We start from the raw sequence: 56,435 nt of genomic DNA on the forward strand, positions 1-56,435 counted from the left end.
CTCTTACGTTATTCCACAGCGGGTTATTGACCGTCCGCCGTCAGCAGAGCTGGCGCCGGACCAGAAAGACGAAGACAGCCTGCCGCCTTATCCGGTTCTGGATAAGATCCTAGACGGCTACGTCGAGCGCGATATGTCTGTAGACGAGCTGGTCGCTGAGGGTTTTGATGAGGCAATCGTGCGTAAGGTTATTCGTCTGGTAGATATTAACGAATATAAGCGTCGCCAGTCGCCGGTAGGTCCAAGGATCACTGCGCGCAACTTCGGCAAAGATCGGCGCTATCCGATCACTTCAGGCTTCGGCCGCAAAAACTGGTAAGGGTTCGACTTTAATGAAAAAAATTGACGCGATTATTAAACCGTTCAAGCTAGACGACGTTCGCGAAGCGCTGGCAGAAGTTGGCATCACCGGCATGACGGTCACTGAAGTGAAGGGGTTTGGCCGCCAGAAAGGGCACACTGAGCTGTACCGAGGTGCGGAATACATGGTGGACTTTCTGCCCAAGGTGAAAATTGAAATTGTCGTGCCCGACGACATCGTCGACGTGTGTGTAGAAACCATTATGAAGACTGCCCAGACCGGAAAAATTGGCGACGGGAAGATTTTTGTTTTCGACGTTGCCCGAGTGATCCGCATTCGTACCGGCGAGCAGGACGAAGACGCGATTTAACTCGATAATAAAGCCGCTATTTACCCAGCGGCTTTTTTGTCATTGATGTTTCCTTTCTACAACACCTTATGCGGCCCAAACACTTCATAGTGTAGCCGCTCTTGCTCTACGCCCTGAGCGAGCAGCTGCTTGGCGACAGACTGCATAAAGGCCAGCGGGCCGCAGAAGTAAAATTCAGTGTTCGGTGGGAAGGTCTCACTCAGCGCATCCAGAGAGAGTAAGCCTTCGTGGCGAGTGGCTGAGCCCTCAATATCTTTTCCCGATTCGCGATACCAAACGTGGCTGGCTGCGTTTGTCAGCTTAGCGCAGGCGTTGGCTGCCTCTTGCTCAAAAGCGTGGTACGCCTCGCTGTCGGTGGCGTGTAGCCAGTAAACTTTCCCCTGATGCTCGTGCTGTTCAAGCGTATTGAGCATAGCCAGCATCGGCGTAAGCCCTACGCCGCCGGACAGCAGCGCCACCGGCACATCGGAGGGTACATCCAGCCAGAAGTCGCCATAGGGCGGTGCCAGATGGATCACGTCTCCCTGCTGTGCGGTGTCGTGCAGATATCGGGACACTTTTCCCTCATCTTCACGCCTGACGGCGATGCGGTATGAATGTCCGTTCGGCGCGTGGGTCAGGGAATACTGCCGGATTTCCTGGTATTCCAGCGCGTCGCTGCGGATATAGACTGCCACGTACTGACCGGGACGGAAGTCGCTGATGGGCAGTCCGTCAACCGGAACCAGCGTAAAGCTGGTAATGACGTCACTTTCACGCTGCTTTTTTTCAATGCGGAAGGGGCGCTGGCCTTCCCAGCCGCCGGGCTGTTTAGCCCGATCCTGATAGATTTCACCTTCGCGATTGATAAAGACGTCCGCCAGCACCTGATAGGCTTTGCCCCAGGCGTCCAGCACCTCTTGGCCGGGACTGAGCATTTCGTCGATCGTTGCCAACAGGTGGTGTCCTACAATAGCGTACTGTTCAGGCTGGATACTAAAGCTGGCGTGCTTTTGTGCAATACGCTCAACGGCGGGCAGCAGTACGGCCAGATTCTCAATGTTGACAGCGTAGGCACAGATAGCGTTGAACAGCGCCTCGCGCTGGGCGCCGCTAGACTGGTGAGTCAGATTAAAGACGTCCTTCAGTTCGGGATTATGGTGGAACATGCGGTCGTAAAAGTGGGCGGTTAGTGCAGGGCCGGTCTTAGCCAGAACGGGGATTGTTGCCTTAACGGTAGCGATAGTTTGGCTGTCTAACATGGTACTTCCTGTGGGTGGTTTTAACATGCATTTAAAATACATGTTAAGGTTGATCTATGTCAATGCTTTTCTTTTTTTAGCGCAATGCGCCGTGGAAAGGCTTGAGAAAAGAGCAAAAGCGGGTCGGTGTGACATAAACATCGGTATTCGGAAGTTTTTCCTGAGAATATTCGGAAACGTTTGGCGGAATACCGTGCAGACAGTGAAAGCAATCGTTTGCTTTTAAACCGAGAGAAGGGTCTATTTAACAAGATGAAAACATATTACACTGGTGCAAGTCACACTTTTGGGCGTTGATTATTACTATTCAGGAGATGCGGATGTTAAAGCGAGAAATGAACATTGCCGATTATGATGCCGAGCTGTGGGCGGCGATCCAAAAAGAAAATGTTCGTCAAGAAGAGCATATTGAACTGATTGCTTCTGAAAACTACACCAGCCCGCGCGTGATGCAGGCCCAGGGGACTCAGCTGACTAACAAGTATGCTGAAGGCTATCCGGGCAAGCGCTACTACGGCGGCTGTGAGTATGTCGATATTGTTGAGCAGCTGGCGATTGACCGCGCCAAGGCGCTGTTTGGCGCCGACTACGCGAACGTACAGCCGCACTCCGGCTCTCAGGCTAACTCAGCCGTTTACATGGCGTTGCTGAACCCAGGCGATACCGTACTGGGTATGAATCTGGCTCACGGTGGCCACTTAACTCACGGTTCTCCCGTTAACTTCTCCGGCAAGCTTTATAATATCGTTCCTTACGGCATTGATGAAACCGGCCACATTGACTACGGCGATCTGGCTCGTCAGGCGCAAACCCACAAGCCAAAAATGATTATCGGCGGCTTCTCTGCCTATTCCGGCATCGTTGACTGGGCAAAAATGCGTGAAATCGCTGACAGCATCGGCGCTTACCTGTTTGTCGATATGGCTCACGTTGCAGGCCTGGTCGCTGCGGGCGTGTATCCGAACCCGGTTCCTCATGCGCACGTGGTCACGACGACAACGCACAAAACGCTGGCTGGCCCGCGCGGCGGACTGATTTTAGCCAAGGGTGGCGATGAAGAGCTGTACAAGAAGCTGAATTCTGCCGTATTCCCTGGCGGCCAGGGCGGCCCGCTGATGCACGTTATCGCGGCTAAAGCTGTGGCGCTGAAAGAGGCGATGGAGCCAGAGTTCACCGTTTACCAGCAGCAGGTTGCTAAGAACGCTAAAGCGATGGTTGAAGTTTTCAAATCTCGCGGCTACAAGATTGTCTCCGGCGGAACCGATAACCACCTGATGCTGCTTGATCTAGTTGATAAAGACATCACCGGTAAAGATGCTGATGCGGCTCTGGGTCGTGCCAACATTACCGTTAACAAAAACAGCGTGCCTAACGATCCGCGTAGCCCGTTTGTGACTTCCGGCGTGCGTATCGGCACGCCAGCCGTCACTCGCCGCGGCTTCAAAGAGGCTGAAGTGCGCGAACTGGCCGGCTGGATTTGTGACGTGCTGGACGGCATCAACGACGAGTCAGTTATCGCAGGCGTGAAGGCGAAAGTGCTGGATATCTGTAAGCGCTATCCAGTTTACGCGTAGTTTTTGCCTCGTTAAAAAAACAGGCGTGCGATAAATGCGTACGCCTGTTTTTTTTATCCACTAAAATCATTATTCTGTCAGTCATCAATAATCGTAGCCGTACTCAGGAGGATGATGTGAAAAAGCATAACCCAGGGTTTGAAGCGCTGTGTGAAGCCGTTCGTAAGCAGGTCAATGAAGTCAGCGTTGCTCAGGTAAAAGAAATGATGGATCGCGGCACGATCCCGCTAGTATTGGACGTGCGCGAAGATAGCGAATGGGGAAAAGACCACCTTCCCGGCGCTCGCCATCTTGGTCGCGGCGTGATGGAACGTGATATTGAAACCGTTGTTCCCGATAAGGCTACGCCTATGGTGCTTTACTGCGGTGGCGGCTATCGTTCCGCCCTTGCTGCGGAAAGCTTACAAAAGATGGGATACACTGGCGTGCTGTCTATGGACGGCGGCTACCGCGGCTGGAATGAAGCGGGCTATCCGCTGGTAAAAGAGTAGCCTGTACGCATGACACTACTGATGCGATGTGCCGCAGTGGTGATGGGGCTGCTGCTGTCTCCGATAGCGATGGCGCATCCCCACAGCTTTATTGATATGGATGCCCGACCGGTGGTGAACCAGCAGGCGCTGGTCGGCGTCCAAATGACGTGGGAAATGGACGAGCTGACTTCCGCCGAACTGCTGCTTGATGCCGCGGCGGCAAAAAACAGCCCGTCGGTTTGGCAGAGTATGGCCGACGAGCTGATGGTGAATACGCAAAATCAGCTCTACTTCACCTATCTTCACTACGACGGCAAGCCAGTGCGTTTGGCGGAAAAAGCCAACAACTATTCTCTGACACGCCACGGTAATCGAGCCGTGTTTACCTTCGTGCTGCCGCTAAGCAAGCCGCTGGCGCTGGCAGGGCATACCGTTACGCTGTCTACCTACGAACAGAGCTACTACGTCGATATGCGCTATGCATCGGCAAAAAGCTTTCATCTGCCAGATGAGATCGCCCACCTGTGCAGCGTCGACGTAAAAACCCCTAAGCCGGATCCTTCCCTGCTGGCCTACGCGAAGTCGTTGGATAAGGACAACGCGCCCGCTGAAGATATGATGCTTGGCAGCCGATTTGCCCAAACTGTAACCCTGACATGTCGCTAAACACTGTTTCTGTTCGCACCACTTCCGGCGGCTGGAGAACCCTCTGGCCTCTTTTGCTGTGCAGCGTGATATTGCTTATGCTGGGAGTCTCCCTATGGCTGAACTGGCAGGAGGCGCTGCTGCAAAGCTCGCTGTGGCAAAAGGCGTTGCACCAGCGGCTGGTCTCCCTGCTGCAGCAGGTGGTGGAAAACCCGCTTGGCGCGGGGGCGACGCTGATGTTTTTCAGCTTTCTTTACGGTGTGCTGCATTCCGCTGGGCCGGGGCACGGTAAGGTGATTATAGCCACCTATCTTGCCACTCATCCGCTAAGGCTTAAACAGAGCCTGCGACTCACGCTGGCCTCATCGCTGGTTCAGGGGCTTGTGGCGATTGTGCTGGTTACTGTTGTACTGTCGGTACTGCAACTGTCGGCCCGCATGGTTCATCAGAGCAACTTTTGGCTGGAGAAAGGGAGCTATCTTCTGGTGGTGCTGATTGGCCTGATGTTGTGCTACCGAGCTGGAAAGCAGATAGTGACTGTAGTTCGCGTATCCCGGCGAGGTGCGCCGCGTATTTCTGCTATCCGCCCTCTTGAACAGGGGCACGTACACGGCCCTCACTGTGGCTGCGGCCATCGTCACCTGCCGACGGCGGAAGAGATCGAGGCAACCGGCGGTTGGAAAACCAGTCTGGCGATTATTTTTTCCATCGGAATACGCCCCTGCTCTGGGGCAATTCTGGTGCTGCTGTTTTCTAAAGTTTTAGATATCTATTACTGGGGCATGGCGGCAGCAATAGCCATGTCTTTTGGCACGGCTACGACGATTTCCCTGCTGGCACTACTGGTTCACAGCGCGCGCCGACTTGCGCAGCGGCTGATGGCGCAAGGCAATCGAGGTACGTCCGCTGCGTGGAGCAGCGTGGCGGTTTCCAGCCTGTCTCTACTGGGTGGTGCGATATTAATGATTGCAGGCCTGATGCTGTGGCTGTCGGCAACGCCAGCGGCGTCCGGCGGGCTGAGGGCATTTGGCGGGTAGCATATGATAAAAAGAATTTACGCCCATCGGGGCATGTCGTCATTAGCACCGGAAAATACGCTGTCGGCCTTCAGGCTGTGCGCCGAGCATCGAGTTGAATGGTTTGAGTGTGATATCGATATTTTGAGTGACGGCACGATTGTCGTGTTTCATGACGATACGCTGGAGCGCTGTACTGACGGCAGCGGCCCGCTTTTTGACCAAACGCAGGCGTCTTTGAACAGGTTAGATGCCGGAAGCTGGTTTAGTCCCCAGTTTATGGGGGAGCGCGTGCCGACGCTGGAGCAACTGATAGCGCTGATGAACCGCTATCGGTTGAATGCGAATATTGAAATCAAGCCCGGTGAACGGTCTTCTGAAGTGACTGCCAGCCTGCTGGCCGGGCTCGATAGGGCGCTTGACCAGCTTGATTCCGAACGCCAGTTTCTTATTTCCAGTTTTGATCCTTCCCTTGTTGCCGCTTTTAAGCGCCTGCGCCCACAGGCCGACGTTGCCTGCCTGTTTGAAAGCCAAGTGCTAAACGACGACTGGCAAAAGACAATGACGACCGTCGGTGCAGCCGCGATTCATCCGCAAAACGAGGGGCTGACGCGGGAGCGTGTCGAAGCCTTTAAAGCCGCAGGTTTTCTGGTTAACGTGTGGACGGTGAACGACGCGAAAAGGGCAGCCGAGCTGTTTGACTGGGGTGTGGACGGTATTTTTACTGACTATGCGCAGGATTTTTAGATTAGCCGAGTTCGTACTTTAGTCTGCTTTTGCGGAAGTCGCGCAGAGAGACGTTTTCCAAACACAGTGCGGCGCTGTCATAGGCGTCTATATCCTTTTGTGACGCATAGCGGATTTCCTGATGGAAACCGTGATTCTTCACGAACATCACCAGATTGAGATTAGGTTGATATCCCCAGCCTTCGAAATCGAACTCCTCCCGCCGACAAAGAAAACAAAGCGTTTCCTGTGGGTGTATTTTTAAGGGCACGGTTTTACGCGGGAAGCTTGTCCACAGGCTGCCGTCGGGGTCAGCTTTTAATAGATTGAAACCATAGGGCGTCAATGAGCTCACGTTGGCGTATTGCAGCTCGATGCAGTCGCCTGCGTATTTATTGGTTTTCAGCTGGTTTTCCGAGCGAACCCATTCATCCTGATAAAGATATTCCCCAGAAATAGCCAACGCCGTGTTTACATTGGCGCTAAACCATCGCTCTTCATCAAGACGATCGATACCGCGAGAAAGCGTCGGCAGGCCGTTGATGAACGAAAGCGCGCGAGTCCCCGAATGGCTTGTTTGACGATGTCGGTGATACAGATATCGGGCGGCTTTGGACACGCCGGTATAGAAAAAGGCGTCTCTGGGAAGCTGAGTGCGCACTGTTCCTTGACCATGAAACGTTACTTCGCGAACGAAGAACTCTAAGAATAGTACCGGGCGGGGAAGGGGAAGATTATCCATATCAGTTATATCAGCCAGACCAACAACAGCGGGCGAAATGGCATATCTCGCCCGCTAGTCTTGATTAACGCTTCAGCGCATCGCTCAGCTCGTCGCGCACGTTGGCAAGCAGCGCCTTAACCACGCGCGGGTTGCCCGCAATAATGTTGCCTGACGTGTAGAAATTGTGGCCGCCGATAAAGTCAGTGATGATGCCGCCGGATTCGCGAACGATCAGCTCACCTGCTGCAAAGTCCCACGGCTTGAGGCCGATCTCAAAGAAGCCGTCCACGCGGGCAGCAGCAACGTAGGCCAGATCCAGCGCGGCTGAGCCGGTGCGGCGGAAGTCGGCACATTCAGTAAACAGTTTACCCACCATATTGATGTAGGCCGGAGCGTGCTGCTTGAGCTTGAACGGGAAGCCAGTAGCTAAAACAGTGCCGGACAGATCGCGCGCGTTAGAGCCGCGCAGGCGATAGCCGTTGAGCTGTGCGCCCTGACCGCGAGTGGAGGTAAACAGCTCATTGCGCATTGGATCGTAAATAACGGCGACTTCTGTGCGGCCTTTGATGCGCACGGCGATGGAAACGCTGAAGTGGGGTAAACGCTTAAGAAAGTTGGTGGTGCCATCTAGTGGGTCGATAATCCATTGCACGTCTTTGTCTTCACCGACAATCTCACCGCGTTCTTCGCTGATGATGGTGTGCTGAGGGTAGGCTTTGCGAATAACCTCAACGATCAGGTGCTCTGCATCGCGATCGACGTTAGTTACAAAGTCGTTATTGCCTTTCAGGCTGGCTTCGACGGCGTCGGGCGTTTCATAAAACTTGGCTATCAGGTTGCCTGCCTTACGCGCAGCGCGTACGGCGATATTCAGCATAGGATGCATGGTATCTTCCACTAGATGTTAAAGAACGAGTATAAAAGCGGCGCGCATTATATCACCACATGATGAGATTCGGCAATTGACATTGTGCACTCCACCTCATTTTGAGTGGTATAAACCGTTACGGTAGACTCGGGGGCTGTGTTACTATGCCGCCAATTCGATGACCGCTAATAAAGTTATTTTTATGTCTGATACTCTCTGTAAGCCAGATTCGCTGGCAAACATTCGCATCGTACTGGTCGAAACGTCCCACACGGGCAATATGGGCTCGGCGGCTCGGGCAATGAAAACCATGGGGTTGACCAATCTCTATTTGGTTAACCCGCTAGTGCTGCCTGATTCTCAGGCCATCGCGCTCGCCGCAGGCGCCAGTGAAATCATTGGCAACGCCAACATCGTGAACTCACTGGATGACGCTCTAGAGGGTTGCCGTCTGGTCGTCGGCACCAGCGCTCGCTCGCGCACGCTGCCTTGGCCGATGCTGAGCGCGCGGGAGTGTGGACTTAAAATGATGCAGGAGTCTGTCGACTCTCCGGTTGCGCTAGTGTTTGGCCGTGAGCGAGTCGGGCTGACCAACGAAGAGCTGCAAAAGTGCCACTATCACGTTTCGGTGCCAACTAACCCAGACTACAGCTCGCTGAATCTGGCGATGGCGGTGCAGATCATGACCTATGAAATCCGCATGGCGTGGCTAGCGGCGCAGGAAGGCGGGCTACCAGAACCTGTTCACGACGTGGCTTATCCACCGGCAGACGATCTTGAGCGCTTCTATCAGCATTTGGAAACCGTGCTGCTGGATATCGGTTTTATCCGCGCGGCACACCCAGGGCAGGTGATGAACAAGCTTCGCCGCTTTGTGAATCGCGCTCGCCCGGAAAGCCAAGAGCTGAACATTTTGCGGGGCATTTTAAGCGCTATCGAAACGCCCGATGCGAGAAATAGGCATAAATAATGCTCGTTATCCCCCTTTCGAACTTGTTACAATAAGTATGACAATATCGACCAAACTCCTGTATCCGAAGGAATCGGAAGAAAATACAAGAGGTTCTGTCGCAGTGCTAATACTTGACTAAAACAGTCAAGTAAATAGTTGACTGAAATAGTTGGGAATGCCAAACTGTCTGCATATTCACACACAGATGGGCAATACCAATGAGACTGACATCTAAAGGTCGTTATGCCGTTACCGCCATGTTGGACGTGGCGCTGCATTCACAAGAAGGACCTGTCCCTCTGGCCGATATCTCTGAGCGTCAGGGGATTTCTTTGTCGTATCTTGAGCAACTGTTCTCCCGTTTGCGCAAGAATGGCCTGGTGACGAGCGTACGCGGTCCCGGCGGCGGCTACCTGTTGGGTAAAGATGCGGGAGATATTGCCGTAGGTTCAGTGATTAGCGCGGTTGACGAATCCGTTGACGCGACGCGCTGCCTTGGGCACGGTGGATGCCAGAGCGGCACGCGCTGTCTGACCCACACACTGTGGCATGACCTGAGCGAACGTATCAGCAGCTTCCTGAATGAAATTACGCTGTCTGAGCTGGTTAAGAACCAAGAGATTCTGGACGTTGCCGATCGTCAGAACGGCGACAGCCAAAGTTCGGTCGTTTCCTCTCATCGCCTTCGCGATGAAGCAAAAAAAATTAATCTGCGCGCGTGACGGGCAGTAATACGCTCGAAGTATAACGAGCATGCTTACATTATTTAGAAGTAGTGTACGGAGCAAAGAATGAAATTACCTATCTATCTTGACTATTCAGCAACGACGCCGGCCGATCCGCGCGTGGCTGAGAAGATGATGCAGTGCTTAACGCTGGACGGAATTTTTGGTAACCCGGCATCTCGTTCACACCGCTTTGGCTGGCAGGCCGAAGAGGCAGTAGACGTCGCCCGTAACCAAATCGCTGAGCTTGTGGGCGCCGATCCGCGTGAAATCGTATTTACTTCTGGTGCCACTGAGTCAGACAACCTGGCTATCAAAGGCGCAGCAAACTTCTATCAGAAGAAAGGCAAGCACATCATTACCTGCAAAACCGAGCACAAAGCGGTTTTAGATACCTGCCGCCAGCTAGAGCGCGAAGGTTTTGAAGTGACTTACCTGTCTCCACAGCCTAACGGCATTATCGATTTGGGCGAGCTGGAAGCGGCAATGCGTGAAGACACCATTGTGGTCTCTATCATGCACGTCAACAACGAAATCGGCGTCGTGCAGGACATCGCGACCATTGGCGAAATGTGTCGCAGCCGCGGGATTATTTTCCACGTTGACGCCACCCAGAGCGTAGGCAAGCTGCCTATCGATCTGTCCGAGCTGAAAGTTGACCTGATGTCTTTCACCGGCCACAAAATCTACGGCCCGAAAGGCATTGGCGCACTGTACGTTCGCCGCAAGCCGCGCGTTCGTATCGAAGCGCAAATGCACGGCGGTGGTCACGAGCGCGGTATGCGTTCAGGCACGCTGGCGGTTCACCAAATCGTCGGTATGGGTGAAGCTTATCGTATCGCCAAAGAAGAAATGGCTACTGAAATCCCCCGCATTCGCGCCCTGCGCGATCGCCTGTGGAACGGCCTGAAAGACATTGAAGAAGTGCATCTGAACGGCTGCCTGGAACAGGGCGTCGCCAGCATTCTTAACGTCAGCTTTAACTATGTTGAAGGCGAATCTCTGATGATGGCTCTGAAAGATCTGGCCGTCTCTTCCGGTTCTGCCTGTACTTCCGCCAGCCTGGAGCCGTCTTATGTGCTCAGAGCGCTGGGGCTGAATGATGAACTGGCCCACAGTTCAATTCGTTTCTCTCTGGGGCGCTTTACCACCGAAGAAGAGATCGACTACACCATCGATCTGGTGAAAAAGTCCATCGGCCGTCTGCGTGAACTCTCCCCTCTGTGGGATATGTACAAGCAGGGCGTAGACCTGAACACCATTGAGTGGTCTCATCATTAATGAATGCAGGCGGCAGGCTGCATAACTCGCAGCCTGCGCCAGAAGAGCAGGAGTAGCAACATGGCTTACAGTGAAAAAGTAATCGAACACTACGAAAATCCGCGCAACGTGGGCTCGTTTGACAACGAAGACCCAACCGTCGGCAGCGGCATGGTTGGCGCACCGGCGTGCGGCGACGTGATGAAATTGCAGATTAAAGTCAACGATAGCGGTATTATAGAAGACGCGCGTTTTAAAACGTACGGCTGCGGTTCGGCGATTGCCTCCAGCTCACTGGTTACCGAGTGGGTCAAGGGCAAGTCTCTGGAGCAGGCTGAAGCCATAAAGAATACGGACATCGCGGAAGAGCTGGCGCTGCCGCCGGTGAAAATCCACTGTTCTATTCTGGCTGAAGACGCTATCAAAGCCGCTATTGCGGACTATAAAAACAAGCGCGGCGAAAAATAAAAATAGGCAAGAACGAGTAGAGGTTTGGTTATGGCGATTACCATGAGCAGCAGCGCAGCACAGCGCGTTCAGACTTTTTTAACCAGCAGGGGCAAGGGCATTGGCCTGCGTCTGGGGGTAAAAACGTCAGGGTGCTCCGGCATGGCGTATGTGCTTGAGTTTGTCGACGAGCTGCACGATGAAGATCGGGTGTTTGAAGACAAGGGCGTAAAAGTGATCGTTGATGAAAAAAGTCTGGTCTATCTGGACGGTACCGAACTCGATTTTGTTAAAGAGGGCCTAAACGAAGGGTTCAAGTTTAATAACCCTAACGTGACCGGTGAATGCGGCTGCGGCGAAAGCTTTAACGTTTGATCGCGTTCGTTTAGCCGTACTGGCAGCGCCCTTTATTCGCGCAAGTTTGATTAATCTCCACGGCCGCGCGCCTCTGACTGGTTCAGGGCGCGCGGCCTGATAAAGAGCATTAGAACGCGTCATGGACTATTTCACTCTGTTTAATCTGCCCGTCCACTTTGACGTGGATACACAGTCGCTCTCCTCCCGCTATCAAGAACTCCAACGCCAATACCACCCCGATCGCTTCGCGTCCGCGTCTGACAGCGAGCGTTTAGCCTCTATTTCGCAGGCGGCAACGGTCAATGATGCGTATCAAACGTTGAAAGATCCGCTGCGTCGTGCAGAATACCTCCTGCTACTCAACGGGATAGACGTGAAAAGCGAACAGCAAACCATGCACGACACGGCGTTTTTGATGGAACAGCTGGAGCTGCGTGAAGAGCTGGACGATATTGAACGCCGTACAGACGCTGAATCAGCGCTGTCAGGCTTTCGCCAGCGGGTTAAAGAGATGGGGCGCGTTCGCAGTGAACAATTAAGGCAGGAGCTGGACGCACAGAGCTGGCCCGCCGCGGCAGACAGCGCGCGTAAGCTGCGCTTTTTGGACAGACTTTTACAACAGGTCGAACAGCTGGAAGAAAAGCTGTTTGATATCTGACGGATACTGAACATGGCTTTATTACAAATTAGCGAACCGGGCATGACCGCTGCTCCGCACCAGCGTCGGCTGGCGGCGGGTATCGATCTGGGAACGACCAACTCGCTGGTGGCGACAGTTCGCAGTGGGCAGGCAGAAACGCTGCCGGACGCGCAAGGGCGCCACCTGCTGCCTTCAGTGGTTCACTATCGTCCAGACGGCATTGACGTCGGCTGGGACGCGCGCGCGCAGGCGTCAGAAGATCCTACCAACACGCTAAGTTCGGTCAAACGCATGATTGGCCGCTCATTGAGCGATATTCAACAGCGTTACCCCAATCTTCCTTACCAGATGGCGCCGACAGAAAACGGCCTGCCGATGATGCTGACCGCCGCTGGTGCCGTAAACCCGATTCAGGTGTCTGCCGACGTGCTTAAGCAGCTGGCCGCTCGCGCTCAGGAAACTCTGGCCGGTGAGCTAGACGGCGTAGTGATCACCGTTCCCGCCTACTTTGACGACGCTCAAAGACAGGGTACTAAAGACGCAGCGCGTCTGGCTGGGCTGCACGTGCTGCGCCTGCTCAACGAGCCAACGGCAGCGGCCATCGCTTACGGCCTTGATTCCGGTCAGGAAGGCGTGATTGCCGTTTACGATCTGGGTGGCGGAACCTTTGATATTTCTATTCTTCGCCTGAGCCGGGGCGTGTTCGAAGTGCTGGCGACTGGCGGTGATTCTGCGCTGGGCGGCGATGACTTCGACCACCTGCTTGCTGACTGGATCCGTGAGCAAAGCGGTCTCAGAGCGCAGGGAGACCACCGTCTGGCGCGTCAACTGCTCGACGCAGCAACGGCGGCTAAAATCGCTCTGAGCCAGAGCGACAGTGCGACGATAAACGTCGGCGGCTGGCAGGGCGAAGTGACCCGCGCTCAGCTCGATGCGCTGATTGCCCCTCTTGTGAAAAAGACGCTGCTTTCCTGCCGTCGCGCGCTGAAAGACGCGGGCGTCAGTGCCGATGAGGTGCTGGAAGTGGTCATGGTTGGCGGCTCAACCCGCGTACCTCTGGTGCGCGATATGGTGGGCGAGTTCTTTGGCCGTACGCCGCTGACAACCATTGATCCGGATCGCGTAGTCGCCATTGGCGCAGCGATTCAGGCGGACGTGCTGGTGGGCAATAAGCCCGACAGCGAACTGCTGCTGCTGGACGTGATACCGCTGTCTTTGGGAATTGAGACCATGGGCGGGCTGGTGGAAAAGATCATTCCGCGCAACACCACGATTCCGGTCGCCAGAGCGCAGGAATTTACCACGTTTAAAGACGGTCAAACCGCCATGATGGTGCACGTCCTACAGGGCGAGCGTGAAATGGTGTCCGACTGTCGTTCACTGGCGCGCTTCACGCTGCGCGGTATCCCGGCAATGCCTGCGGGCGGCGCGCACATTCGCGTGACCTATCAGGTTGATGCGGACGGGCTTTTGAGCGTGACGGCGATGGAGAAATCCACCAGCGTTCAGTCGTCTATTCAGGTTAAGCCCTCCTACGGGCTGACTGATGACGAAATCGCTACCATGATTAAAGACGCGATGGCTAATGCCCAGCAGGACAACGGCGCTCGCAGGCTGGCGGAACAGAAGGTTGAGGCTGCCCGCGTGCTGGAAAGCCTTGAGGCTGCGTTAAACAGCGATAGCGATCTGCTAGCGCCTGCTGAGAGAGCGGACATCGACTCTGCCGTTGCCGCCCTGTCTGAGGTCGCTAACGCTGACGATCCTGTTGCCATTGAAGACGCCATTAAAACGCTGGATCGTGTGACGCAAGACTTTGCCGCACGCCGCATGGATTCATCTATCCGCCGCGCGCTGGCGGGTCATTCTGTTGATGAGGTTTAAGTAATGCCTAAAATCGTTTTTCTGCCCCACCAGGATCTTTGCCCGGAAGGTAAAGTGGTTGAGGCAAAAGAAGGGGAAACCATTCTGGAAGCCGCGCTGCGTAACGGCATCGAGGTTGAACACGCCTGCGAAATGTCCTGTGCCTGCACTACCTGTCACTGCGTTGTGCGGGAAGGCTTTGACTCTCTCGCCGAGAGCAGCGAGCTGGAAGACGACATGCTGGATAAGGCTTGGGGGCTTGAGCCGGAGAGCCGTCTGAGCTGCCAGGCTAAAGTGACGGATGAAGATCTGGTGGTGGAGATCCCACGCTACACCATCAACCACGCCCGCGAGCATTAAGGAGCAAGCATGAGCCTAAGCTGGAAAGATTCCCGTGAAATCGGCGAGGCGCTGTTCGATCGCTATCCCGATGTCGATCCGAAAACCGTGCGCTTTACCGATCTGCACCGTTGGATTTGCGAGCTGGAAGAGTTCGAGGACGATCCCAACGCGTCGAACGAAAAGATTCTGGAAGCCATTCTGCTGGTCTGGCTGGACGAGGCTGACTAGCGCACGATAGAGACCTAATGGGGCCGCATGATGCGGCCCGTTGATATTATAACGTGCACTTTTTGAAAGGCGCGTTTTCAAGAACATGTTTAAACGTGGAGAAATATAATGACAACACCCTCTATGCCTATTCGCCTCTCGTATGAACCCGCAGACGCCGTTTGGGGAGATAAAGCACTGCTGAGTACCAACGCTGACGGCATGACGATTCATCTGACAGCCGAAGGCCGTCTGGGCGCTATTGCCCGCGCGGGTCGCAAGCTGGACGCTCAGGGCATTCGCCGCGTTCAGCTGGCAGGAGACGGTTGGGATCTGGAGCGCTGCTGGAGCTTTTGGCAGGGGTTCCGTTCACCAAAGGGAGAGCGCAGCGTGGTGTGGCCTACGCTGCCAGCTAGCGATCGCGAAGAGTTGGATCGCCGCCTGAAAATCGTTGACTGGGTGCGCGATACCATCAATATGCCCGCAGAAGACTTAGGGCCAGAGCGCCTGGCTCAGCGCGCCATTGACCTGTTTTGCGGCCTTTCCGGCGACGCCATCAGTTACCACATTATCAAGGGTGAAGCGCTGCGCGAGCAGGGCTATATGGGCATTCACACCGTTGGGCGCGGCTCCAAGCGTGAACCAGTGCTGCTGGCGCTGGACTACAACCCTTCAGGCAACCCGGACGAACCGGTACTGGCCTGTCTGGTTGGCAAGGGCATTACCTTTGACTCCGGCGGCTACAGTCTGAAGCAGAGCGCCTTTATGGACTCGATGAAGTCCGACATGGGCGGCGCGGCGACAGTGACCGGCGCGCTGGCGCTGGCAATTGCTCGCGGTTTGGAAAGCCGAGTGAAGCTGTTCCTGTGCTGTGCCGATAACATGGTTAGCGGCAACGCGTTCAAACTGGGGGATATCATCCGCTACCGCAACGGCAAAACGGTGGAAGTGATGAATACCGATGCAGAAGGGCGTCTGGTACTGGCGGACGGCCTGATTGACGCCGAAGCGCAGAATCCACAGATGATTATCGACTGCGCCACGCTGACAGGTGCGGCCAAAACGGCATTGGGTAACGACTATCACGCGCTGTTCAGCTTTGACGATGCGCTGGTAGGCGAACTGCTGGCCTGTGCAGAAGAGGAAAACGAGCCCTTCTGGCGCCTGCCGCTGGCAGAGTTTCACCGCAGCCAGCTGCCGTCTAACTTTGCAGAGTTAAACAACGTGGCGGGTGCGGCCTATAGCGCGGGCGCCAGCACGGCGGCGGCGTTCCTGTCTCACTTTGTGAAAAACTATCAGCGCGGCTGGCTTCATATCGACTGCTCGGCCACTTACCGCAAAGGCGCTGTTGAGCAGTGGTCCGCTGGGGCAACAGGGCTCGGAGTGAGAACGATTGCACAGATGCTTCTGAGCAAAGAGGGCTGAATCTGACACCCGTCTGGCGGCGCGGCAATCTATATGTCGCGCCGTTTTTGTTTGACGTTTACCTGCCTGATGCGAGACAGCCCGCATTAATACACTGCCAGTTACACATTCCCTGAATTTATGCATTTTGCTTTGTTGATTGCGTGTTAAAATGGTCAGCATTTAGTCGCTCCATCCCCTATCAACATTTCAGAGAGAATCGCTTATGCGTCAGGGACGTTCTGATTTTTTGTTGCTTAAAGGACTGCTGCTGGCATCGTGCCTCAGCTTCACGTCTGCGCCGCTCTATGCTGCGCCCGCATCCGCCGCTGCGGAAACCAACTCTTCTGAGCAGAAGCTCGCCGAGCGTTACGCCGGGAAGGCATTCACCATTCTCGACGCGTCTGAAGTTCAGCTAGACGGCGCCAGCGCAATGGTTGTGACATTCTCTATCCCCGTTGCCACTAACCAAAAGTTTGCTTCAATGCTTCATCTGGTTGATGAAGCCAGCGGTAAGGTCGACGGCGCGTGGGAGCTGTCCGATAACCGGATGGAGCTGCGCCTTCGCCACTTAGAGCCTGCGCGCAAGCTGATATTGACTGTTGATAAAGGCCTTGCGGGAGTAAACGGCGTTGCTCTCGATAAAGAGTTTCAGCAAAAGCTGACAACGCGGGACATCGAACCGTCGATTGGCTTTGCCAGCCGGGGTTCACTGCTGCCGAGCAAGGTGATCACCGGCCTGCCGGTCATCGCGCTTAACGTTAACGCGGTTGACGTTAACTTTTTCCGCATCAAGCCGGAAATGCTGTCTGACTTTTTGGCAGACTGGGGCGGTACCGGAGCGAAAAGCTACTGGGAGTCTCAGGAGTTTCTGAATAAAGCGAAGCTTGCCTACACCGGCCGCTTTGATCTTAATCCACAGCGCAATACCCGCGAGCAGATCCTGTTGCCGCTAGGCAGCATCAAGGAACTGCAGCAGCCTGGCGTTTACATGGCAGTAATGCAGGAAGCGGGCACCTATAACTACAGTAACCCGGTGACGCTGTTTACTCTGAGCGATATCGGCATTTCTCTGCACCGCTACCATCAGCGCTATGACGTCTTTACTCAGGCGCTGGAAGGTGGGCAGGGCATCTCCGGCGTAAAAGTTGAGCTGCTGGACGAAAAAGGCAACTCTCTGGTGCAGGCGAAGACCGATTCTGACGGTCACGCGCAGCTGGTGAGAAACGACAAGGCACGAATCATGCTGGCGACCAAAGACGGTCAGACCAGCATGATTGATTTGACCAAGGCCGCACTGGATCTGTCTGAATTCGACATCGCAGGGCCTGAAGGTTTTGCCACTCAGTTTTTTGCTTTCGGGCCGCGGGATTTGTACCGCCCCGGTGAAACGCTTCTGGTAAACGGCCTGCTTCGCGACGCTGACGGCGCCGCGCTGGCGGACAGACCCGTCAAAGTCGACGTGCTGAAGCCGGACAATCAGGTTACGCGCAGCTTTGTCTGGCAGCCGAAGAAGGGCGGTTTCTATCAGTTCCAATACAGCATTCCACAGGGCGCGCCGACCGGACAGTGGTCTTTGCGTATCAACGTGGGCGATTCTCTGCCCCGCTTCTATAAGTTTAAAGTGGAAGACTTCATGCCTGAGCGCATGGCGCTGGATTTGAAGTCAGTTGAAGACGAGCCGGTTTCGACCAAGCAGGAAATTACTTTCGACGCGACTGGCCGCTACCTCTACGGTGCACCAGCTTCCGGCAACAGCCTACAGGGGCAGCTGTACCTGCGCCCAATGCGTGATGCGGTGGCCAAGCTTCCCGGCTATGAGTTCGGTTCAGCGCTGGACACTAACCTCAGCCGCACGCTGGACGAGTTCAACCTGAAGATGGACGAAGAGGGTATGACCAGCGTCACCGTGCCGAGCAGCTGGGGCGAAAGCAAGTCGCCAATGAAGGTGCTGATTCAGGCCAGCCTGATGGAATCTGGCGGTCGTCCAGTAACGCGCCGCGCCGAACAGGCGATTTGGCCAGCAGACAAAATGCCCGGCGTTCGTCCGCTGTTTAGCCGTAAAGAGATGTACGACTACAAAACCAACAGCTACAAGCCTCAGTATATGGTTGATGAAAACAGCCTGGCCGGTTTTGACATCGTCTATGCCGATCCCAAAGGCCACAAGCTGGCGGCCAGCGAGCTTAACGTTCGTATGATTCGTGAGCGCCGCGACTACTACTGGGAATGGTCTTCCAGCGACGGTTGGAGCTCTCGTTACGATCAGAAAGATCTCATTATTAATCAGGAAACGGTATCCGTTCCCGCAGAGCAGTCTGTAAAGGTCAACTATCCGGTTGAATGGGGCTCTTATCGTTTAGAGGTGGAGGATCCGCGTAACGGTATGGTAACCAGCCTGCGCTTCTGGGCAGGCTACAGCTGGCAGGACAATACCGACGGCAGCGGTGCGCTGCGCCCAGATCAGGTCAAGCTGAAGCTGGACAAGCCGGCCTACCGCGCAGGCGACAAGGTAAAACTGAACGTTGAAGCGCCTGCGGCAGGGAAAGGCTATCTGATGCTGGAGTCCAGCGACGGGCCGCTGTGGTGGCAGGAAATTTCTGTGCCGGTCGGCGGCGCTAACTTTGAAGTACCGATTAACGACGAGTGGACACGCCACGATCTTTACCTGAGTGCTTTAGTGATTCGCCCCGGTGACAAGGCCATTCAGTCAACGCCTAAGCGAGCCGTCGGGCTGCTGCACCTGCCGCTAATGGACGAGAGCCGCAAGATTTCACTGGCGCTGAACGCCCCTGAAAAAATGCGCCCGAACCAGACGCTGACGGTAAAAGTGAAAGCTTCCATGAAGGACGGCGAGTTGCCGAAGTCAGTCAACGTGCTGCTTTCCGCTGTGGACAGCGGCGTGCTGAACATCACTGACTTCAAAACGCCGGATCCCTATGACGCCTTCTTTGGCCGCAAGCGTTACAGCGTCGATCAAATGGACATTTACGGTCAACTGATCGAAGGCAAGGGGAAAACTGCCAAGCTGAAGTTCGGCGGTGACGGTGAAGACGATCAACTGTCTCGCGGCGGCAAAAAGCCGGTGACAGTGGTGAAAATTGTTGCTCAGCAGGCGCAGCCTGTGGTGCTGAACGACAAGGGTGAAGGCGAAATTCAAATGCCAATCCCTGACTTTAACGGGGAACTGCGCCTGATGGCACAGGCCTGGAGCGACGAAGAGTTCGGCAGCGCGGAAAGCAAAATCATCGTTGCTGCACCGCTGATTGCCGAGATGTCTATGCCGCGCTTTATTGCCGGTGGCGACAGCAGCATTCTGGCGTTGGACTTAAACAACCTAAGCGGTGGCGATCAAACGCTGGCGGTGACGGTCGAAGCCAAAGGGCTAGTGAAGCTGACGTCTGGCGCCAAGCAGGACGTTAAGCTGGCGAAAGGCGAGCGTAAAACCCTGAGCATTCCGATTGAAGGTCTGTTTGGCTTTGGTCAGGGAGACGTGAGCGTTCGCATTAATGGTCTGGTGCTGCCAAACGAGCCGTCAACGGCGTTTGAACGCAGCTGGACACTGGCCGTTCGCCCAGCCACGCCTGCGCAAACTAACAGCTATGCGCTGACGCTGCGTCCTGGCGAAAGTTGGACTATGCCGCCTGACGCTTTAAGCGGTTTGGCGACGCCAACCGTTGAAGGGCAAATGTCGCTGACTGCTACGCCGCCGCTGAACGTTGCTCAGCACATCCGTGAACTGTTCGCCTATCCTTACGGATGCCTGGAGCAGACCACCAGTGGACTGTTCCCGTCGCTGTACTCGAATCAGGCACAGCTGGCGGCGATGGGCATTAAGAGCGATACGGATGAAGTTCGCCGTCGCAACGTGGATGTGGGTATTGAACGCCTGTTGGGCATGCAGAAAGACAACGGCGGTTTCTCTCTGTGGGAGCGCGAAGGCTATGAAGAGTACTGGCTGACGGCCTACGTTACCGACTTCCTGACACGCGCCCGCGAGCAGGGCTACTCCGTGCGTGAAGAGGCGCTAAATAAAGCCAACCAGCGTCTGCTGCGCTACCTGCAGGATCGCAATCAGATGGAGATTCGCTACGGTAGTAACAGCGATGCGACCAACTCAGCGAAGTTTGCCGTTCAGGCCTATGCCGGTCTGGTACTGGCTCGCCAGCAGCAGGCACCTCTTGGGGCACTGCGCCAGCTGTTTGACCGCCGGGAAGAAGCAAGATCCGGTCTGCCGCTGGTACAGCTTGGCGTTGCGCTGAAGCTGATGGGCGATATGCCTAAGGCTCAGCAGGCTATCAATCAGGGCATCGCTTTGGGAGGCGGCACTCGCGGAAACATTTGGCTTGGCGACTACGGCAGCGTTGTTCGCGACAATGCCCTGATCCTAGCGCTGCTGCAGGAGTACGATCTGCAGCCTACTCAGCAGGACAACCTGCTGATGTCGCTGTCTGATTCGCTGGTGACTCAGCGCTACCTGTCAACACAGGAGCGAAACTCAGTCTATCTGGCCGGTCGCGACCTACAAAAGCGCCAAAGCGCCGAGTGGGAAGTGGAAATGACCGGAGCGGAGAAAAAAGACTTCGAGGAAAGCAAAACGATCAGTCGTCTTTATGAGGCAAACCAGCTCGGTAAGGGTATGACCCTGAAAAATACCGGCAGCGTGGCGGTATACCCTCGCGTAGACGTAGTGGGTTACCCGCTGACTCAGCCGATGCCAATGAGCAACAAGCTTTACATTGAGCGTCGCTTCCTGAATCTGGATGGTTCTGAAGTTAACCTGCGCAATGTTCAAAGCGGCCAGCTAATGGTGGTGCATTTGAACCTGTGGTCAGACAGCCAGATTAACGATGCGCTGGTCGTGGATTTACTGCCTGCCGGTCTTGAATTGGAAAACCAGAATCTGGGTGACAGCAGTGCTAGCCTGGGCGACAGTGCTGGCGAGCTGATTGAGCTGCAAAACCGCATGCAGCGTACTGAAATCCAGTATCAGGAATACCGTGACGACCGCTACGTGGCGGCGGTGAAGGTAGACGGCTCAAGAAACCGCCCGGTCACTCTGCTGTATCTGGTTCGCGCAGTGACGCCGGGTAGCTATAACGTACCGGCACCTCAGGTTGAGTCAATGTACAAGCCTGAATGGCATGCAGTGGGTTCAACGCAGACCAAGCTGGACGTGAAATAAGCAGCCGTAAAGGCCAGATGGGAAAGGGCGATACAGGTATCGCCCTTTTTTATCAAGAATAGAATAACAACACAGACGGACTGATTGCCCTTGACCCGCTTTTTTTCCCGCATAAAGACGCTTCGCTTTTGGCACAGGCTGTTTGTCGCGACGGCACTGTTTATTACACTCAGCGCCGCAGCCCTTTGGTGTGCGGATCGGCTATGGCCGCTGCCTGACCCTAACGTTCAGGTGGCGAGAGTGGTGGTGGCGGAGGACGGTAGCCCCCTGTGGCGTTTTGCCGACGCTGACGGCGTGTGGCGCTACTCCGTCTCCTTAGACGAAGTGTCTCCTTACTATATTGAAGCGCTGCTAACCTACGAAGACCGCTGGTTTTACTCTCACCCCGGCATTAATCCTCTGTCTATTCTGCGGGCGCTGTGGCAGAACATTGCCAATCAGCGGGTCGTCTCCGGCGGCAGCACGCTGTCTATGCAGGTGGCGCGGCTCATTGAGCCACATGATAAAACGCTGATTGGCAAGCTGCGGCAGGTGTTTCGCACGCTACAGCTGGAGTGGCACTACAGCAAAGAGCAAATACTCACTATTTATATTAACCGAGCTCCCTACGGCGGTACGCTACAGGGCATAGGCGCTGCCAGCTGGGCCTATCTGGACAAGCCGCCTTCAGAATTGACGCGCTCGGAGGCAGTTCTGCTGGCTGTACTGCCGCAGGCGCCGAGCCGGCTCCGCCCTGATCGTTACCCGCAGCGGGCTCAGGCCGCTCGAGATAAAGTGCTCGATCGTCTTCAGGAATATGGCGTGTGGAGCGAGGAGCAGGTTAAAGACATCAAGCAGGAGAGTGTCTGGCTGGCGGAGCGTCAGGTTCCACAGCTGGCGCCTTTGCTGGCGCGTCGCTTAATGGTTGAAAGTGCAGAGAACGTTATTCACTCAACGATTGACGCCTCCCTGCAGCGTCGCCTTGAGGATATGGCTACGGGCTGGAAAAGCCAGCTCCCTGCCAATACTTCAATGGGCATTTTGGTGGTAGAAAACGCCACTATGTCAGTGAAGGCTTACCTCGGCTCGGTTGATCTGAATGACGACAGCCGTTTCGGCCACGTTGATATGATCAGCGCATGGCGATCGCCGGGTTCAACCCTTAAGCCTTTCGCTTACGCGATGGCGCTCGATGAAGGGCTGATCCACGCCGAGTCGCTGCTGCAGGACGTGCCCCGTCAGTTTGGCGACTATCGGCCGGGGAACTTTGATACGGGGTTTAGCGGGCCGGTTAGCGCTTCCGATGCACTGTCGAGATCGTTAAACCTGCCTGCGGTACAAATTTTGGAAGCCTACGGCCCTAAGCGGTTTACCGGCAACCTGCGCAACGTTGGCGTTGAGCTGCGCTTTCCTCTAAACAGCGACCCTAATTTGTCGCTGATACTGGGAGGTACAGGGATGCGTATGGACCAGTTAGTCAGCGCTTACAGTGCCTTTGTGCGAGAGGGCAAAGTGGCTGCGCTGCGCTATCGCCCTGAAGACCCGCTGGTAGAGCGGCGTCTGATGTCTCCCGGGGCGGCCTGGATTATTCGTCGGATTTTGTCCGGCGAGGCTCGGCCAGTGGGAGACGCCCAGCTGTCCGACTCGCCGGGGCTCGCCTGGAAAACCGGCACCAGCTACGGCTATCGTGACGCATGGACCGTCGGCATGAACGGCGGCTATACCATCGGCATCTGGGTCGGCAGGCCGGACGGTACTCCCGTTGCCGGGCAGTTTGGCTATGCGACAGCGGTGCCGATTCTCCATCAAATTAACCACCTGTTGATTAATCGTGCAGGCCCGTCAGCACAGCGCTGGCCGAAAGATCCCAAGCCGGTGACCGTCAGCAGGGCGACTATCTGTTGGCCGCAGGGGCAGAGCCTGACGGCTAACGACCCTAACTGTCGGCAGCGCAGGCAGGCCTGGATTTTAGACGGCACTATTCCCCCGACGCTCTCAGCGCCTGGGCAAGATACCGGCATCGGCGGCTGGCTGAATTTTTGGGTTAATGCCGCAGGTAAGCGCGTTGCTGCCGACTGTAGCGATGCGGTGAAGCGCCGAATTGCACTATGGCCCATTGCGCTGGAAAGCTGGCTGCCAGCGGGTGAACGGCGGGCTAACCGCCTGCCGGAGAGAGATGAAACCTGCCCGCCGATAGGCTTTGACGCCAGCCCGCCGCTGCTGATTCTGGGCCTTAAGCAGGGCTCCGTACTCAAACGGCTGCCGGGCGCTTCCTCGCTGGATCTTCGACTTGATACTCAGGGCGGGCGCGGCAAGCGCTGGTGGTTTATGAACGGCGAAGCGGTAGCAGAGACCAATGAAGGCCAAGCCATGGTGCAAACCCTGTCAGCTGTCGGTAAGTACCAGATTAGCGTGCTGGATGAAAGCGGGCAGGTAAACAGCGTCGGGTTTATAGTGGAGTAGCTTTCGTGGTGAAGGAGAAAGAGATGAAGATAGCACTACACATCACAGAAAAGGCTCCCGAACTGGATGAGGATCTCAATCAGGAAGAGATGGAGCTGTCTGACTTTGAGTTTTATCTAGAAAGTCTGGCTCAGTTTGTTGACGGCGCTATTAGCATAGACTTTGGTTCTGAAAAGAAAATAGAGCTAGACCTGATGTATGACTTCTGTGTGTGCCACGACGAGATTATTGATTCAGTTGAATCTGTTATCCGAGGGGATGAAGGCCGCCGCGACATATATTTCTGTGAACAGGGCTCTGACTTTTATCTTCACTATGAAACCATAGGCGACAGCGTGCTGATTGAATTTAAAAAAGGCCCTGAAGCGGGTAATCCTAACCGCAGGGTCGATGAGTTTAGCGCGACAGTTGAAAGAAAAACCTACATTGAAGCCTGGCGGAACCTGTTCAACGCCCTCGGCGCGCAGTTTGATGAACGCTTTGGCGCGAGCGGAAAAGGCACCATTCAGTTTAATTAATCCTTCTCTTTGCAAAATTTCTCTTGCCTGAATCGTGTTGCATTTGGATTGCAGTCTCTTTCGTTATGTAATTTAATATATATCGAAGATAATGACTCAAGCGACTTAGACAACAGAGAGACATTCTATGCCTACCTTAAAACAGTGGACGATCGGCGCGCTTCTGGGAGTGGTCAGTCTGACGGCGTTTTCTGCCGAGCTGCACCTCTACGCCGGAGCCGGGCTGCGGCAGCCGGTTGAAGCGGTAGTGAGGCAGTTCGAAGAGCAAACCGGCAATCGCGTGATTATTGAATACGGTGGGTCAGGGCAGATCCTGACGCGCTTTAACCTGACTAAGGCTGGCGATCTGTTTCTGCCCGGCTCTGCGGACTATGTAGAAAAGCTACAGCAGGAAGATCAGGTGACGGATTCTGCACCGCTGGTGCTACACACGCCGGTGATGGTGGTTCGCAAGGCGGTTGCGGGCAATATCAAGACGCTGGAAGATTTAGCCAACAGCAGCCTGAAGATTGGTATGGGCGACCCGAAGGCTATCGCGCTAGGGAAAAGCGGCGATAAGCTGCTGGTAGCCAGTGGCTATGAGCAGGCGCTGAAGTCTAAAGTCACCGTTCAGACTACAACGATTAAGCAGCTGTTGATCTATTTATTGAATGGGGACATTGACGCTGCTGTAATCGGGCGTTCTGATGCGGTAAAAAATCAGGATACGCTCTTGATGCTGCCTTCACCGGAAGGCACTCCTGAGGAGGTGGCAACGATCGCAGTCCTGAAGACCAGCAAGCACCCACAAGAGGCAAAGGCGCTAATGGACTTTTTTGCGTCAGAGCAGGGCATCAAGCGCTTTACCGATCTTGGCTATCTGCCCGTAAAAGCGAACTGATTTCTTGTGGCAAGACTAACGCTGCTGCCGCTGGCGGCACTGCTATTTTTTATCGTCGGTTCGCTGTGCTCACTGCTTTTCCAGCTCGATTTGGAAACGCTGTTTTCCCTGCTGGCCGACGTTGAAATCCGCTTTGCTCTGGGGCTGTCTTTGCTGACATCGCTGATCTCGCTGGTGCTTGCTTCACTGATTAGCCTACCGGCTGCTTGGGCTTTGGTACGCCTGAGGATCCCCGGTAAAGGAGCGTTAAACCTGCTGTTGGACCTGCCGATGGTCACGCCGCCGCTGGTGGTGGGGATTGGCCTACTGCTGCTGTTGGGTAGAGAAGGGCCTATTGGGCAGATTGCACCAGTGATTTCTCAAAGCCTGTTTTCTCCCGTTGGGATCGTTATTGCCCAAACCTACGTTGCCAGTGCGATTATTGTTCGCAGTGCCAGCGCGGCGCTGGCATCCATCGATACTTCCTACGTTCGAACGTCCTATAACCTCGGGTTAACGCCGCTAAAAACGCTGTTTTTCGTTGAGATTCCTCTAATATGGCGGTCTTTACTCAGCGGCTGTGTGCTGGCGCTTTCCCGCGCGATGGGGGAGTTTGGCGCAACGCTGATGCTGGCGGGGGCGACTCGTTTGAAAACGGAAACTCTGCCGATCGCCGTTTATCTCAATATTGCCAGCGGCGACTTTGCTCCTGCTATTGGCTGTGCGCTAGTGCTGATCTTTTTTGCCTTTATGCTGTTACTGCTGCTGCATCTTTTACAAAAAGCGCCTCGGAGAGAAGTCGATGTTAAGCGTTAACGATCTGTCCTGTGGTGTTTTAGATTCGGTGAGCTTTACGGCTGTTCGGGGTGAGTGTACGGCTATCTGCGGCCCTTCCGGCAGTGGAAAAACTACGCTGCTCAACGCTATCGCTGGCCATGTCGACTACCGGGGAAGCATTCTTATTGGCGATGTCAATGTGAATAGTATTCCCGCCTGGCGCCGCCCCTGTCGCCATTTAAACCAGCGGCTGTATCTGTTTCCCTTTTTGACGATCGAAAACAACCTGAAAATGGCGCAGTATGCCGCCGGGCAGCCGCGCCTGAAAGAGAAGCGAAAAGAGGTGCTAGAGTGGATGGAAATAGGCCAGCTAGGCGGGCGATATCCTTCACAGCTGTCCGGCGGTGAACAGCAGCGCGCTGCACTGGCTCGCGCGCTGGTAACGGAGCCCGGCCTGCTGCTCTTGGATGAGCCTTTCTCCAGTCTGGACTGGTCACTGCGCACGCGCCTGTGGGCGTGCCTACAGGACGTCCAGCGACGCCTTTCTACAACGATTCTTCTGGTGAGTCACGAGCCCAGAGAGGTTGACGCACTGGCGTCGAGGCGTTTCAGCCTTCAGGAGGGGAGGCTGAAAGAATAGACAGCAGTGCGTTTTGCCAAGTGAAACGCTTCTGCACGATAAATTTTAAAAAAATGTTACAAACCCGATAGGCAAGAAAAATATCCCACCGTATAATCACCGGCGAAAAGACGTTGTTAAACCACAGTTAATCCCTGCCAGAGGTGAAAATGTCTACGGAACGTACCCTTTCAATTATTAAGCCAAACGCGGTGGCGAAAAACGCCATTGGCGCTATCTATTCTCGCTTTGAGAGTGCGGGTTTTACTGTTGTTGCGGCGAAGATGCTGCATTTAACCAAAGAGCAGGCAGCGGGATTTTATGCCGAACACGAAGGGAAGCCGTTTTTTGACGGGCTACTCGCGTTTATGACGTCTGGCCCCGTTATGGTGCAGGTTCTGGAGGCTGAAAATGCTGTACAGCGTCACCGCGATTTGATGGGAGCCACCAACCCTTCTAACGCCTTGGCGGGCACTTTGCGTGCCGATTACGCCGATAGCCTGACAGCGAATGCCGTTCACGGCTCAGATTCTGCTGCTTCAGCGGAGCGCGAAATTGCTTACTTTTTTAGCGACAGCGAGGTTTGCCCCCGCGCGGCTAAATAGCACGCTGCTTTAAAAGCCATTATTTTTCATTGTGTTGATGGGATTTATTGATGCTTTATAAAAAAACCGGCGGCACTTGGCGCTGGTTTTGCTTTTTTATCGGCATAAATAAAGCAGCTCGGATGTGCATGGCAACGTCATGACAAACAGAGTACAATGTGTAGGCATAACCCTCTGCCAACGGATGTTGAACAGGGGATAGTTTTAGTCTTTTATGAATCTCTAGATTTTCTAGCGCCATAATGTGTAATAACGAGGCCCCTGCTTTTTATGACTAATGTTGTTTCCGTCTCTCCTGATGATCTTGCGCCTTCTGAGCGCGCTGTAGAAAAAATCAACCTGCTGGATTTAAACCGCAAAGCCATGAGGGAATTTTTCGCCTCGATGGGTGAGAAGCCGTTTCGTGCCGATCAGGTCATGAAGTGGATTTACCACTATGGCTTTGACGATTTTGACCAGATGACGGATATCAATAAAGTGCTGCGCGGCAAGCTTAAAGAGATGGCGGAGATCCGCGCGCCAGAAGTGGTGACAGAGCAGCGCTCTGCGGACGGTACCATTAAGTGGGCGCTGGCGGTGGGCGATCAGCAGGTGGAAACGGTTTATATCCCTGAAGACGATCGCGCGACGCTGTGTGTATCGTCTCAGGTAGGATGTGCGCTGGAGTGTAAGTTTTGTTCTACCGCCCAGCAGGGGTTTAACCGCAATCTGCGGGTGTCAGAAATTATTGGTCAGGTATGGCGGGCGGCAAAAATTATTGGGCCTTCTCGCATTGCCGGGCAAAGACCTATTACAAACGTTGTCATGATGGGCATGGGAGAGCCGCTGCTCAACCTGACTAACGTGGTTCCAGCCATGGAAATCATGCTGGACGACTTCGGCTTTGGGCTTTCCAAACGCCGAGTGACGCTGTCGACGTCGGGCGTTGTGCCCGCGCTGGATAAGCTGGGCGATCTGATCGATGTGGCGCTGGCGATTTCGCTACACGCGCCGAATGATGAAATCCGCGATGAGATCGTGCCTATCAACCGCAAGTACAATATTGAAACGTTCCTGTCGGCGGTTCGTCGCTATCTGGACAAGTCTAACGCTAATCAGGGGCGGGTGACGGTAGAGTACGTCATGTTGGATCATGTTAATGACGATATGACTCACGCTCACCAGCTGGCGGAATGCCTGAAAGATACACCCTGTAAGATCAACCTGATCCCGTGGAACCCGTTCCCCGGTGCGCCATACGGCCGTAGCTCAAATAGCCGGGTCGATCGCTTCTCTAAAGTACTGATGGAATACGGATTTACCGTTATCGTGCGCAAGACGCGCGGTGATGATATTGACGCTGCCTGTGGGCAGCTGGCCGGTGAGGTTATTGACCGAACCAAGCGCACAATGAAAAAAAGAGCCCATGGGGAACCTATAGGCATAAAGGCAGTCTAAAAATAGATTTGCTACAAAGAGATACGCACTACTGTCTGGGGGAGACGGCGAGCGTCAGAATAGGACAGACATTCGATGCGAAATAAGCTGTTACCTTTAGTACTTGCCGCCGGCCTGTTGACCGGATGTGCAACTGGCAGTAACGAGAATGCGGGGTTTGACGTTAAGAAGGCCGCGCAGATTCGTTTAAACTTAGGATTGACCTATCTGACGTTGGGAAACGTTCAGAAAGCGCGCTTTAATCTGGAACGGGCGCTAGAGTATGCCCCTGAAGACTATCGCACACAGCTGGGGATGGCGCTGTATCTGCAGGAAATGCATGAAGATGCATTGGCAGAAGGGCGCTATCAGCAGGCACTGCGGCTAGCACCGCAGAGTAGTGAAGTGCTGAATAATTACGGTGCGTTTCTTTGCCGCTTAGGGCAGTATGAGCCCGCGCAGCGTTATTTTGGTAAAGCGTTGCAGTCCCAGAGTTTGGGAGATATTGCCAATAGCCTCGAAAGTTCAGGCTATTGCCTGTTGTCCGCAGGGCAAACGGCTGTTGCGATGCAGCAGCTGAGCCGGGCGTTAAAGCAGGATCCGAGCAAGGGCGATCGCGCGTTAAGCGAGTTCGTTCACTACTTTCAGAACGGAAAGCGTAAAGAGGCTGCTGCGCTGCTTGAGGTTTATCATCAGGCGCTGCCCGCGACGGCAGAAAGTATATGGATGCAGATACAATTTGCGGCGTCAGAAAATCGTATGAGTGACGTACAGCTCTACGGTAAAAAACTGGCGCGAGAGTTTTCACAGTCACGACAATACCAATTATTCTTAGCCCATGAATATTGATGTATCACAAGAAAATACTCCGCTCGCTGAAGTCGGTCGCCGACTTCGCGAAGCCCGAGAGGCGCTAAACCTTAGCCAGCAGGTAGTTGCTGACGAGCTGCGTCTGAAAGTCTCTACCGTTCGTGAACTCGAAGGGGGGCTAAATTCGCTCGATCTGGCGCCGACGTTTATTCGTGGGTACGTTCGCTCTTATGCAAAGCTGCTTCAGCTGCCGGAAGAGGAACTGCTGTCTCTGCTGCCTAAAGGCGTGCAGGAAAAAAACCACAGTCTGGCCTCTAACCGGGTAAAGGGTTTTCCTCTCGGTAAGCCTCGCAAGAAGCTCGATCGCGGGCTGACGCTAATTACTTGGGTTATTGTGCTTGCCGTGATTGGCCTGACCGGAGCTTGGTGGTGGGAGAACCACAAGGCGCAGCAGGATGAAGTGGCTGGCAGCGGTAACGAGAACGCTATCTCTTTATCGGGAGAAGCGACATCATCACCTACAGCGCCTTCACAAGGTACTGAAATCGCACTTTTGCCTACGTCAGCGTTGGATGCCGGTGCGTTAAGCAATGCTTCAGCGACGGAAAATGCGAATACCACAGCGCCCGTTCAGCCAGCGACGCCAACTCTCGAACAGGCCGTTGCCGCTCAGGTAGCTGAAGCCGAAGCGGCCAGAAATCCGGCTCAGGGGCAGTTGGCCTCACAGGCTCCGCAGGACGGCAACGATATTTATATGGTCTTCAGCGCGGACTGCTGGCTGGAAGTGATCGACGATCGCGGTAAAAATCTGTACAGCGGCCTGCAGCGCAAGGGTGGCAAGCTGTCTTTGACTGGGCAGCCTCCCTACCAGCTTAAGCTTGGCGCTCCGGCTGGAGTGGAAATTACCTATAAAGGTAAGCCCGTTAATATGAGTCAATACAAGAACGCTAACCGCACGGCGCGCCTGACGCTGCCGAGCAACTAAAACAGCGCTCAGTACGGTTTTTGGAGAGTTGAGCAAGATGCACAGTGAATCGCCGATCGTTCGTCGTAAGTCTAAACGCATTTATGTTGGCAACGTGCCAATTGGCGACGGCGCGCCGATTGCCGTTCAGTCGATGACTAACACCCGCACTACCGACGTTGACGCGACAGTAAAGCAAATCGAATCACTACAGCGCGTTGGCGTGGACATCGTTAGGGTATCTGTCCCCACAATGGAAGCCGCCGAAGCCTTTAAGCTTATCAAGCAGCGCGTTTCCGTACCGCTGGTGGCTGATATTCACTTTGACTACCGCATTGCGCTTCAGGTGGCGGAATACGGCGTGGACTGCCTGCGCATCAATCCGGGTAATATTGGCCGTGAAGACCGCATTCGCGCGGTAGTGGACTGCGCCCGCGACAAGAATATCCCCATTCGTATCGGCATTAACGCCGGGTCGTTGGAAAAAGACATTCAGGAAAAGTACGGCGAGCCTACGCCGCAGGCGCTGGTAGAATCAGCGATGCGCCACGTGGACATCCTCGACAGCCTCAATTTTGATGCGTTCAAAGTGAGCGTTAAGGCTTCAGACGTGTTTCTAGCCGTGCAGTCATATCGTCTGCTGGCAAAGCAGATTGAGCAGCCTTTACACCTAGGCATTACTGAAGCGGGCGGTGCGCGAAGCGGCTCGGTGAAGTCTGCTATTGGGCTTGGCATGCTGCTGGCTGAAGGCATTGGCGACACGCTGCGCGTTTCTCTGGCGGCGGATCCGGTTGAAGAAGTGAAGGTCGGTTTTGACATCCTTAAGGCGCTGCGTATCCGCTCCCGAGGCATTAACTTTATTGCCTGCCCAACCTGCTCTCGTCAGGAGTTTGACGTTATCGGCACGGTTAACGCTCTGGAGCAGCGTCTGGAGGACATCCTGACGCCAATGGACGTCTCGATTATCGGCTGCGTGGTTAACGGCCCCGGCGAAGCGCTGGTGTCTGACCTTGGGGTAACCGGCGGGCACAATAAAAGCGGCTATTACGAGAACGGCGAACGCCAGAGAGAGCGTCTGGACAATACCGACATGATCGACCAGCTGGAGGCGAAAATTCGCGCCAAGGCGGCCATGCTGGATCTGTCAAAGCGTATCGACGTTAGCGAAAAGTAGTTCTGAATAGCGAAAAAGGCAGTATTGATTTCATCATTGCTGCCTGTTTGCGTTGATGTGAAAGGCCTATAGCCCCTATAATCAGTCCCATTTGAGAAAACCGAACAGAGAATTGACGTGGCAAAGAAAATTCAAGCCATTCGCGGAATGAACGACTGCCTACCGCAGGAAACGGCGCTGTGGCAGCCTATTGAACGCGTGTTGCGGCAGGTGCTGGCAAGCTACGGCTACGGTGAAATTCGCATGCCCATCGTGGAGCAAACGCCGCTGTTTAAGCGTGCGATCGGCGAAGTCACCGACGTAGTCGAAAAGGAAATGTACACCTTTGACGATCGCAACGGCGATTCCCTAACGCTTCGCCCTGAAGGCACCGCAAGCTGCGTGCGCGCAGGCATTGAGCACGGCCTTATCTACAATCAGGAACAGCGGCTGTGGTACATGGGGCCGATGTTTCGCCACGAGCGTCCTCAGAAGGGGCGCTATCGTCAGTTTCATCAGATCGGCGCGGAAGTGTTTGGCCTTCAGGGGCCGGACGTTGATGCCGAATTGATCATGCTAAACGCCCGCTGGTGGCGTGAGCTGGGCATTTCCGAGCACGTGACTTTGGAGCTGAACTCCATTGGCTCTTTAGAGGCTCGCGCCCGCTATAAAGAAGCGCTGACCGCCTATCTGGAACAGTTTAAAGAGCAGTTGGATGAAGACTGCAAGCGCCGCATGTACACCAACCCTATGCGAGTGCTCGACAGCAAAAACCCCGACGTTCAGGCTCTGTTAAACGACGCGCCTGAGCTTATTGACTATCTGGACGAAGAGTCAAAAGAGCACTTCGCCGGGCTGTGTGCGCTGCTGGATAAAGCTGGCATCGCCTACCGCATTAACCCGCGTCTGGTACGCGGCCTAGACTACTATAACCGTACAGTGTTTGAATGGGTGACCACCAGCTTGGGCGCTCAGGGTACAGTGTGCGGCGGCGGGCGCTACGACGGGCTGGTTGAACAGCTGGGCGGGCACGCTGCGCCGGGCGTCGGTTTTGCGATGGGCATGGAGCGGCTGGTGCTGCTGGTTCAGGAAGTGAACCCTGACTTTGCTGCCGATCGCGGTGTCGATGTTTACGTCGTTTCTTCCGGTGAAGGCGCTCAAACGGCGGCAATGATGCTGGCCGAGCGCATTCGCGATGAACAACCCACTCTCCGCGTGATGGTAAACCACGGCGGCGGCAACTTTAAGAAACAGTTTGCTCGCGCTGACAAATGGGGCGCTCAGGTTGCTCTGGTTCTGGGCGAAAATGAGATCGCTGCGCAAGAGGTTGTTGTTAAAGACCTGCGCAGCGGCGAACAGCAAACGCTAGCGCAGGCCTCTGTTTCTGCGCACTTGGCTAAATTGATCGGTTAATTCGAGAGGGACACCGTGCAAGTTTACAATAGCGAAGAAGAACAATTCGAAGCGGTGAAGGGCTTTTTCCGCGAAAACGGTAAAGCCATTGTTGTTGGCGTGGTGCTGGGTATCGGCGGCCTGTTTGGCTGGCGCTACTGGCAGTCTCACCAGCACACCACGGCTTCGTTAGCGTCTCTGTCCTTCGATCAGGTGATGGTTCACCGCGACAATTCAGCGAACACTAGCGCTTTTATTCAGGCAAACGACAATAGCTATGGCGTGTTTGCTGCCATGGTTCAGGCTCAGCAGTGGGTAGAAAAAGGCGATTTCGCGAAGGCGAAAGAGCAGCTGCTTTGGGCGCAAAGCCACACGAAAGACGACAACCTGCTGCCCGCCATCGCAATACGTCTGGCGCGCGTTCAGGTTCAGGAAAAGCAGTTTGACGACGCGTTGAAAACGCTGGATTCCGTGCAAAAGGGCAGCTGGTTTGCTCAGGCTCAGGCTATTCGCGGCGACGCGCTGGCTAGCAAAGGCGACGTTAAGGGTGCCCGCGAAGCCTACAGCCAGGCGATAGAGGCTAGCCCATCGCCGGTACTGAAAGACATGCTGAACATTAAGCTCACCAATTTGGCCGCCTAAAGGGGAATGTGAATGACGTTACGTAAACTTTTTTGCGTAGGATTACTTTCTGCCACTATGCTGAGCGGCTGTTCGCTGTTTAGCGGTGACGATGACGCCGTAAAAATGTCACCGTTGCCTAAAGTAGACAACCAGTTTTCACCGAAGAAAGTGTGGAGCACCTCTGTAGGTAGCGGCGTTGGTGAATACTATTCGCACCTTCGCCCCTCTTGGAAAGACGGTCGCATCTACGCGGCTGCGCGTAACGGTATCGTTAAGGCCGTTGACGCTGACAGCGGCAGTCAGGTGTGGAAAGTCGACGTGACGGAAAAGAGCAGCTTCTTCTCTTCGTCCGAGTCTCCAATGCTTTCCGGCGGTGTGACCGCGGCTGACGGCAAAGTGTTTGTCGGCAGTGAAAAGGCGGTTGTTTATGCGCTGAACGCTGAAGACGGCGCGCTGGCGTGGAAAACGACCGTTGCGGGTGAAGCGATTTCCCGCCCGATTGTCAGCGACGGTCAGGTGTTAATCCACACGTCTAACGGTATGCTGCAGTCTCTGAACGCGACTGACGGCGCTATCCGCTGGACGGCTAACCTCGGTATGCCGCTGCTGTCTCTGCGCGGTGAGTCTGCTCCAGCGACTGCGCACGGCGCAGCCATTGTTGGCGGTGACACCGGACGCGTTAGTGCAGTGATGATGAACAGCGGCATGCTGATTTGGCAGCAGGCTATTGCTCAGCCAAGCGGTGCGACGGAAATCGACCGTCTGGCCGACGTTGACAGTACGCCTGTCATTATGGGCAACATGGTGTTTGCCCAAAGCTACAACGGCAGCTTCGTAGCGCTGGATCTCCGCTCCGGTCAGATTATTTGGAAGCGCGACATCGGCTCTGTTAACGACTTCTTTATTGAAGGCGACAAGGTGTTTCTGGTGGACCAGAGCGACCGCGTGACTGCGCTGTCTCTGAACGGCGGTACTATCCTGTGGACGCAGAACGACCTACTGCACCGCGGCCTGACTGCGCCGGTTGTGTTTAACGGCTATGTCGTCGTGGCTGATTCCGAAGGCTACATGCACTGGATGGACAGCGCGTCCGGCCAGTTTGTGGCTCAGCATAAGGTTGACGGCGACGGCTTCCTGTCTTCACCGATTGTTGCCGGTGACCGACTGGTGATTCAGGCGCGCGGCGGTGACGTCTACTCGTTCACGCGCTAACGGCGGTTGAACGTTCAGGCTTTTTTGCCTGTATAAACGGCCCCTGTCATCAGGGGCCGTTTCGTCTTATATAAGTCGCGCGCGTCGAGCGCTCGGTTTAGCATAATACTGATATATTATAACGATATAGATAGAAAGAGGCTTTTATCATGGTTCCAGTTATCGCGCTGGTCGGGCGTCCCAACGTGGGCAAGTCCACGTTATTTAACCGTTTAACGCGTACTCGTGATGCCCTGGTGGCCGATTTCCCCGGCCTGACCCGCGACCGTAAATATGGCAAAGCGGAAATTGACGGACGCGAGTTTATCGTTATCGATACCGGCGGTATCGACGGCGCAGAAGATGGCGTAGAAACTCATATGGCTGACCAGTCGCTGCTGGCCATTGAAGAGGCGGATATCGTGCTGTTTATGGTCGATGCCCGCGCAGGCCTGATGCCTGCCGATACGGGCATTGCCAAGCACCTGCGCTCGCGGGAAAAGGCAACCTTTTTGGTTGCTAACAAAACCGACGGCCTTGACGCTGACAGCGCTATTGGCGACTTCTACTCGCTGGGCATGGGAGAGGTGTATCCTATCGCTGCTTCCCACGGGCGCGGCGTTTTATCGCTGATTGAAACCGTGCTGGGGCCAGTCGAGGAAGATGAAGACGCCTCTGACGAAGAAGACGATTGGGAAGATTTTGGTGCCGAAAACCCGGAAGAAGAGGGTGAAGGCGAAGAAGAATTCGACAGCGCCTATCTGGAAAGCCTGCCTATTAAGCTGGCGATCGTTGGCCGCCCCAACGTGGGTAAGTCCACGCTGACTAACCGCATTTTGGGTGAAGAGCGGGTTGTGGTGTACGACATGCCGGGCACCACCCGTGACAGCATCTATATCCCCATGACGCGGGACGAGCGCGAATACGTGCTGATTGATACTGCTGGGGTGCGCAAGCGCGCCAGAGTGACGGAAACTGTCGAAAAGTTCTCCGTTATTAAAACCCTACAGGCCATTGAGGACGCAAACGTCGTTCTGCTGGTGATTGACGCCCGCGAGGGGATTTCCGATCAGGATCTGTCCCTGCTGGGCTTTATTATTAACAGCGGTCGCTCGCTGGTGATTGCGGTTAACAAGTGGGACGGTCTGTCTCAGGAAGTTCGCGAGCGGGTTAAAGAGACGCTGGATGAGCGCCTAGGCTTTGTCGACTTTGCTCGCGTGCACTTTATTTCCGCTCTGCACGGCAGCGGCGTGGGTAATCTGTTTGAGTCCGTACAGGAAGCCTACCGCTGTGCAACTCGTCGCGTCAGCACGTCGCTGTTGACCCGCATTATGCAGATGGCACAGGACGACCACCAGCCGCCTTTGGTTGGCGGCCGCAGAGTGAAGCTGAAGTACGCTCACGCGGGGGGCTACAACCCACCCATCGTGGTGATCCACGGCAACCAGGTGAAAGATCTGCCGGATTCGTACAAGCGTTACCTGATGAACTACTTCCGTCGCTCGCTGGAAGTGATGGGTACGCCTATTCGCATTCAGTTTAAAGAGGGTGATAACCCGTTTGCAGGGCGCCGCAACAAGCTGACTCCAACGCAGCAGCGCAAGCGCCGTCGACTGATTAAGCATATCAAAGGCCGCGGCTAGTCACGGCTATTGGCTGTTTAGGTGAGTTAAAAATCAGGGCGCCGTTTGGCGCCCTGAGTGTTTATAGAGTCGTTAGAGTGATTGGAAACTTAGCCTGCTTTCGGCCGCTGTTCTGCACCCTGTGGCGCAGTAGGTTCATCTTCCTGCGGCAGCTCGAAGTCAGTGTCGGTTTGGATAAGCGCTTCAGTCTCTGCCATCAGCTCGGCTTCCTGCTCTTCGCTGACTTCTGTTGGCGTCATCATCTCATCCTTACGCAGCGAGTCGACCAGTTCGGAAACTTCGTCGTCGGCGACGCCCAGTACCTTCAGGGCTTCGGCTCCGATATGTAGGCTGCTTTCCAGCGTTTCGATAACCACCCAGTTGGCGCCGGCTTCTAACAGTCTGTCCTTCAGATCCATATCGAGTACTCGAGCGAGGATTTTCACCATCGGATAGAGGGATCTTATCGTTGTAACAGCCTTCAGCGCGCTGGCGCTGTGGTCGATAGAGACGATGACCATTTGCGCCTGCTCAACGCCGATAACGTTAAGCAGCTTGGGATCGGTAATGTCGCCAAAGTAGGCGGGAATGCCTGCCTTTTGCGCCTTTTTGACGATTTCAGGGTTCTTCTCAATCACGATGTGTGGAATCGCGGAGTCCTGTAGCATCTGTGCCAGAACGTAGCCAGTATCGCCATAGCCAGCAACCACCACTTTTGCGCTATGGGCGGCGTCTGCGGGCTTAAGCGCGTCGGTATCTATGTCGTCGGCGGTCATCTTTCTGGTCAGGCGGCAGCCAAGCGCATAGAGGCTAGGGGTAAACGCCATACTGACAGAAATAATGCCGATGCCGACAATAAACGTCGCGTCATCGATAACGCCAAACGCTTTGGCAACGCCAAACAGGACAAAACCGAACTCACCGCCCTGACACAGTAGGAAGGCCACTTTAGTCGCCGCTTCTTTAGACGTACCAAACAGCAGTGATAGCAGAAAAAGTATAATGATTTTCAGCAGCAGAATGACTGCCACGTGGCTGATGAAGTAGAACGGTGACTGAGCCAGCGTGGCAAAATCAATAGACATGCCGACCGAAATAAAGAACAGGCTCATCAGCAGGCTTTTGGCCGACTCGACGCTGGCGTGGATCTGGAAGCCGTACTTCGAGGTTGAGAGCATCATCCCCATGATAAAGGCACCCAGTGCCATCGACAGGCCAAAGTGATCCATGATGTAGGCGGCGAGCACCACGGCGAACATCACAAACAGCGAGAAGCTTTCGCGATAGCCCTTTCTGGCCATGCGGTTCAGCAGCCACGGCACTCCGTAGCGGCCAAAGACGATAACCACTAGCAGCGCGCCGATGACCGACAGCGTCTGCATCCACATCGGTGAGTCGTCCGGCAATACAGCGATTTTATCCGACAGCAGCGGGACCAGTGCCAATAGGGGCACAATAGCCAAATCCTGCATCAGCAGAATGGCAAAGCCGATACGCCCGTGCTCGCTGGAGAACTCGTTGTGGTCCTGAAGTATTTGGATCACGAAAGCCGTAGAAGAGAGCGCCATCGTTAGCCCGATAATGATAGCGGCGTTCATGGCGTAGCCGAACAGATAGAAATAGCCGCCAATCGCCGCACCGCTGAGTAAAATTTGCAGCGAGCCGAGGCCGAATACCATGCGGCGCATTGACCAAAGGCGTTTTGGCTGCATTTCCAGGCCGATAATAAACAGCAGCAGCACAATGCCAAATTCGGAAATATGTAGAATTTGGTCTACGTGTTCTTTAAGAATGATTTGCCCCGGCGTATAAGGGCCAATAATAATGCCGGTGAGCAATAGGCCAAGAATAGCGCCAAGGCCAATCTTTTTGGACAGCGTCACCGCAACGGCGGCAACGAACAAAATAATAACTAAAAGCAGCATCGGGTCATTCATCGGCTGACCTTCTTGTGACGGTTAATATCACTGGTTAGACCAGCGAGAAGTAGAGACTCCATGGCGTGATAATCCTTATCGCGTAGTGAGTGTACATCGGGCTGTTGCCGTTTTATGGATCGAACGATAGGCCCCGTAAGAGCGTGGCAAATTCGACGAAACGCAGTCTGAGTAAGGGCAGAGTGACGAATAAGCGGTGCGTATTATACTCAAATGGATAAGATTCGTGCAGTCTTTATATGCTTTTTTTAATAAAAACGGATAGGAATCATTCTGAATAAGAATAAAGAGATTCTCATTGCTGCGGTTAATTATTCATCAACTGCGTTGTTATATTTTTATTTAAAAATAGAATAGGGAAAGACTTCTGATATCGTGATGACTAACGTTACGGCCCGGCGCCAATAAGGAATAAGAATAACTATGATGTCGTGGGAAACGTGGCTATTTGCCTTTAACGTCACCGTGCCTAACCTGCTGATGCTCCTGATGGGAATAGGGCTGCGTCGTATTCGCCTGATCAACGACGAGTTCTGCGATTCCGCTAGCCGTCTGGTGTTTAACCTAGCGCTGCCCTGCATGCTGTTTTTCAGTATCGCCACCAATCAGAGTGGCCTCGCTGATCATCTACTGCTGATGACGTACGCTGGCGTGGGGACCTTTGTCAGCTGGCTGCTGCTTGAGCTGGTCGCGCCTTTTCTGGTAAAGGATAAAAAAGAGCGTGGCGTGTTTGTTCAGGGGGGCTTTCGCGGCAATGCCGCTATTTTAGGCGTGGCTTACTGTGCAATGGCCTTTGGCGCTGAAGGCGTTGCAATAGCCTCGTTTTATATCATCATGACCGTTATTTTATATAACGTGCTCTCTGTGGTCACGCTGACCCGCAGTCTGTCCGATTGTGAAGGAAGTCAGCTTGCCATTTTCAGCATGGTAAAGAATATTGTCAGAAACCCGCTAATTATCGGCATTCTGGCCGGGCTGCCGTTTTCCCTGCTGGCGATCCCACTGCCGGACGTGCTGATCCGCACTGGGGGCTATGTGTCCTCTATTGCGCTGCCGATGGCGCTGCTGTGCACCGGGGCCAGTCTGGACTTCCGCTCGATGCTCAAAACTTCTAACGTCGCCATCCTGGCGGGGATCGCCAGAGTGCTGGTGATACCGACACTGCTACTGCTCGGCGCTCTGCTGTGTGGTTTTCAGGGCGTTACGCTAGGGGTGATTTTCCTGCTGTCGGCAACGCCGACGGCGGCGGCCAGCTACGTGATGACGCGCGCCATGGGTGGCAACGCCACCTTGGCTGCCAACATTATCGGCTTAACGACATTGGGATCGTTTTTTACTACTGCGCTCGGCCTGCTGCTGCTTCGCGGTAGCGGACTGATTTAAATTGAGGATGAACACCATGACTTCGCTGTGCCCACGATGCCATAAGGCTATGCTCTGGCAGGCTGGGGATCGTTTTTGCTGTGAAAGCTGCCGTAGAGTATATCAACAGGTAGCGCGCTGCCCTGAGTGCGGGCAGCCGTTGGAGAAGCTTGCGGCCTGTGGTGCGGTGGACTACTTTTGCCAGCACGGTCATGGGCTAATATCTAAAAAGCGGATTGTTTTGGAATATGACGAACAGCCGTAGCTTCGGTGAGGGCTTACTACGTCAATTTGCGCACGGTAGTTACCGTGCTTTCTACCCAGCCGTCGCTTAAACGCGTGGCGATAGTATCGCCTTTGTTCACTGCTTCAACGCTTTTTAATGCCGCACTGCCTACGCCCTGAGTCACGCTGTAGCCTCTGGCTAGCGTCGCCAGCGGGCTGACCCCTTCAAGCTGTGTGTAGCCTACGCTAAAACGCTGACGCGCGGCGTTGAGCCTGCGCTCCATAGCTTCTCTTAACTGAAACTGGATCTGCTGGATCTGCTGCTGGCTTCGGTGCACCCGCCCCAGCGGCTGGGTTTGCTGTAATCTTTGATGCAGGCGTTCAGCCTTTTTACCTTCTCGCAGCAGTTTTTGCTGTAGGCTTTCTTCCAACCTACGCTGTAGCTTAATCAGAGCTGTCTGCTGGCGCGACAGGCGAAGCTGCGGGTGCTGCATTTGGAGACGGCTTTCCCGCTGGGTTAATGCCTGACGGCTGCGGGACAAGTAATAGTCCATTGCCATTTCAAGCCGCTGGCGCTGGGACAGCAGCTGGCGCACTAACTCCGTCTGATTGCGGCTTACCAGCTCGGCGGCGGCCGAGGGCGTTGGCGCTCGCAGATCGGCGACAAAGTCGGCAATGGTGACGTCGGTTTCGTGGCCGACGGCGCTGACGACGGGGATCTGGCTTTGGTAAATCGCTCTGGCAACCGCCTCTTCGTTAAAGCACCACAGGTCTTCTAATGAGCCTCCGCCACGCCCGACGATCAGCACGTCGCACTCGTTTCTCTGGTTGGCGAGCTCAATAGCGCGGACGATTTGCATCGTCGCCTCTGCGCCCTGAACCATGGTCGGGTAGATTACGACCGGCAGGGAAGGATCGCGCCTTTGGAGAATGTGCAGCACGTCGTGCAGCGCGGCACCGGAAGCCGATGTCACGATGCCCACGCGCGTCGCAGGGGAGGGTAGCGGGCGTTTGCGAGCCGGATCGAACAATCCCTCTTCGGACAAGCGCTGTTTCAGCTGGTCAAATCGCTGCTGTAGCAGACCGTCACCGGCAGGCTGCATGCTTTCGGCAATCAGCTGATAGTCGCCCCGCGGTTCATACAGGGTAATCGTCGCCCGTACTAGCACCTGCTGGCCGTTCTGCGGGACAAAGGTCACCCGGCGGTTAGCCGTGCGGAACATGGCGCAGCGCACCTGTGAGCGGTCGTCCTTTAGCGTGAAGTACCAGTGGCCGGAAGAGGGCTGAGAGAGGTTAGAGATTTCCGCCGAAAGCCAGATTTGCCCCATTTCCATTTCTAAAAGCTGACGCACCGTTTGGTTTAAACGGCTGACGGTAAAAATAGAAGGCGTTAGAGGTATCGACATGTGACGGAGATCAAATTCTAAAACAGGGAGTTAATCTATCGATACTACATGGCTGGGCCGGTGAATCAAGCCCCATTTTAAAAAAAGTGTGGTGCAGCCCCCGTTTCCTCTGTATAATTCCACGGCAATATTTTATCAGTTTCTCCCTTCAACCTACCCGGTGAGATATTGCCCATGCTACGTATCGCGAAAGATGCCCTGACGTTCGACGACGTCCTATTAGTTCCCGCCCACTCTACTGTTCTGCCTAACACTGCCGAGCTTTCTACCCAGCTGACGAAGACCATTCGTTTGAATATTCCAATGCTTTCCGCCGCGATGGACACCGTGACCGAAGCGCGTCTGGCGATTGCGCTGGCGCAGGAAGGCGGTATCGGCTTTATCCATAAAAACATGTCTATCGAGCGTCAGGCGGAGGAAGTTCGCCGCGTGAAGCGCCACGAAAGCGGAATTGTTACCGACCCTATCGCCGTTGGGCCGGAAACCACCGTTCGCCGTATTAAAGAAATGGCGCTGGAAAACGGCTTTGCCGGTTATCCAGTGGTGATTAAGAACAACGAGCTGGTCGGCATTATCACCGGTCGCGACGTGCGCTTTGTGACCGACCTTGACCAGCCCGTCAGTGCGCTGATGACGCCGAAAGAGCGTCTAGTAACCGTAAGCGAAAAAGAAGCCAAAGACCGCGATCTGGTGTTCCAGAAGATGCACGAAAAGCGCGTAGAAAAGGCGCTGGTGGTGGACAAGAAGTTCCAGCTGCGCGGCATGATCACCGTCAAAGACTACCAAAAGGCAGAGCAGAAGCCGAACGCCTGTAAAGACGAGCACGGTCGCCTGCGCGTAGGCGCTGCTGTCGGCGCTGGCGCGGGTAACGAAGAGCGCGTAGCCGCGCTGGTGGAAGCGGGCGTTGACGTGCTGCTGATCGACTCTTCTCACGGCCATTCTGAAGGCGTGTTACAGCGCATTCGCGAAACCCGAGCTGCCTATCCTAAACTGCAAATCATCGGCGGCAACGTTGCCACCGCCGCAGGCGCGAAAGCGCTGGTGGAAGCGGGCGTGAACGCAGTGAAAGTGGGCATCGGCCCTGGCTCTATTTGTACTACCCGTATCGTTACCGGCGTGGGCGTGCCGCAGATCACCGCTATCGCTGACGCGGTTGAAGCCGTAGGTGCAATGGGCATTCCGGTGATTGCTGACGGCGGTATCCGCTTCTCAGGCGACATCGCCAAGGCTATCGCTGCGGGCGCTTCCTGTGTAATGGTCGGCTCAATGCTGGCGGGTACTGAAGAATCCCCGGGTGAAATCGAGCTGTATCAGGGGCGTTCATTCAAATCTTACCGCGGCATGGGTTCGCTGGGCGCGATGTCTAAAGGCTCGTCTGACCGCTACTTCCAGACTGACAACGCCGCTGACAAGCTAGTGCCGGAAGGCATCGAAGGCCGCGTGGCCTATAAGGGCTACCTGAAAGCCATCGTGCATCAGCAAATGGGCGGCCTGCGCTCCTGCATGGGTCTGACGGGCTGTGGCACCATTGACGAGCTGCGCACCAAGGCAGAGTTTGTTCGCATCACCGGTGCGGGCATTCAGGAAAGCCACGTTCACGATGTCACCATCACCAAAGAATCGCCCAACTACCGCATGGGCTAATGCGGTGCGGCTCTACTCTTGATGAGTACAGAGCCGCCCGTGTTTAAACGAGAGGCGAGTTAAGCCAACACGCCTCTCGTATTCTTCTCGCTAACTCGGCTATAATGCCCGGTATTTTTCTTTTTCTTGCCCATCTTATCGGGCGTGATTTTACCGTTTTTGGAAAGCGTACATGTCAAAAAACATTCATAGTCACCGCATTCTGATTTTGGACTTTGGTTCTCAATACACTCAGCTGATTGCCCGTCGCGTTCGTGAAATCGGCGTGTACTGTGAGCTGTGGGCCTGGGACGTCAGCGAAGCGCAGATCCGCGAGTTCAACCCGACAGGGATCATCCTTTCCGGTAGCCCTGAAAGCACCACCGAAGCAGGCAGCCCGCGCGCGCCAGAGTACGTTTTTAACGCCGGTATTCCTGTACTTGGCATCTGCTACGGCATGCAGACCATGGCGGTCCAGCTGGGCGGTGAAGTGCAGGGCTCAAACGAGCGTGAATTTGGCTATGCCAAAGTCGATATTATTAATGAGAGTGCCTTTACTCACGACGTGAAGGACTCTCTCTCTGCCGAAGGCAAAGCCCAGCTTGACGTCTGGATGAGCCACGGCGACAAAGTCACGGCGATCCCTGCGGGCTTTACAGCCGTTGCGCGCACTGATACCTGCCCGTTCGCCATTATGGCTAACGAGGAAAAGCGCTTCTACGGCCTGCAGTTCCATCCTGAAGTGACACATACTCATCAGGGTCTGAACCTGCTCAAGCGCTTTGTGCTGGACATCTGCGGCTGTGAAGCGCTGTGGACGCCAGCCACCATTATTGAAGACGCCATTGAGCGCATTCGTGAGCAAGTGGGCGACGATAAAGTGATCCTTGGCCTTTCCGGCGGCGTTGACTCTTCTGTTACCGCCATGCTGCTGCACCGCGCCATTGGCAAAAATCTGACCTGCGTATTTGTCGACAACGGCCTGCTGCGCCTGAACGAAGCTGAGCAGGTGATGGATATGTTCGGCGACCGCTTTGGCCTGAACATCGTGCACGTGCCTGCTGAGCAGCGCTTCCTGAGCGCGCTGGCCGGGATTGCCGATCCGGAAGCCAAGCGTAAGACTATCGGCCGCGTGTTCGTTGAAGTGTTTGACGAAGAGTCGAACAAGCAAACTAACGTTAAGTGGCTGGCGCAGGGCACCATTTACCCTGACGTAATTGAATCCGCCGCCTCGGCGACGGGTAAGGCTCACGTAATCAAGTCTCACCACAACGTCGGCGGCCTGCCGGAAGAGATGAAGATGGGCCTGGTGGAGCCGCTTAAAGAGCTGTTCAAAGACGAAGTGCGCAAAATCGGCCTAGAGCTAGGCCTGCCGTACGACATGCTTTACCGCCATCCGTTCCCAGGCCCAGGCCTCGGCGTCCGCGTGCTGGGCGAAGTGAAGAAAGAGTACTGCGACCTGCTGCGCCGCGCTGACGCTATTTTCATTGAAGAGCTGCGCAAAGCCGAGCTGTACGACAAAGTCAGTCAGGCGTTCACCGTGTTCCTGCCGGTTCGCTCCGTCGGCGTCATGGGCGATGGCCGCAAGTACGACTGGGTTGTTTCCCTGCGCGCGGTAGAAACCATCGACTTTATGACGGCGCACTGGGCGCATCTGCCTTATGATTTCTTGGGGCGCGTGTCGAATCGGATCATCAATGAGGTGAATGGGATCTCGCGGGTGGTGTATGACATCAGTGGGAAGCCGCCGGCGACGATTGAGTGGGAATAGAAATTTGATATTCTCCGATAGTTAGAGAACATTTTAAAAGCCAGCTATATCATTTTATTAGTTGGCTTTTTTATTTACGGAATTATGTATTCTTTCAATAGGAATAGTATTCATATCCGTTTGCGATTATTTTATGGGCGGTGAAAAACAGAATATATAGGGAGGTTATTCTTCATGATAAATTTGGATGAGTTTTCCCAGCGGCGCAGGCTTGCTGAATTTACGCTTCGGGATGAGAATAACGTTGTCTTTACCCGGTTGGGGATTTCCATTTCGTTGTTATTAAAGCAAACACATACTCATGCCAAAAAAGTCAGAATTATTGAATGCTACCGGCGGTTTATGGCTGAATTTGGCAATCGCCTGAGCTTTCACCGACATGAGTTTGATAATCTGAAAAAGTTTGATGCCGAGAATATCGCAAAAGTTGAAAATATTATTCTGGAATCAGGGCCAGAAACAGAATGTGGCTGGTATGTCAGCGATGCAAAAAACAAAGATGTCGCCCCTACCTGCGTTATGGGGTATCTGGGCGCTTCATGGCACAGTGAAGAAGAATGCAACAATGCAGGTTGCTTAAGACTGATTTTACCCTGGGATTATATTAATACTGATATTGGCCTGAAGAAGTTTAATGAGTGGATAGTATTTCTTTGCGAAAAGCTCGAACCACAGAGCGGTGACTGTGGCTATTGTTTAACGACGCCGAAAGATTACCATCAGTATATGTCCGTAGAATATCAGTTAGCGTTGCGTTACCCTTCACTGTCAGTAATTTCGACTATCCACTTACAGGGCATTGCGAACAATAATAACCTTAAAACTATTAACTGGATAACTATACTGGATCATTCGTTGGTTAAGCGGTTGGGGGGAACAAAATGGCTTGAGAAGGAGCTACACGCTGAGAGTTCCGTCTCTGTCAGCCGTTTCAGTCATGGCCTTATTATTCAGGCATCAGAATATCCTGACCTCACACCTGCGTCAGAAGGACTGAATAAATCTTATCAGTCCGTCAATAAACTGCTTCGCCCAATACGAGTACCGCCTGAAAATATTGACTCACTGCATTTGTTTGGGGCGAATCAATTTACTAAGGCGACAAGTATTGTCTGGTATGCGCGTTTTGATGATTAATTTTTTGAATTGTCTAAAAGGTACATTCTGTCTTATCTATCTAGGAGTATCCTCTTCTTAAAATACCTTGATAGATGAGCAATGTTTATATGAAAATGTGTATAAAAGGGAATGATTTAATATAAGGAGTTGCGGTATGAGTGATGGTACAAATTCCTCCGGGTCAGACTGGAAGAAAGTTTTTTGTATTCTGTTTACTATTTTTGTACTGGGTAAATTGGGCTATAAAGCATATGACGCTTTCATCGTTCAGCCACGAGTGGAGGCAGAAATTGAACAGGAAAGAAACAATCCGTTTTCAATAACCAATCAGCTCAAAGCATTACGTAAAAGGAATGCGGCTGCCGATGCTTGGATAAAAGAGTTTAACGATAAAATAAAATCATCACCGCCAGAAAAAGATGAAACATTCAGACTGGTGGAGCTGGCGCGTCACGAGGATGAGATATCATGGATTATGGCAGCAAAAGTCAACGCGCAAACACTTGATGCAATAAAAGCGGATAAGGTAAAGGCGCAGCAGGAGATTAAGGCCAAGAAGATAAAAGGGATATGCCGTAAAAATAGCGTCACTGTATCACTGCTGAATGCCGGTTTTAATGTGAAACGCGTCTATGTGGGAGAAGACAATCAGGAAATTATTTCCTATGTCGTTACTGCTCGTGAGTGTGAAAAGCTGCAGGAAGACACTCAGGACACTTCAATATCCGGTAGTCAACAAGCCGAATAGTACGGATATATGCTCAACGGGTGATTAGCGTTTAATTAGTTATTCCAACAGGGCAGGGAACTACAGGTCTTCCCTATCCTGCCCGTCAGGTTGCTCGACAATATCCATAAAGTCAGACGTAACGCTTTCGCCATCAAACCAGCTATCCCAACTCTTTGGTGTTGGGGCAGCAGGTTCTTCCTTAGCTGGCTGATTATCATTGGTATTTTTCAATGAGTCTGTTTTAATTTTCATCGTCATTTATATAGAACCGAGTTGCAGGAAAACAAACAATCCCCACAGCCTAAGAGCCGCAGGGATCCCATTCACCAATCAGTTACCGCCCATTTCCTGCCGCTCCAACCCTAAAAACGCCACTCGCCCCAACTCCTCCAGCGCAGGCACCAGTCTCCCAATAGATCCAACCCCGTGCCCCAGCTGGCAAAGACTCTCCGGCGTAAACTCATGCACATTGTTTTGAGCGAAGCTAATCATCGTATCGCCGATAAACGTCAGGCAGTGGCAAAGCCCCGCTTGAGCTTCCTGACAGTAGTGGGCGAGATGCAGTCGTTCTTCCGGCGTCATGTTTGAAAAGTCGACTTTTCCCAGCGCGTTCGCCAGATCGGAATAGAGGATCTCAGCGCTGGGCAGTGCGTCGAAATAGTTGTTCATGTTACTATTATCAATAGCCATATCATTACCTCGTATAATGTTGTGGTTAGACGCCTCGGCAGTGTTACCGCACTTCGGGGCGTTGTTATTTGTTTGATGTGATAGTAATGTGTCATTACACATAGCTACATTAACTTAAGTGTAATTTAGGTATCAGTACACATGAATGAAAGAAGAGGTAATCCTCCGTTTCAGTTCCGCCTCGACCCTGAGCTCAGGGCTGAAATGGAGAAAGCGCAGCGCGAGGACGGTGATGAATCGCTGGCGGCATGGATTAAGCGAATACTGCGTAAAGAGCTTCAATCGCGAAAATCTGAACCGAAAAAATAGGGATATGGTTTTCTAGTTGATGCAATTAATTAACTTTTAAGCTGTCCCTACTAAAAGTTTATTGCGGCGCTTATCGCATTCCACATGCTGCACGTCTGAAATACCTATAGGCGCGCTTGGAGAGAAGCCGCAATATCTTTAATTACCCGATCAAAAAGCAAGACAGACACCTTAGCTATTTAGTATACCTCCATAACCCACTGATAACAGGTGATAAACAAACCTGCTGCTTGTTGGTAGTCTAAATTTGGTCTATATTAGAACTAAGGTGCATTCAATGAGATCAGAAGTAATGAAAGTAGAAACCATCAGCTACATCAAAAGAAACGCGGCGACGCTTGACCTGTCCGAACCCATCTTGGTGACGCAAAACGGGGTGCCGGCCTACGTGATCGAGTCTTATGAGCAGCAGCAGGAGCGGGAAAACGCTATCGCGATGTTGAAGCTGCTTACCCTTTCAGAGAAGGACAAATCCGAAGGGCGGGTGTTGTCAAAAGAGCAGCTGTTAGGCGGTATTGCTGACTAGGGCTTGAGTTGCTCAATCACTAAGGGATCTGGATGGAAAACGATATTACCTTTGAGTACACCCTTACGGTAAAACACTGCATTGACAATATAGCGAATCACCTCCGTCGTATCGGTATCGAGCCGCGTTCGGCTATTGGCGATATTCTGGCGCAGTTTGAGAGCGCCGTTGGTCAATTTCCGCATGGGTGCCAGATTTGCCCTGAACTGCTGAAAATTGGCTGCGCAAAGTACCGTGAATATAACCATGCCGAAGGTTATCGGGTTTTGTATTCCGTTGATGGAACGTTAGTGACAGCGCATGCGGTTCTGTCACACCGTCAGGATATACAGCAGCTGCTGTTTAACCGCCTGATAATGGCGTGATTCCGCTCACGATCCTGCTAACGTTTAGCGATAGTTTAATTCCTCACCGCTTTATCAAAAATGGCGGGGATTTTCGTCTAAAAATGAATATCGATTAAGCCTATGCGCCATACAGGGAAGGGGGGTGGAATGAAGAGAGTGTCAGCTGTCGGGCTTTTACTGCTCGCGTTTGTGTTTCCCAAAGAGGCCTATAGCTATCGCGGTTTGGAAGACGATCGCACTAGCGATGCTGCCCACGGGCTGTATGAAATCAATGAAGAAGCGAAAAAGTTTCTTCAGGAAGAGGAAGCGCGAACACACGTCAGAAGAAAAAGCCTAGGGCCGAATTTAAAAGTGTTTGTGCCTCCGTGCTCGGTTCCCCTTAAGGCCGCCTGGGCACCGAAAAGCATGGGGCTTTCTAATGAATATACGGTATTGGTGAGCTGCGAGCGAAGTGCCAGTAAATATGAAAATAATAAAGGCTGGTCTGTGGGTGTTCCAACTTCACCTTTGGAATAGGCAGTAAAGAGTTCCCCCCATTTTTCGAATGCGTAAGTATATATATTTAACCGTTTACCGATTGCCACAATATGGAGCCACCCCCATGCCAAAACGAATAACCCTCACGCTCCTCGCTCTACTGTTCTCCACCCCGATGGCGATGGCGGCAGCCACTTTGTCTGAAGAAACCGTAGCGAACATATGTCATAAGTACGGACTAGAAAAAGATAATTCCGAATTTCAGGACAGGTTGAAGGTACTAAAGCCGGACGGTGATAGCATTAGATTGGATAGGTATGACGCGATGCTTGGCAGCCAGCACATTGCTACACAGCTGACTGCGACGTTAAAAGACAAGGATGGAAAGTCGCTCAAGATGTTATGCCTGCTAGAGAACGATAGCCCGCTGTATATTTATTTTTATGAGTAAATAGGGGGCGTTATTCCTCTCTGTTTTCTCTTGAGTACTGAAAGTCAAAATCGCCCGGGATACGGGCGACCTTAACTGTCAGTACAAAACAAAAATAGACGAAACACTCTATCTCAGCGGCCGATATGATACCCGCCGCTAAGCGGTCTATTCCTTCATTTCAAACAGGATCTTGTTATAGCTGCCAATCGTTTTCTCTTTAAAGCGGGCGAAAACGGCGGGCGCTTCAGCCAGCGAGAATCGATGGGACACAAACGGCAGCATCTGCAGCTGGCGTTTCCCTAGCAGATTAACGATTTCAAACCACTCTCGGCCGGGGAACGGTACTGAATAGGAGTTCCATGAACCGACGATATGCAGCTCGTGGCGCAGGATTTTCTCAAAATTAGCCGCCGGAAAGCTGACGTCGCTATGGGCTGAACCGAATATCAGCATCGTACCCTGCTTGCGCAGGACAGAAAGCCCGGTCTGGCGGGAAATATTATTGCCCGCACATTCGAATACGCGATCGACCCCCTGCCCAGCGGTGAGCGCGAGCACCTCTTTTACTGCATCAACATCTGCCGCATTAATACAAACATCGGCACCGGCCTGCTTGGCCAGATCCAGCTTGTCTTGCGCTACGTCGATGGCAATCACTTCTGCCCCAGAAAGGCGGGCGAACTGAATGGCGAAATAGCCCAGTGCGCCACAGCCGATCACGGCGACCTTATCTCCCAAACTCAGGTTAATTTTATGGATCCCGTGCAGCAGGATAGCCGCAGGCTCAATCAGAGCCGCTTCGGCATAGGTAACGTTGTCCGGCAGGCGGATTAGATTCTGTTCCGGTACCGAGACGTACTCGGCAAAACCGCCGTCGCTGCGGGAACCCAGAAAGTCGTAGTTATCGCACAGTGAATAGTTGCCTCGCTGGCAGGAAGAACACTGATGGCAGGGCATCAGTGGTGCGATGGCGACTCTGTCGCCCACCTTAAACTGAGTGACTTCCGGTAACAGGTCAGTGATTTCACCGGCAAATTCATGGCCGGGAACGGTAGGGAAGTTATAGGTGCCAAAGTTTAACACTCGTCCGATATCTGAACCGCAGATCCCGGTCGCTCTCACTTTGACTAATACATTACGTTGTTCTGTCAGTTCCGGCATCGCTACTGACTGATAGCGTAAATCTCCCGGTGCGTGTAGGACGGCAGCCGACATCTGTTTTTGAGTCATGTTCCTTCTCCTGTGGGGGCATCATTATGGCTATATGGAAATACATTCCAGATAAAAAATCAAGGAATAATATTTTCTTTCATTATTTTCTAACTTTGTCTCCCTTATGATTAGCAGAGCAGATTGAACGTCGTTTTTTAGAGAAAAATGAAAATTAAAACTATTTATTATCATATGGTTATTTTTATTTTTCGGGTTGAGGATAAATCAGGGTTGACACATGAAATTAAATTCCATAATCTGATTTTGAAACGAAATTTAATTCCCGACAACGACATGGAGAATGAAAATGAATGCACGCGTTCTGGAAAATAAAGTTGCAGTGATCACTGGGGCTGCTTCAGGAATTGGTGAAGCAATTGCCAAAACCTATGCTCAACAAGGCGCCAAAATTCTGGCGGTAGACATTAACGGCGAGCGCCTGCAGCAGGTAACACAGGAAATTAAAGACGCCGGTGGTGAAGTGATTGCCGTGGTCGCTGACGTAGTAGAAGAGCAGCCTGTCATCGACTTCTTCGCTCTGGCGATGAAAAACTGGGGACGCGTGGATTTGCTGGTTAACAGCGCTGGCCGCGACTCTCTGTCTCCGCCAGTGTCAGAAACGACGCTGGAAGAGTGGAACAAAACCATTGGCCCTAACATGACTGCCGTTTTCTTATGCTGTCGCGAAGCGTTTCGGATCATGGAAAAACAGAGCAGCGGTGGCCGCATTATCAATATCGGTTCTTCATCTGCACGCTTAGCCTCCTGCCCAGGCCACAGCCCTTACCGCGCCTCTAAGCACGGCATGATGGGCTTTAGTAAAAACATCCTGCTGGAAGGCATGAAGAAAAATATCGGTGTCACCGTGTTGAACCCATCACACGTAAAAACGCCGATGACCGAAGTGATCGATACGGGTATCTATGACGGCAACCTGCCTGCCTATACCGACGGCTGGTTAGATGAAAAAGAGCTGAAAGAGGGCATTCACGCCAGCTGTATCGACGTAGAAAACGTCTCTGAACTGGCGCTGTATATCGCCACCCGCACGCCGGATGTCACCATTCCACAGATGGCGCTTTATCCGACCCACAAAGCCCACCGTTACGGTATGGAAGTGTAGTTAAAGGAGCCATAGAGATGAAAGCAGCCTATTTTTACGCCCCAGGTGACGTGAGATGTGAAGAGACGGATGTTCCGGCTATTGCAGATAACGAGCTTCTGGTTGAGGTGAAGGCCTCTTCAATTTGCGGCACTGACCAGCGCATTTTCAAGAATGGACACTTCAAGATCCCCGCAGGAGAAAAGCGCGTGCTTGGGCACGAGATATCTGGGGTGATTGCGCAAGTTGGTCAACTTACCTCGACGTTTAAAGTCGGCCAGCGCGTCTCTTTTACGCCGAACATCGGCTGTGGCCACTGCGAATTTTGTCGAAGTGGCTACAACCAGATGTGCCCCGACTACGAGGCGTTCGGTATTAGCCTTGACGGCGGTTTCCAGCAATATATGCGGGTTCCGGCGGAGGCTATCAGCGGTAATAACCTGTTCCTGCTGCCGGACAACGTTGGCTTCGATGAGGCCTCGCTGATTGAGCCGCTTTCCTGTTGTTACAACGCCTTTAGCGAGCTGAAGGTGAATTATGACGATACGGTACTGGTCATCGGCGCGGGTCCTATCGGCGCCTGTCACGTGATGCTGGCGAAGGTCGCCGGGGCGAAGAAGGTGATTGTGGCCGATATTCGCGATAGCCGTCTGGAAAGCATTCTTCAGTTTGGCGCTGATGTCACTATCAATAGCGCGGAGCAGGATCTGCATCGACAGGTGATGCAAGAAACCGGAGGCCGCGGGGTGGATGTCGTTATCACTGCTGCGTCCGTTGCTGACCTACAAACCCAGAGCATTGGCCTGCTGGCGACTCATGGCCGAGTGTGTTTCTTTGGCGGTTTGGGGCAAAAGCAGCTGGTACCGATAGATACCAATCTGGTGCACTACAAGGGTCTGAAGCTGCTTGGCACGACGGGTTCCAGCAATCAGGACTACTATCAGTCGCTGCGGCTGGTCGCAGAAGGCCGGATAAATCTGGCGCCTTTGGTGAGCTATCGCTTCCCCGTTAGCGAGATTAATGATGCATTCGCAACCGCAGCCAGCGGTAACGGCATGAAATGTTTAATTGTGAACGAAGGGAATTAAGAATGACAATTACCTCAGCAGAACTGGCAGGCATGATCGACCATACGTTTCTAAAACCGTTTGGCGATGCGGCTCCCATCAAGACACTGTGTGACGAAGCAAAGCGCTATCAGTTTGCCATGGTGGCGATTAACCCCGGCGAAGTAGAAAACTGCGTGCCGCTGTTAGCGGGAAGCAAAGTGCGCATCGGTGCGGCGATTGGTTTTCCTCTGGGCCAAATGACGGTAGCGGCGAAAGCCTTCGAAACCCGAGATGCGATCGAGAAGGGCGCAACGGAAATCGATACAGTGATCAATATTCGCGCACTTCAGTCAGGACGAGAGGACATCGTTCGCCAGGAAATCAAAGACATGGTGTCTATTTGCAAGCCAAAGGGCGTCATTTGCAAAGTGATCCTGGAAACGTGCTATCTCACTGACGCAGAAAAAGTGCGAGTGTGTGAAATCGCCGCTGAAGAGGGTGTCGATTTTGTCAAAACTTCCACGGGGTTTGGTACCGCTGGTGCGACAGTAAAAGACGTCGCGCTGATGCGTAAAACTGTCGGCAGTCGCTGCGGCGTTAAGGCCAGCGGCGGTGTGCGCACCCTAGAGGAAGCGCTGGCGATGGTCGAAGCGGGCGCAACTCGTATCGGCACTTCCAGCGGTATCTCTATCGTTGAGGCTTTGAAAGCCAGAGAAGCACAGTAGTTCATTTATGGTGCGCGTTCGATGGCCCTCTTTGGGGCCATCGATGTATTAAGCGGTCTGGAACGGCCGGCAGCGGTTAATTTCTCTTTGTCATATATCTAGTTGGGCGCTATTTGATATTCTGTTATTCAGGAAGAGGGTTCTACGCTATGATGAGGCCAAACGCAGCCTGGCAGCGATTGGCCTTTGCTATATCTGTTCGGTCACGTCTGCGGTGTGCGACGCGCTGATGGGTATTTTAGCGTTATTACCTGCATCATGAATGTGTTGGAATAAGAATAGGGGAACGATTTTGGCTTCAATGGATCATAATAGCGTGTTGGGGATGATTACCAGACAACGGCCCTATTTCAATCCTGCCGATCAGCGCATTGCTGACTATATTTTGCATCACAGTGTTGATATTAAAAACATGACGATCAAAACGTTAGCTAGCCACTGCGAGGTGTCTGAATCCAGTATCAGTCGGTTTGTTAAAACGCTAGGTATTGCTTCTTATCAGATGCTGAAAATTCTGATTGCCGAAGAAGTGACGATTAAAGCCAGCAGCACAGAAACTGAGCCTGATAAATCCTACGTTTTTGAGGATATCTCCGATAACGATTCGTTAACTGAGATTGTTGAAAAACTCCAGCACCGCTATCTTTCCACTGTTAACGATGTCACCAGCTTAGTGAACAGCGCCAAAATTGACGCAGTGGTTGAGCTGATCGCGAAAGCGGATGTGATCGCTTTCTTCGGCATTGGTTCATCAACGCTGGCGGTAGAAAACGCACTGATGCGCTTTATGCGCGTTGGTAAACGCTGCATTTTCTTCCGTGATAACAGTATGTTCGATATTGTTGCGAATACGCTGGGGGCAAACAGCCTGGCGATTGCCATCAGTAACTCTGGTGAGTCAATTCCGGTGGTGTCATCGCTGAAAACGGTCAAAGAGGCCGGCGCAGCGACAGTGTGTATCACTTCTTTCCCTGACGCTTCGCTGGTGAAATACAGCGATATCGCACTGTTTACGCCAACAACTCATGCACCGACCGGTAACCATTCGGCTCGGCTACGTGAATCGATGATCTCCAAAGTGGCTCAGATGTATTTGGTGGATATTCTGTATTGCGCCTATGCGGTGACCCACTTTAACGAGTCCGTACACAATTTAGAGAAAACCGATAAAGCCAGTATCCGTTCCAGACATAAACAGTCCAAATCAAAATAGCGATATAGCTACCGCGCCTGATGAGGCGCGGGAAGAGGGAACGTATTATGTCTATCAAAATGGTAGTGACCGATCTGGATGGGACTTTATTCAACCATCAGGAAGTAGTGTCTGACACCAATCGTCTGGCGTTTCAACGCATTATTACTCAGGGAATTCTTCCCGTCGTCGCAACCGGACGCATGAAGTCAGAGGCGCGCTATGCTTTTGACGCGATCGGCGCCAGTCGCTACTTTATGGGAATGAACGGCTGCCGCACTGTTGATATGCAGCAGCAGAAGATTGTTTACGAACACTTTCTGGCGCGTTCGCTGTTTGACGAGATCCTCCAAAAGCTGACTGAGCTGGACGTTTTCTTCCAGATGTATACCAGCGAGGGTGTAAAGTGCCTGCCTCATCTTCATCCCCGTATGGCACAGAGCGGCATGGCGCCCGCCTATTTAGCCCGTTTCGGCGATGAGATCCTGCCCGCTGGCCTACAGCAGCTGGCGCATCTGAATATCTATAAATTCTTAGTGGTGGACACTGACAGCGGCAAGCTAGAGGCGCTGCGGCAGGCGTTTGCCAATAACCCTGACGTGAGTCTGGTTGCCTCTCAGCTGTACTATGTGGAGATTATTTCGGCCAGAGTGAATAAAGGCGTCGCGCTACAAAGGCTGTGCGACCATTTAGGGATCTCTACTGCGTCGGTGATGGCCATTGGTGATAGTGAAAACGACATCGAGATGCTGCGCTTAGTCGGCGCCGGTGTGGCAATGGGCAATGCAGCAAGCCACGTGAAGGCAGCAGCCCGCTATGTAGCGCCGTCTAACGATGACGACGGGGTCGCCTGGGCGCTGAATGAGCTGTTACCGTTGCTATAAAGCAAAAGAGTCGGGATCGATGACTGATCCCGCTAAAGGAAAGGGTTAGCTCCCTTCTGAATGACAGTTAGCAAAAAGCCCGCAATTTAAAATTGCGGGCTTTTTGCTATAGATGGCTACTTGCGAACAGCTTGAGTCAGTGAACCGTTAACCATTGGCTGGCACCAGTGTTTGATCGCTCTCTTGCTGCCGAAGGCGTCTTATCTTGCGTTCTTCGCCCCACGCAACCATGCCCATCAGAACGATCCCTAGCGCGACGGAAATATAGAAAATCACGAAGACGTCGTGCCAGCCGTGCAGCTGGTGGCCAAACAGATTCAGCCCTGATTTTGTCGGGTCGGCGATACGCGCCAGCGCGACTTTAGCGATAGAGTCACCGATCAGATAGGCAAAAGTACCCGACATACCGGTGGTCACGCTAACGGCGTTTTTAGGCGCAAAGCCAACCAGAGAGATGGTAATCAGTATCTGAGGCCCAAAAATCAGTAGCCCCAGCGCCACCAGAGAGATGTTGATCATGGTGACTGTTGTGGCATGGCGGTAGCCCAGCAGAGCAAAGACGATCAGCACCAGACAAAATACCGCCACGATAGCTCTTCGCCCGTGCAGAAGATCAGATACGTAGCCCCACAGCAGGCTGGCAATCAGCGCACCGACCTCAAAGTAGAAGATCGTGTTGACGGCATCGCCTCGGCTGAAGTTAAGCTGTTCTGAGACGTACAGAGGAGCCCAGTTATCTATGCCAATCCGGATGATATAGACAAAAATATTGGCTAGACAAAGCAGCCAAATCCACGGGTTTCTGAGCACGTAGGTAGTGAAAATCTGCCATTTGCTCATCTGCTGAGACTCGGTCTGCTGATCTTCTTCTTCTACGGGCTCACCAAAAATCTCTTCGGCGCGCGCCCAGCCAAGCTCCTGTGGCTCGTCTTTTCCTAAAAAGAAGCCGATAACGCCGAATATCATGGCAATCACGGCAGGGAAGATAAACATGCCGATTACGCTGC

The 56,435-nt window shown here is 53.5% G+C and carries 57 protein-coding genes (2 of these 57 running past the window's edge); 48 read left to right on the forward strand and 9 right to left on the reverse strand.

Features of this window, described 5'->3' with window-relative positions:
- Positions 1-319, forward strand: partial view of an NAD+ synthase gene (locus DQM29_RS04130; protein WP_111739446.1) — the final stretch only. Its footprint begins 1,301 nt before the window's first position; the window shows 319 of its 1,620 coding nt (coding positions 1,302-1,620); its start codon lies off the left edge, out of view; it ends in the stop codon at positions 317-319.
- Between the two features lie 13 nt (positions 320-332).
- Positions 333-671 (forward strand): nitrogen regulatory protein P-II, encoded by a 339-nt coding sequence (glnB, locus tag DQM29_RS04135; protein WP_111739447.1) that lies wholly within the window; start codon positions 333-335, stop codon positions 669-671.
- A 56-nt stretch (positions 672-727) separates the two neighbouring features.
- Here the strand turns inward: glnB and hmpA are convergent, their stop codons facing one another.
- Positions 728-1,912: an NO-inducible flavohemoprotein gene (hmpA, locus tag DQM29_RS04140; protein ID WP_111739448.1), complete on the reverse strand. Its 1,185-nt coding sequence runs from the start codon at positions 1,910-1,912 to the stop codon at positions 728-730.
- Positions 1,913-2,232: 320 nt separating this feature from the next.
- Between hmpA and glyA the strand changes: the two genes are divergently transcribed.
- The 5 genes from glyA (at position 2,233) to DQM29_RS04170 (ending at position 6,367) form a co-directional block, all read left to right on the forward strand.
- Positions 2,233-3,486 carry a serine hydroxymethyltransferase gene (glyA, locus tag DQM29_RS04150; RefSeq protein ID WP_111739450.1) on the forward strand — a complete coding sequence of 418 codons (1,254 nt, stop codon included), beginning with the start codon at positions 2,233-2,235 and terminating at the stop codon, positions 3,484-3,486.
- A 116-nt stretch (positions 3,487-3,602) separates the two neighbouring features.
- Entirely contained in the window at positions 3,603-3,977 is a 375-nt protein-coding gene (locus tag DQM29_RS04155) for a rhodanese-like domain-containing protein (RefSeq protein ID WP_111739451.1), read from the forward strand.
- A 9-nt stretch (positions 3,978-3,986) separates the two neighbouring features.
- Positions 3,987-4,625 (forward strand): DUF1007 family protein, encoded by a 639-nt coding sequence (locus tag DQM29_RS04160; protein ID WP_232054856.1) that lies wholly within the window; start codon positions 3,987-3,989, stop codon positions 4,623-4,625.
- Positions 4,616-5,641: a nickel/cobalt transporter gene (locus DQM29_RS04165; RefSeq protein ID WP_111739452.1), complete on the forward strand. Its 1,026-nt coding sequence runs from the start codon at positions 4,616-4,618 to the stop codon at positions 5,639-5,641. The genes DQM29_RS04160 and DQM29_RS04165 overlap by 10 nt, the downstream gene beginning before the upstream one ends.
- 3 nt (positions 5,642-5,644) lie before the next feature.
- Positions 5,645-6,367, forward strand: coding sequence for a glycerophosphoryl diester phosphodiesterase (locus DQM29_RS04170; protein WP_197708845.1), 723 nt, complete (start codon positions 5,645-5,647; stop codon positions 6,365-6,367).
- A gap of 1 nt (position 6,368) precedes the next feature.
- Here the strand turns inward: DQM29_RS04170 and DQM29_RS04175 are convergent, their stop codons facing one another.
- Both DQM29_RS04175 and suhB read right to left on the reverse strand, forming a co-directional pair.
- Complete coding sequence (locus tag DQM29_RS04175) at positions 6,369-7,088, reverse strand: hypothetical protein (protein WP_232054857.1); 720 nt, start codon at positions 7,086-7,088, stop codon at positions 6,369-6,371.
- 64 nt (positions 7,089-7,152) lie between these two features.
- The gene (gene suhB, locus DQM29_RS04180) at positions 7,153-7,956 is read right to left on the reverse strand and encodes an inositol-1-monophosphatase (protein ID WP_111739453.1); all 804 of its coding nucleotides are present in this window, start codon (positions 7,954-7,956) and stop codon (positions 7,153-7,155) included.
- 184 nt (positions 7,957-8,140) lie between these two features.
- Here suhB and trmJ point away from each other — a divergent pair, with 184 nt between their 5' ends.
- From trmJ to der, 25 genes are all read left to right on the forward strand, one after another.
- Entirely contained in the window at positions 8,141-8,908 is a 768-nt protein-coding gene (trmJ, locus tag DQM29_RS04185) for a tRNA (cytosine(32)/uridine(32)-2'-O)-methyltransferase TrmJ (RefSeq protein ID WP_111741984.1), read from the forward strand.
- Between the two features lie 200 nt (positions 8,909-9,108).
- Entirely contained in the window at positions 9,109-9,612 is a 504-nt protein-coding gene (gene iscR / locus DQM29_RS04190; RefSeq protein ID WP_111739454.1) for a Fe-S cluster assembly transcriptional regulator IscR, read from the forward strand.
- Positions 9,613-9,681: 69 nt separating this feature from the next.
- Complete coding sequence (locus DQM29_RS04195; RefSeq protein WP_111739455.1) at positions 9,682-10,896, forward strand: IscS subfamily cysteine desulfurase; 1,215 nt, start codon at positions 9,682-9,684, stop codon at positions 10,894-10,896.
- A 60-nt stretch (positions 10,897-10,956) separates the two neighbouring features.
- The gene (iscU, locus tag DQM29_RS04200; RefSeq protein ID WP_027274097.1) at positions 10,957-11,343 is read left to right on the forward strand and encodes a Fe-S cluster assembly scaffold IscU; all 387 of its coding nucleotides are present in this window, start codon (positions 10,957-10,959) and stop codon (positions 11,341-11,343) included.
- 30 nt (positions 11,344-11,373) lie between these two features.
- Positions 11,374-11,697, forward strand: a complete 324-nt coding sequence (gene iscA, locus DQM29_RS04205; protein ID WP_111739456.1) for an iron-sulfur cluster assembly protein IscA — start codon at positions 11,374-11,376, stop codon at positions 11,695-11,697.
- A gap of 121 nt (positions 11,698-11,818) precedes the next feature.
- Positions 11,819-12,337: a co-chaperone HscB gene (gene hscB, locus DQM29_RS04210; RefSeq protein ID WP_111739457.1), complete on the forward strand. Its 519-nt coding sequence runs from the start codon at positions 11,819-11,821 to the stop codon at positions 12,335-12,337.
- A 12-nt stretch (positions 12,338-12,349) separates the two neighbouring features.
- Positions 12,350-14,200, forward strand: a complete 1,851-nt coding sequence (hscA, locus tag DQM29_RS04215; protein ID WP_111739458.1) for a Fe-S protein assembly chaperone HscA — start codon at positions 12,350-12,352, stop codon at positions 14,198-14,200.
- A 3-nt stretch (positions 14,201-14,203) separates the two neighbouring features.
- Positions 14,204-14,539 carry an ISC system 2Fe-2S type ferredoxin gene (gene fdx / locus DQM29_RS04220; RefSeq protein ID WP_111739459.1) on the forward strand — a complete coding sequence of 112 codons (336 nt, stop codon included), beginning with the start codon at positions 14,204-14,206 and terminating at the stop codon, positions 14,537-14,539.
- A gap of 9 nt (positions 14,540-14,548) precedes the next feature.
- Positions 14,549-14,749 carry a Fe-S cluster assembly protein IscX gene (gene iscX, locus DQM29_RS04225; RefSeq protein ID WP_111739460.1) on the forward strand — a complete coding sequence of 67 codons (201 nt, stop codon included), beginning with the start codon at positions 14,549-14,551 and terminating at the stop codon, positions 14,747-14,749.
- Between the two features lie 108 nt (positions 14,750-14,857).
- Positions 14,858-16,153, forward strand: a complete 1,296-nt coding sequence (pepB, locus tag DQM29_RS04230) for an aminopeptidase PepB (RefSeq protein ID WP_170126486.1) — start codon at positions 14,858-14,860, stop codon at positions 16,151-16,153.
- 205 nt (positions 16,154-16,358) lie between these two features.
- Positions 16,359-21,317: an alpha-2-macroglobulin family protein gene (locus DQM29_RS04235; RefSeq protein ID WP_111739461.1), complete on the forward strand. Its 4,959-nt coding sequence runs from the start codon at positions 16,359-16,361 to the stop codon at positions 21,315-21,317.
- Between the two features lie 111 nt (positions 21,318-21,428).
- Positions 21,429-23,759 (forward strand): peptidoglycan glycosyltransferase PbpC, encoded by a 2,331-nt coding sequence (pbpC, locus tag DQM29_RS04240; protein WP_111741986.1) that lies wholly within the window; start codon positions 21,429-21,431, stop codon positions 23,757-23,759.
- A 23-nt stretch (positions 23,760-23,782) separates the two neighbouring features.
- Positions 23,783-24,277 carry a hypothetical protein gene (locus tag DQM29_RS04245; protein ID WP_111739462.1) on the forward strand — a complete coding sequence of 165 codons (495 nt, stop codon included), beginning with the start codon at positions 23,783-23,785 and terminating at the stop codon, positions 24,275-24,277.
- A 127-nt stretch (positions 24,278-24,404) separates the two neighbouring features.
- Positions 24,405-25,157 (forward strand): molybdate ABC transporter substrate-binding protein, encoded by a 753-nt coding sequence (gene modA, locus DQM29_RS04250; protein ID WP_111739463.1) that lies wholly within the window; start codon positions 24,405-24,407, stop codon positions 25,155-25,157.
- 6 nt (positions 25,158-25,163) lie between these two features.
- Positions 25,164-25,952 (forward strand): ABC transporter permease, encoded by a 789-nt coding sequence (locus DQM29_RS04255; RefSeq protein WP_111739464.1) that lies wholly within the window; start codon positions 25,164-25,166, stop codon positions 25,950-25,952.
- Positions 25,939-26,553: an ABC transporter ATP-binding protein gene (locus DQM29_RS04260; RefSeq protein WP_111741987.1), complete on the forward strand. Its 615-nt coding sequence runs from the start codon at positions 25,939-25,941 to the stop codon at positions 26,551-26,553. The genes DQM29_RS04255 and DQM29_RS04260 overlap by 14 nt, the downstream gene beginning before the upstream one ends.
- A 149-nt stretch (positions 26,554-26,702) precedes the next feature.
- Positions 26,703-27,137, forward strand: coding sequence for a nucleoside-diphosphate kinase (gene ndk / locus DQM29_RS04265; RefSeq protein ID WP_111739465.1), 435 nt, complete (start codon positions 26,703-26,705; stop codon positions 27,135-27,137).
- 270 nt (positions 27,138-27,407) lie between these two features.
- Positions 27,408-28,574: a dual-specificity RNA methyltransferase RlmN gene (gene rlmN, locus DQM29_RS04270; protein WP_111739466.1), complete on the forward strand. Its 1,167-nt coding sequence runs from the start codon at positions 27,408-27,410 to the stop codon at positions 28,572-28,574.
- Between the two features lie 75 nt (positions 28,575-28,649).
- Positions 28,650-29,402, forward strand: a complete 753-nt coding sequence (pilW, locus tag DQM29_RS04275; RefSeq protein WP_111739467.1) for a type IV pilus biogenesis/stability protein PilW — start codon at positions 28,650-28,652, stop codon at positions 29,400-29,402.
- Positions 29,392-30,348 carry a cytoskeleton protein RodZ gene (gene rodZ, locus DQM29_RS04280; RefSeq protein WP_111739468.1) on the forward strand — a complete coding sequence of 319 codons (957 nt, stop codon included), beginning with the start codon at positions 29,392-29,394 and terminating at the stop codon, positions 30,346-30,348. Before pilW ends, rodZ begins: the two co-directional genes overlap by 11 nt.
- A gap of 37 nt (positions 30,349-30,385) precedes the next feature.
- Positions 30,386-31,501 (forward strand): flavodoxin-dependent (E)-4-hydroxy-3-methylbut-2-enyl-diphosphate synthase, encoded by a 1,116-nt coding sequence (gene ispG, locus DQM29_RS04285; protein WP_111739469.1) that lies wholly within the window; start codon positions 30,386-30,388, stop codon positions 31,499-31,501.
- 117 nt (positions 31,502-31,618) lie between these two features.
- Positions 31,619-32,893, forward strand: a complete 1,275-nt coding sequence (gene hisS / locus DQM29_RS04290; protein WP_111739470.1) for a histidine--tRNA ligase — start codon at positions 31,619-31,621, stop codon at positions 32,891-32,893.
- Positions 32,894-32,908: 15 nt separating this feature from the next.
- Positions 32,909-33,514, forward strand: a complete 606-nt coding sequence (locus DQM29_RS04295; protein WP_111739471.1) for a YfgM family protein — start codon at positions 32,909-32,911, stop codon at positions 33,512-33,514.
- 12 nt (positions 33,515-33,526) lie between these two features.
- Complete coding sequence (bamB, locus tag DQM29_RS04300) at positions 33,527-34,708, forward strand: outer membrane protein assembly factor BamB (RefSeq protein ID WP_111739472.1); 1,182 nt, start codon at positions 33,527-33,529, stop codon at positions 34,706-34,708.
- A gap of 149 nt (positions 34,709-34,857) precedes the next feature.
- Entirely contained in the window at positions 34,858-36,330 is a 1,473-nt protein-coding gene (gene der, locus DQM29_RS04305; RefSeq protein ID WP_111739473.1) for a ribosome biogenesis GTPase Der, read from the forward strand.
- A gap of 89 nt (positions 36,331-36,419) precedes the next feature.
- On the opposite strand, the gene DQM29_RS04310 is transcribed toward der, so the two are convergent.
- Positions 36,420-38,246 (reverse strand): cation:proton antiporter domain-containing protein, encoded by a 1,827-nt coding sequence (locus DQM29_RS04310; RefSeq protein ID WP_111739474.1) that lies wholly within the window; start codon positions 38,244-38,246, stop codon positions 36,420-36,422.
- A gap of 426 nt (positions 38,247-38,672) precedes the next feature.
- Between DQM29_RS04310 and DQM29_RS04315 the strand changes: the two genes are divergently transcribed.
- Together DQM29_RS04315 and DQM29_RS04320 are read left to right on the forward strand one after the other, a co-directional pair.
- Positions 38,673-39,629 carry an AEC family transporter gene (locus DQM29_RS04315; RefSeq protein WP_111741988.1) on the forward strand — a complete coding sequence of 319 codons (957 nt, stop codon included), beginning with the start codon at positions 38,673-38,675 and terminating at the stop codon, positions 39,627-39,629.
- A 16-nt stretch (positions 39,630-39,645) separates the two neighbouring features.
- Positions 39,646-39,873 (forward strand): zinc ribbon domain-containing protein, encoded by a 228-nt coding sequence (locus DQM29_RS04320; RefSeq protein WP_111739475.1) that lies wholly within the window; start codon positions 39,646-39,648, stop codon positions 39,871-39,873.
- Positions 39,874-39,889: 16 nt separating this feature from the next.
- Here DQM29_RS04320 and xseA read toward each other — a convergent pair whose 3' ends face one another.
- On the reverse strand, positions 39,890-41,239 hold the full coding sequence (gene xseA / locus DQM29_RS04325) for an exodeoxyribonuclease VII large subunit (protein WP_111739476.1): 1,350 nt from the start codon (positions 41,237-41,239) through the stop codon (positions 39,890-39,892).
- Positions 41,240-41,413: 174 nt separating this feature from the next.
- Between xseA and guaB the strand changes: the two genes are divergently transcribed.
- The 4 genes from guaB (at position 41,414) to DQM29_RS04345 (ending at position 46,500) form a co-directional block, all read left to right on the forward strand.
- On the forward strand, positions 41,414-42,883 hold the full coding sequence (gene guaB, locus DQM29_RS04330) for an IMP dehydrogenase (RefSeq protein ID WP_111739477.1): 1,470 nt from the start codon (positions 41,414-41,416) through the stop codon (positions 42,881-42,883).
- 172 nt (positions 42,884-43,055) lie between these two features.
- A complete protein-coding gene (gene guaA, locus DQM29_RS04335; RefSeq protein ID WP_111739478.1) occupies positions 43,056-44,633 on the forward strand; it encodes a glutamine-hydrolyzing GMP synthase in 1,578 nt (525 codons plus the stop codon).
- A 174-nt stretch (positions 44,634-44,807) separates the two neighbouring features.
- Positions 44,808-45,770, forward strand: a complete 963-nt coding sequence (locus DQM29_RS04340; RefSeq protein ID WP_111739479.1) for a type VI immunity family protein — start codon at positions 44,808-44,810, stop codon at positions 45,768-45,770.
- A gap of 136 nt (positions 45,771-45,906) precedes the next feature.
- Positions 45,907-46,500: a hypothetical protein gene (locus DQM29_RS04345; protein ID WP_111739480.1), complete on the forward strand. Its 594-nt coding sequence runs from the start codon at positions 45,907-45,909 to the stop codon at positions 46,498-46,500.
- A 60-nt stretch (positions 46,501-46,560) separates the two neighbouring features.
- Here DQM29_RS04345 and DQM29_RS18370 read toward each other — a convergent pair whose 3' ends face one another.
- Positions 46,561-46,740 (reverse strand): AbrB/MazE/SpoVT family DNA-binding domain-containing protein, encoded by a 180-nt coding sequence (locus tag DQM29_RS18370; RefSeq protein WP_232054858.1) that lies wholly within the window; start codon positions 46,738-46,740, stop codon positions 46,561-46,563.
- 72 nt (positions 46,741-46,812) lie between these two features.
- On the reverse strand, positions 46,813-47,172 hold the full coding sequence (locus DQM29_RS04355; RefSeq protein ID WP_111739481.1) for a hypothetical protein: 360 nt from the start codon (positions 47,170-47,172) through the stop codon (positions 46,813-46,815).
- A gap of 141 nt (positions 47,173-47,313) precedes the next feature.
- Here DQM29_RS04355 and DQM29_RS04360 point away from each other — a divergent pair, with 141 nt between their 5' ends.
- From DQM29_RS04360 to DQM29_RS18375, 5 genes are all read left to right on the forward strand, one after another.
- Positions 47,314-47,481 carry a YlcI/YnfO family protein gene (locus tag DQM29_RS04360; RefSeq protein ID WP_111739482.1) on the forward strand — a complete coding sequence of 56 codons (168 nt, stop codon included), beginning with the start codon at positions 47,314-47,316 and terminating at the stop codon, positions 47,479-47,481.
- Between the two features lie 292 nt (positions 47,482-47,773).
- Complete coding sequence (locus DQM29_RS04365) at positions 47,774-48,007, forward strand: type II toxin-antitoxin system Phd/YefM family antitoxin (RefSeq protein WP_111741989.1); 234 nt, start codon at positions 47,774-47,776, stop codon at positions 48,005-48,007.
- Between the two features lie 32 nt (positions 48,008-48,039).
- Entirely contained in the window at positions 48,040-48,372 is a 333-nt protein-coding gene (locus tag DQM29_RS04370; RefSeq protein WP_111739483.1) for a type II toxin-antitoxin system RelE/ParE family toxin, read from the forward strand.
- Positions 48,373-48,501: 129 nt separating this feature from the next.
- Entirely contained in the window at positions 48,502-48,870 is a 369-nt protein-coding gene (locus tag DQM29_RS04375) for a hypothetical protein (protein WP_111739484.1), read from the forward strand.
- An 85-nt stretch (positions 48,871-48,955) separates the two neighbouring features.
- Positions 48,956-49,282: a hypothetical protein gene (locus DQM29_RS18375; protein ID WP_232054859.1), complete on the forward strand. Its 327-nt coding sequence runs from the start codon at positions 48,956-48,958 to the stop codon at positions 49,280-49,282.
- A 147-nt stretch (positions 49,283-49,429) separates the two neighbouring features.
- Here the strand turns inward: DQM29_RS18375 and DQM29_RS04385 are convergent, their stop codons facing one another.
- A complete protein-coding gene (locus tag DQM29_RS04385; RefSeq protein ID WP_197708846.1) occupies positions 49,430-50,494 on the reverse strand; it encodes a galactitol-1-phosphate 5-dehydrogenase in 1,065 nt (354 codons plus the stop codon).
- 289 nt (positions 50,495-50,783) lie between these two features.
- On the opposite strand from DQM29_RS04385, the gene DQM29_RS04390 reads away from it, so the two are divergent.
- The 5 genes from DQM29_RS04390 (at position 50,784) to DQM29_RS04410 (ending at position 55,428) form a co-directional block, all read left to right on the forward strand.
- Positions 50,784-51,599 carry an SDR family oxidoreductase gene (locus tag DQM29_RS04390; RefSeq protein WP_197708847.1) on the forward strand — a complete coding sequence of 272 codons (816 nt, stop codon included), beginning with the start codon at positions 50,784-50,786 and terminating at the stop codon, positions 51,597-51,599.
- 17 nt (positions 51,600-51,616) lie between these two features.
- Complete coding sequence (locus DQM29_RS04395; protein WP_111739486.1) at positions 51,617-52,666, forward strand: zinc-dependent dehydrogenase; 1,050 nt, start codon at positions 51,617-51,619, stop codon at positions 52,664-52,666.
- A 2-nt stretch (positions 52,667-52,668) separates the two neighbouring features.
- Entirely contained in the window at positions 52,669-53,352 is a 684-nt protein-coding gene (deoC, locus tag DQM29_RS04400) for a deoxyribose-phosphate aldolase (RefSeq protein WP_170126487.1), read from the forward strand.
- Between the two features lie 301 nt (positions 53,353-53,653).
- Positions 53,654-54,565, forward strand: coding sequence for a MurR/RpiR family transcriptional regulator (locus DQM29_RS04405; RefSeq protein WP_170126488.1), 912 nt, complete (start codon positions 53,654-53,656; stop codon positions 54,563-54,565).
- A 47-nt stretch (positions 54,566-54,612) separates the two neighbouring features.
- A complete protein-coding gene (locus DQM29_RS04410) occupies positions 54,613-55,428 on the forward strand; it encodes an HAD family hydrolase (protein WP_170126489.1) in 816 nt (271 codons plus the stop codon).
- Positions 55,429-55,575: 147 nt separating this feature from the next.
- Here the strand turns inward: DQM29_RS04410 and uhpT are convergent, their stop codons facing one another.
- Positions 55,576-56,435, reverse strand: partial view of a hexose-6-phosphate:phosphate antiporter gene (gene uhpT, locus DQM29_RS04415; RefSeq protein ID WP_111739490.1) — the 3' portion only. The gene runs 562 nt beyond the window's last position; only the last 860 of its 1,422 coding nucleotides appear in the window; the start codon falls outside the window, past its right edge — the gene reads right to left on this strand; the stop codon is at positions 55,576-55,578.

The sequence above is a fragment of the Leminorella richardii genome (assembly GCF_900478135.1).
Lineage (GTDB): Bacteria > Pseudomonadota > Gammaproteobacteria > Enterobacterales > Enterobacteriaceae > Leminorella > Leminorella richardii.

Excerpts from the sequence above, each read along its gene's own strand:
- glnB (WP_111739447.1), top strand. The coding sequence starts at position 333 with ATGAAAAAAATTGACGCGATTATTAAACCGTTCAAGCTAGACGACGTT.
- hmpA (WP_111739448.1), bottom strand. The coding sequence starts at position 1,912 with ATGTTAGACAGCCAAACTATCGCTACCGTTAAGGCAACAATCCCCGTT.
- glyA (WP_111739450.1), top strand. The coding sequence starts at position 2,233 with ATGTTAAAGCGAGAAATGAACATTGCCGATTATGATGCCGAGCTGTGG.
- DQM29_RS04160 (WP_232054856.1), top strand. The coding sequence starts at position 3,987 with ATGACACTACTGATGCGATGTGCCGCAGTGGTGATGGGGCTGCTGCTG.
- DQM29_RS04165 (WP_111739452.1), top strand. The coding sequence starts at position 4,616 with ATGTCGCTAAACACTGTTTCTGTTCGCACCACTTCCGGCGGCTGGAGA.
- DQM29_RS04170 (WP_197708845.1), top strand. The coding sequence starts at position 5,645 with ATGATAAAAAGAATTTACGCCCATCGGGGCATGTCGTCATTAGCACCG.
- DQM29_RS04175 (WP_232054857.1), bottom strand. The coding sequence starts at position 7,088 with ATGGATAATCTTCCCCTTCCCCGCCCGGTACTATTCTTAGAGTTCTTC.
- suhB (WP_111739453.1), bottom strand. The coding sequence starts at position 7,956 with ATGCATCCTATGCTGAATATCGCCGTACGCGCTGCGCGTAAGGCAGGC.
- trmJ (WP_111741984.1), top strand. The coding sequence starts at position 8,141 with ATGTCTGATACTCTCTGTAAGCCAGATTCGCTGGCAAACATTCGCATC.
- iscR (WP_111739454.1), top strand. The coding sequence starts at position 9,109 with ATGAGACTGACATCTAAAGGTCGTTATGCCGTTACCGCCATGTTGGAC.
- DQM29_RS04195 (WP_111739455.1), top strand. The coding sequence starts at position 9,682 with ATGAAATTACCTATCTATCTTGACTATTCAGCAACGACGCCGGCCGAT.
- iscU (WP_027274097.1), top strand. The coding sequence starts at position 10,957 with ATGGCTTACAGTGAAAAAGTAATCGAACACTACGAAAATCCGCGCAAC.
- iscA (WP_111739456.1), top strand. The coding sequence starts at position 11,374 with ATGGCGATTACCATGAGCAGCAGCGCAGCACAGCGCGTTCAGACTTTT.
- hscB (WP_111739457.1), top strand. The coding sequence starts at position 11,819 with ATGGACTATTTCACTCTGTTTAATCTGCCCGTCCACTTTGACGTGGAT.
- hscA (WP_111739458.1), top strand. The coding sequence starts at position 12,350 with ATGGCTTTATTACAAATTAGCGAACCGGGCATGACCGCTGCTCCGCAC.
- fdx (WP_111739459.1), top strand. The coding sequence starts at position 14,204 with ATGCCTAAAATCGTTTTTCTGCCCCACCAGGATCTTTGCCCGGAAGGT.
- iscX (WP_111739460.1), top strand. The coding sequence starts at position 14,549 with ATGAGCCTAAGCTGGAAAGATTCCCGTGAAATCGGCGAGGCGCTGTTC.
- pepB (WP_170126486.1), top strand. The coding sequence starts at position 14,858 with ATGACAACACCCTCTATGCCTATTCGCCTCTCGTATGAACCCGCAGAC.
- DQM29_RS04235 (WP_111739461.1), top strand. The coding sequence starts at position 16,359 with ATGCGTCAGGGACGTTCTGATTTTTTGTTGCTTAAAGGACTGCTGCTG.
- DQM29_RS04245 (WP_111739462.1), top strand. The coding sequence starts at position 23,783 with ATGAAGATAGCACTACACATCACAGAAAAGGCTCCCGAACTGGATGAG.
- modA (WP_111739463.1), top strand. The coding sequence starts at position 24,405 with ATGCCTACCTTAAAACAGTGGACGATCGGCGCGCTTCTGGGAGTGGTC.
- DQM29_RS04260 (WP_111741987.1), top strand. The coding sequence starts at position 25,939 with ATGTTAAGCGTTAACGATCTGTCCTGTGGTGTTTTAGATTCGGTGAGC.
- ndk (WP_111739465.1), top strand. The coding sequence starts at position 26,703 with ATGTCTACGGAACGTACCCTTTCAATTATTAAGCCAAACGCGGTGGCG.
- rlmN (WP_111739466.1), top strand. The coding sequence starts at position 27,408 with ATGACTAATGTTGTTTCCGTCTCTCCTGATGATCTTGCGCCTTCTGAG.
- pilW (WP_111739467.1), top strand. The coding sequence starts at position 28,650 with ATGCGAAATAAGCTGTTACCTTTAGTACTTGCCGCCGGCCTGTTGACC.
- rodZ (WP_111739468.1), top strand. The coding sequence starts at position 29,392 with ATGAATATTGATGTATCACAAGAAAATACTCCGCTCGCTGAAGTCGGT.
- ispG (WP_111739469.1), top strand. The coding sequence starts at position 30,386 with ATGCACAGTGAATCGCCGATCGTTCGTCGTAAGTCTAAACGCATTTAT.
- bamB (WP_111739472.1), top strand. The coding sequence starts at position 33,527 with ATGACGTTACGTAAACTTTTTTGCGTAGGATTACTTTCTGCCACTATG.
- der (WP_111739473.1), top strand. The coding sequence starts at position 34,858 with ATGGTTCCAGTTATCGCGCTGGTCGGGCGTCCCAACGTGGGCAAGTCC.
- DQM29_RS04310 (WP_111739474.1), bottom strand. The coding sequence starts at position 38,246 with ATGAATGACCCGATGCTGCTTTTAGTTATTATTTTGTTCGTTGCCGCC.
- DQM29_RS04315 (WP_111741988.1), top strand. The coding sequence starts at position 38,673 with ATGTCGTGGGAAACGTGGCTATTTGCCTTTAACGTCACCGTGCCTAAC.
- DQM29_RS04320 (WP_111739475.1), top strand. The coding sequence starts at position 39,646 with ATGACTTCGCTGTGCCCACGATGCCATAAGGCTATGCTCTGGCAGGCT.
- xseA (WP_111739476.1), bottom strand. The coding sequence starts at position 41,239 with ATGTCGATACCTCTAACGCCTTCTATTTTTACCGTCAGCCGTTTAAAC.
- guaB (WP_111739477.1), top strand. The coding sequence starts at position 41,414 with ATGCTACGTATCGCGAAAGATGCCCTGACGTTCGACGACGTCCTATTA.
- guaA (WP_111739478.1), top strand. The coding sequence starts at position 43,056 with ATGTCAAAAAACATTCATAGTCACCGCATTCTGATTTTGGACTTTGGT.
- DQM29_RS04340 (WP_111739479.1), top strand. The coding sequence starts at position 44,808 with ATGATAAATTTGGATGAGTTTTCCCAGCGGCGCAGGCTTGCTGAATTT.
- DQM29_RS04345 (WP_111739480.1), top strand. The coding sequence starts at position 45,907 with ATGAGTGATGGTACAAATTCCTCCGGGTCAGACTGGAAGAAAGTTTTT.
- DQM29_RS18370 (WP_232054858.1), bottom strand. The coding sequence starts at position 46,740 with ATGACGATGAAAATTAAAACAGACTCATTGAAAAATACCAATGATAAT.
- DQM29_RS04355 (WP_111739481.1), bottom strand. The coding sequence starts at position 47,172 with ATGGCTATTGATAATAGTAACATGAACAACTATTTCGACGCACTGCCC.
- DQM29_RS04360 (WP_111739482.1), top strand. The coding sequence starts at position 47,314 with ATGAATGAAAGAAGAGGTAATCCTCCGTTTCAGTTCCGCCTCGACCCT.
- DQM29_RS04365 (WP_111741989.1), top strand. The coding sequence starts at position 47,774 with ATGAAAGTAGAAACCATCAGCTACATCAAAAGAAACGCGGCGACGCTT.
- DQM29_RS04370 (WP_111739483.1), top strand. The coding sequence starts at position 48,040 with ATGGAAAACGATATTACCTTTGAGTACACCCTTACGGTAAAACACTGC.
- DQM29_RS04375 (WP_111739484.1), top strand. The coding sequence starts at position 48,502 with ATGAAGAGAGTGTCAGCTGTCGGGCTTTTACTGCTCGCGTTTGTGTTT.
- DQM29_RS18375 (WP_232054859.1), top strand. The coding sequence starts at position 48,956 with ATGCCAAAACGAATAACCCTCACGCTCCTCGCTCTACTGTTCTCCACC.
- DQM29_RS04385 (WP_197708846.1), bottom strand. The coding sequence starts at position 50,494 with ATGACTCAAAAACAGATGTCGGCTGCCGTCCTACACGCACCGGGAGAT.
- DQM29_RS04390 (WP_197708847.1), top strand. The coding sequence starts at position 50,784 with ATGAATGCACGCGTTCTGGAAAATAAAGTTGCAGTGATCACTGGGGCT.
- DQM29_RS04395 (WP_111739486.1), top strand. The coding sequence starts at position 51,617 with ATGAAAGCAGCCTATTTTTACGCCCCAGGTGACGTGAGATGTGAAGAG.
- deoC (WP_170126487.1), top strand. The coding sequence starts at position 52,669 with ATGACAATTACCTCAGCAGAACTGGCAGGCATGATCGACCATACGTTT.
- DQM29_RS04405 (WP_170126488.1), top strand. The coding sequence starts at position 53,654 with ATGGATCATAATAGCGTGTTGGGGATGATTACCAGACAACGGCCCTAT.
- DQM29_RS04410 (WP_170126489.1), top strand. The coding sequence starts at position 54,613 with ATGTCTATCAAAATGGTAGTGACCGATCTGGATGGGACTTTATTCAAC.